The organism is Magnetospirillum sp. 15-1 (assembly GCF_900184795.1).
Lineage (GTDB): Bacteria > Pseudomonadota > Alphaproteobacteria > Rhodospirillales > Magnetospirillaceae > Phaeospirillum.
In genome coordinates, this window is record NZ_FXXN01000027.1 from 1 (window position 1) to 56,963 (window position 56,963).

The window sequence follows — 56,963 nt, forward strand, 5'->3', positions numbered from 1 at the left end:
GATAGCGGTCGCCGCCCTTGGCCCCATCACCAAGGCCGGCGACCGCTATCTCCGCTCCTTGCTCGTCGTCTGTGCCACCGGCATGTTGCGCCACCGAACCGAAAGCCCGTGGATCAAGGCGCTGCTGGAACGCATGCCGGCACGCAAGGCTACCGTCGCCATCGCCAACAAGCTGGCCCGGATCGCCTGGGCTATTCTCGCCCATGGCGGCACATATCACAGGCAAGCCGGATTGGCCGCCTGAACCAAAGTCCAACCACGGCACTTCGATTGCGAGGGCGATGAAAGCGTGATGGCGACCGGTCAGACCCACGAGCCGAAAAACCCTGTTCGTGTCCCGGCCGGTCGAGGCCGTACGGATGATTTGGGAGCGGTTCGCGGATCACATCATGGCCAGCGGCAAGGTGTGCCGCGCAAACAGGCCGGACACATGACTGCCCCAGACCGGCGGACACTGCGCCTAATTTTCCTTGCAACGCAGGGGCCGTCCACACAGGACACGGACACAAATCCAGGCAGAGAGATGGTTTTCCATATTTCGATTCAAAATATTGGGATGAAACTGATTCTTGGACCCTAATTGAAGTAGGGTGGTATCGGTACTATCCCCGTTATCCACCTTATCCACAGGCGGATAAGCCTGCCGCCCCATCTTGATTCGGGTATAATCGCTAGGTCCTTCAACGACTGAAGGCGGGGTTTCCCCCGCCCTCAGCTCCGCGACGGCCCCGGCGAAGCAGGACCGTCCTCGGACTCGCAATCAAAGGAATCCAGGCTTCGCCGGTCATCGTCAACTCTAATTTGGAGCTAACAGGAATGACCAAGCCTACTCATACTCCCGGCACGGACACAGGTACCAACGGCGGAATCTATCAGGAGATCGGCCCTCGTGGCGGCCTGAAGGATAATTTTGCCACGGTGCCAGATCACACTAAGCTGCCTCCGACGACTGCTCCCGGTCACGGATGGACGCCGGTGATGATTACTCCCGACAGCAATCGGAGGTAATTGAGTGCCCCCGCCTCCAGCACCAAGGCGGCGGGGGAATTTCTGATTATCCGTGTAATCCGTGACCCGGCATACGCCGGGCTCCGCGTTCATCCGTGTCCCTGATCCGATTCACCGCCTATTCACCAGCCAGATTCCCGCCGCCACCAGGGCCATGGCGGCGCTTAGGGACCAGGTGATGCGCTCGTTCAGCAGCAACGCGCCAAGCAGCATGCCGAACAGCGGCGTCAGGAACGAAAAGGCCGACAGCCTGGTGGCGGGATAGCGCGAAATCAGCCAGAACCACGTCAGGTACGAGGCGAAGGCGACGATGACCGTCTGGCCGGCCAGCGAGGCCCAGACCAGGGCGGAGGGCTCGCCGATGATCCCCTTCTCGCCCAGCAGCGGCGAAGCGATCGGCAACGTGATGGCCGAGACGCCCAATTGGTAGAACAGCGTCTTGCTGGGCCGGATGGCGGACAGGCGCGAGGTGCGGACCAGCACCGTGGTGCCGCCCCACATGATCGCCGCCGCCAGCAGCATGGAATCGCCGATCACCTGCCTTTTGTCCGGCAGCGACAGGTTGTCGCCGAACGCCAGCAGGATACCGCCGAAGGCGCACACCAGACCCAGCCCCTGCACCCGGCTCAGCCGCTCGGCCGGCACCAGCCAGTGCAACCCCAGGGCGACCACGAAGGGGGCGGTGTACAGGAACACCACCGCCCTGGATGCCGGAGTGTAGTCCAGCCCCCAATAGATCAGGGCGAACTCGGCGCTGAACAGCAGTCCGGCGGCCAGTCCCGCCCGGCCCGAACCGTCCGGCTCCCACAGCCGGACACCGCGCCAGCGGCACCAGCCCATCAGCAGCAGCACCGAACCGGCCGAGCGCAGCCCGGCCTGCAGTACCGGCGAGATGCCGGCATTGGCCACCTTGGCCGCCACCTGATTGAGACCCCACAGGGCGCACAGCCCCACCATCAGGGTCATGGCCAGAGCATCAAGATGGGCGTGGCGCTGGGGCGTCATGCCACTTCCAGATTGAAGGCCGCCGCCATCAGGGCGCGGGTGTAGTCGGTCTTGGGCGCCTTGAACAGCTCGTCGGCCCGGCCCGCCTCCACCACGCGGCCATCCTTCATGACCATCAGGTCGTCGGCCAGGGCGCGCACCACCCTGAGGTCATGGCTGATGAACAGGTAGGCGAGGCTGTGACGGGCCTGAAGATCGCGCAGCAGGTCGACGATCTGCGCCTGGACCGAGACATCCAGCGCGCTGGTCGGTTCGTCGAGCACGATGAATTTGGGCTTCAGGACCAAAGCGCGGGCGATGGCGATACGCTGACGCTGGCCGCCGGAGAATTCGTGGGGATAGCGGTCGCGCGTCGCCGGGTCGAGGCCCACTTCCTCGAGGGCGGCGGCGATCAGGCGGTCGCGCTCGGCGCCGTGCATGGCGGGCTCGTGCACCTCGAGGCCCTCGCCGACGATCTGACCCACCGACATGCGGGGACTGAGCGAGCCGTAGGGGTCCTGGAACACCATCTGCATCTGGCGGCGCAGGGGCCGCAAGGTGCCGGCGCTCATAGACTGGATGGCCGTGCCGCCAAAGGCGATCTCGCCTTCGGACTCCAGCAGACGCAGCAAAGCGAGGCCCAGCGTGGTCTTGCCCGAACCGCTTTCCCCCACCACGCCGATGGTGTGACCGCGCTTCAGTTCCAGGCTGACCCCGTCCACCGCCTTGATATGGCCGACGGTCTTGCGCCAGATACCGGCCTTCAGCGGAAACCACACCTTGAGGTCGCGGGCCCGCATCACCACCGGCTCGCCTTCGCCCGCGCGGTGCGGCTTGCCCTTGGGCTCGGCCTCCAGCAGGCGCCTTGTGTAGGGATGGGCCGGCGCATCGAACACGGCGGCCAGCGGGCCGCTCTCGACGATCTCGCCGTCCTTCATGACCGAGACCCGGTCGGCCATCTTGCGCACGATGCCCAGGTCGTGGGTGATGAACAGCAACGCCATGCCGAGCCGGGCCTGCAAATCCTTCAGCAGGGCCAGAATCTGCGCCTGGATGGTGACGTCGAGCGCCGTGGTCGGCTCGTCGGCGATCAGGATGTCGGGCTCACCGGCCAGGGCCATGGCGATCATCACCCGCTGGCGCTGACCGCCAGACAGTTCATGGGGCAGGGCGGACAGCCGCTTCTCGGGCTGGGGGATGCCCACCAGGCTCAGCAGTTCGATGACACGGGCCCGCAACGGAGCGCCGCGCATGCCCAGATGCAGTTCCAGCACCTCGCCCACTTGGGCGGCGATGGAATGCAGCGGGTTGAGCGAGGTCATGGGCTCCTGGAACACCATGGCGACCCGCCGGCCGCGCACCGACCGCAAGGCACGCTCCGGCGCGCCCACCAGTTCCACGCCGTCCAGGCGGATGCTGCCCTTGGGATGGCGGGCGCGGGGATAGGGCAGCAATTGCAGGATGGACAGCGCCGTCACCGACTTGCCCGAGCCGGACTCGCCCACCAGCGCCAGGGTCTCGCCCTTGTTCAGGACGAAGGACACGCCCTTGACCGCCAGGACGGGGCCGAAGCTCACGGCGAGGTCGTCGACGACCAGAAGGGGCGGCGTTTCACTCATCAGGTCGTCTTCCTTGGATCAAAGGCGTCGCGCACCGCTTCGCCCACGAAGACCAGCAGCGACAGCAGGGTGGCGACCACCACGAAGCCGGTCAGGCCCAGCCAGGGAGCCTGCAGGTTCTCCTTGCCCTGGCGCAGCAAATCGCCCAGCGAGGCCGAGCCGGGCGGCAGGCCCAGGCCGAGGAAATCCAGCGCGGTCAGCGACACGATGGAGGAATTCAAGATGAACGGCATGAAGGTCACCGTCGCCACCATGGCATTGGGCAGCACGTGACGGACCATGATGCGGCGATCGCTCATGCCCAGCGTGCGGGCGGCGCGCACATAGTCGAAGTTGCGGGCGCGCAGGAACTCGGCCCGGACCACGCCGACCAGATTGGTCCACGAGAACAGCACCAGGACCAGCAGCAGGGTCCAGAAGCCCGGCTTGATGATGGAGGCGATGATGATCAGGATCAGCAACTCCGGCAGACCGCCCCAGATTTCCAGGAAGCGCTGAAAGGCCAGATCGACCTTGCCGCCGAAATAGCCCTGCACCGCGCCGGCCGCCACGCCGATCACCGTGCTGACCAGGGTCAGGGCCAGCCCGAAGCAGATGGACAGCCTGAGGCCGTAGATCAGCCGGGCCAGCACGTCGCGCCCCTGGTCGTCGGTGCCCAGCCAGTTGCGGGGCGACGGCGGCGAGGGATGCAAGGCCCGCGGGTCGTAATTGATGGCGCGGTAGTCGAAGGGAACGGGCGGCCACAGCGCCCAGCCCTTCTCGGCGATCTTCGCCACGATATAGGGATCGCGGTAATCGGCATAGGTCAGGAAATCGCCGCCGAAGGTCACCTCGGGGTAATCCTTGACCATGGGAAAGTAGGTCGCCCCGTCATAGCGCACCATGATCGGCCGGTCGTTGGCCACCAGTTCGGCGCCCAGGGTGACCAGGAACAGGGCCAGGAAGATCCACAGGCTCCAGAACCCCCGCCGGTTGCGGCAAAAGGCATCGAGACGGCGGCGGTCCAGCGGCGTCAGGCGCATGGGCGATGTCCTGGCAGATGAACCACGAAGGCACGAAGGCATGAAGAAAACTCGAAGACTATTTTTCTTCCTCCTTCTTCGTGTCTCCGCGCCTTCGTGGTGAAATTCACGGTCCGAACCGGCACCCGCGCGGGCAAGGGGCTTTGCTGCGGCATCCTCATCCCCCCCTCCCCTCGAAGTCGATGCGGGGGTCGACCCAGTGATAGGCGAGATCGCTGACCAGATTGAGCACCAGGCCCAGCAGCGAGAAGGCGTAGAGCGTGCCGAACATCACCGGATAATCGCGGTTGCTCACCGCCTCGAAGCCCAGCAGGCCGATGCCGTCGAGGGAAAAGATGATCTCCACCAGCACCGAGCCGGTAAAGAGAATCCCCACCAGGGCGCGGGGAAAGCCGGCGACGATCAGCAGCATGGCGTTGCGGAAGATGTGGCCGTAGAGGATGCGCCGCTCGGAGAGGCCCTTGGCCCGGGCGGTGACCACGTACTGCTTGTTGATCTCTTCCAGGAACGAGTTCTTGGTCAGCATGGTGAGGCCGGCGAAACCGCCGACCACCAGCGCGGTAACCGGCAGGGCCAGATGCCAGAAGTAATCCACGGCGCGCGCCGCCAGGGAGGCGCCCTCCATGCCGGGCGACGACAGGCCGCGCAGCGGGAACCACGAGAAATACCTGCCGCCGGCGAACACCACGATCAGGGCGATGGCGAACAGGAAGCCGGGTACCGCATAGCCGATGATCACCGCCCAGGACGACGCCACGTCGAGGCGCGAGCCGTCCCGCGTCGCCTTGACGATCCCCAGCGGAATGGAGACCAGATAGATGATCAGCGTGCTCCACAGGCCCAGCGAGATGGAGGTGGGCATCTTCTCGATCACCAGCCCGACCACCGAGGTGTCGCGGTAGAAGCTCTTGCCGAAATCGAAGCGGGCATACTGGCCCATCATCAGCCAGAAGCGCTCGTGCGCGGGCTTGTCGAAGCCGAATTGCCGCTCGATCTCCTTGATGAAGTCGGGGGGCAGCCCCTGGGCGCCGCGATAGGCCCCCCGGCCGCCCTGGGCCGGCGCCGCCTTGACCTGGGCGGTCTCGCCCGAACCGGCCCCCGACACGCGGGCGGCGGCGTCGACCGCGGTGCCCTGCAGCCGGGAGATCATCAGCTCCACCGGCCCGCCGGGGGCAAATTGCACCACCGCGAAATTGATCAGCATGATGCCGAACAGGGTCAGCGGAATCAGCAGCAGCCGGCGCAGCGTGTAGGCGATCATTTCCTCACCCACCAGGTCATCAACTGCACCCCGCTCGACGGCGTCACGGCGGGCATGTCGAACTTGTCCCACCATACCAGCCGGTCGAGGCCCACATGCCATTGGGGGATGACGTAGTAGTTCCACAGCAGCACCCGGTCCAAGGCACGGGTGCGGGCCACCAGGGTTTCGCGGTCGGGAGCGGAAATCACCTGCTCGATCAGGGCATCCACCGCCGGATTCTTGATGCCGGCCACGTTCTGGCCGCCGGCCTCGTCGGCGGATTCGGCGCCCCAATAGCCCAGTTGCTCGTTACCCGGCGACTGGGACTGGCCCCAGACATGCACCACCATGTCGAAATCGAAGTGGTCGAGGCGGTTCTTGTACTGGGCGGTATCCACGGTGCGCACGCCGGCCTCGATGCCGAGGCGCGCCAGATTGCGGGCGAACGGCAGGGTGATGCGCTCCCAGGCTGGCTGGACCAGCAGAATCTCGAAGACGAAGGGTTTGCCCGACACGTCGACCAGCTTGCCGTCCACCACCCGCCAGCCCGCCTCTTCCAGCAGTTTCATGGCGGCGCGGAGATTGGGGCGGATGTTGCCGTCACCCTCGGTGGCCGGCGGCTTGAACTCGGTGGTGAACACCTCGGGCGGCACCTTGTCGCGCAGGGGCTCCAGTGCCTTGAGTTCCAGGGCTGACGGCAGGCCCGTCGCGGCCAGTTCCGAGTTGGCGAAGAACGAAGCGGTCCGTTTGTACTGGCCGTAGAACAGGGTCTTGTTGGTCCACTCGAAATCAAAGGCCAGGCCAAGGGCACGGCGTACCCTGGGGTCGGCGAACAGCGGGCGGCGCAGGTTGAAGACATACCCTTGCATGCCGGCCGGGCGCTGGTTGGCGAAGGCGCCCTTCCTGCCCCGTCCGTCCTTCAAGCCGCCCCAGTCCTCGTAGGCGGTGGCCCATTTCTTGGCCTCGTTCTCGGCGCGCCAGTCGTATTCGCCGCCCTTGAACGCCTCCAGCGCCACGGTGGTATCGCGGTAGGAATCGTAGCGGATACGGTCGAAATTATGCTCGCCCCTGCGCACCGCCAGATCGGCGCCCCAGTAATCCTTGACCCGCTCATAGGTGATGGTGCGCTGGGTGTCGAACGACGCCACCTTGTAGGGACCGCTGCCCAGGGGCGGCTCCAGGGTGGTGACGGCGAAGTCACGGCCCTGCCAGTAATGCTTGGGCAAAATGGGCAATTGCCCGACGATCAGCGGCAATTCGCGGTTGTCGCCGGGCTTGAAGCTAAAGCGTACCCGGCGCTCGCCCAGCTTCTCCACCTTGTCCACGGCGGCGTAGTAGAAGCGGTAGCGGGGATGGCCCTTGCTCTTCAGAATCTCGAACGAGAACACCACGTCGTCGGCGGTGATGGGCTTACCGTCATGCCAGCGGGCCTTGGGCCGCAGGTTGAAGATCACCCACGAACGGTCGGCGGGCACCTCCACCGTCTCGGCGATCAGGCCGTATTCCGAGAACGCCTCGTCGGCCGAATTGATCATCAGGGTCTCGAACGGCAGATCGGCCCCGGCCGGCGGGTCACCCTTGACGACAAAGGGGTTGAGGGTGTCCCAGCCGCCGATCTCGGCCAGCCTGATCTCGCCACCCTTGGGGGCATCGGGATTGACGTAGTCGAAATGCCTGAAGCCCGGCCCGTATTTGGGGGCGCCATGCATGGCCAGCCCATGCACCGGCGCCACCGTCTCGGCGAAGGCGGCGGGGGCGGCAAGGAACAGACAAAGGGCGAGGACCAGGGCGCGCATGGGGCCAGAGTTTGGGGCCAAGCGCGCCACAGGGCAAGGGGGCAGCACAGCGAACTCGGCAATGCCGGCGACACTGCAGCCAGAAGCGAACGACCCTGTTGGCACATCCGGTGGATGGGCGTAAATCAATGGGTAATCATTCGAGGTGAAAATGGCGCGTGCGGCGCCACGCACATGCCGTGCGCCACCGTTCTCCGGTCTTGATGGCAGCACCTATCCGCACTCGCCTCCTGGGGGGCACATGATCAGGACGATTCAGATTGAGGGCTTCAAGTCCGTCCCAAAAGAAACCATAGAACTTGGGCGGGTGAACTGCTTCATCGGCGCCAACGGGGTGGGCAAGAGTAACGTGTTGGAGGCACTGGGAGTGCTCGGTGCCGCCGCCAACGGGCGCGTTGACGACGAGGCCTTACTGAGACGCGGCGTTCGCCCCGGACTGCCAAGTCTGTACAAGACCTCTTTTGAATCCCTGCGTATGCCCGCCCATATTTGGGTGTCGGCCTCCGATGGAAATGGAACCGATTACGGCGTTTCGCTGCTCAATCCACTGCGTGCACCCGAACCGGCATGGTCTTTCAAGACCGAGCGACTTTCCACCCCGGAACACGACATTGTAAGCGACGGTGTTCGAAACAAGCGCAATCTCACACCCACCCAGGGACTTGCGGCTCTACGCGCTGTCGATATTGCTCCGGACGACCCCGCAGCCCATCTGATGCGGCGGCTGCAAAACTACGCCATCTACTCGCCTAATACCCCGACTCTCCGTGGCATGGTCGGCGACCAGCAATCACGCAGCCCTCTAGGACTGGCCGGAGGCTCGCTGGCTGAAGCCTTCGCCGAATTCCACCGGTCGGTGCTGAGCAGGAATGATGAGCTGCTGGACAGTGTGTATGGGCTAATCGACTGGATCCAGGACATCGACACGACCGTATCGGCCGGGGCGCTGCTGTCGCCCTCAGTAGCGCGCGGCAAGCTGCTGCTGCGATTCACCGACCGTTTCATGCGCTCCAGTCGCAACACTTTGACCGCCTACGACGCCAGCGAGGGGGCACTGTACATCCTTTTCTGCGCGATCTTGTGCCTGTCACCCCAAGCACCCATGGTTTTCGCCATCGACAATATTGACCAAGCCCTCAATCCAAGGCTGGTAACCCGTCTGACGGAGAGACTGGCCGGATGGCTTCGAAGCGCCAATCCGGAGCGCCAACTGCTGTTTACCACACACAATCCGGCGGTTCTCGACGGCCTTGATCTGCTGGGAAACCCCGAGAGCCGTCTGTTCGCCGTCGAGCGCAATAGCGAAGGCCACACCCGCGTCCGTCGGGTGACGATCACTGAGGATATACGGGCTCTAAACGAGACGTATCCTTTGTCTCGCCTCTGGCTCATGGGAAAGCTGGGGGCGGTTCCCAATGTCTGATCCGGACCTGCGTATCGCGATAGTGGCGGAAGGGCCAACCGATCAGGTGGTGATTGAAGCGGCCCTGAAAGCGATCCTGAACCGCCCCTTTATTCCCACTCCGCTGCAACCGGAGTCGACCCGGCCGGATATGGGTGGTGGCTGGGGTGGTGTATTGAAGTGGTGCCTGGAGTTTCGTCGGAGCTTTGGCAGCGTCGCCCGCGACCCCCTTCTTGATCAATTCGATATGGTGATCATTCATGTGGATGCCGATGTGGCCGGCAAGTCATATGCGGATTACGGGCCGAATCTTGAGCTTCTGGCCGTGAAAGAGGCGCTGCCACCTCTGCCTTGCCAGCAGCCTTGCCCGCCGCCCGCCGCTTCGGTCATGGCGCTGCGTACCGTCCTGATGGGCTGGCTTGGCATGGCCAATCTTGATGGCAAGATGGTGTTCTGCATCCCATCAAAAGCCACCGAGGCCTGGTTGGCCTCAGCCGTCCGCCCGGCCGTTACGCCGGAGATGGAATGCGATCTGAGCCTGGAGACCAAGCTTAAGATGCTGCCCAAGGCCCTACGAATTCGGAAGAGCGTGCCAGAGTACCAGAAGCACGCCGCCGCCATTCGATCCGGGTGGAACCACGTGGTGGCCCGCTGTACCCAGGCCGAACAATTTCAGCAAGATGTGCGGTCGGTGGTCTGAGCCACCTTTACCCTACCTCCGCATAAACGGCGGCACCCGGCCCAGCAGGGCTTCCAGCATGACCAGTTCCTCGTCGGTGTGGTCGATCACCGTATAGGGCTCCATCACCGGATCGCGACCCGGCGGGAAGATGCGCCGCGGCGCGTCGTGGTGGTGGGTCTGGACCTCCTCGGCCTTGGCGGGGTCACCCACCGGAACCATCACCGCCCGGCCGTAGCAGACGCAGATATTGGTCACCGCCGGGCGGCTTTCCAGATAGACGGCGGTGCCGCGGATACCCACGCTGGCGAGCGGGGTCTTCAGGGTGATCCGCTTGGGGCCGAACACCGAGAGAATACGGCCGCTGTCCAGATTGATCTCGCGCCCATCCCGGCCGTCGGCCACGGTCGCCGCACCTTCGGGGCGCAGCAGAAAGGCGTCGTCGCCCAGGGTAAACACCGCCTGACCGTCGGGGCCGGTGGCAACGGTATCACCCGAGACGACGGCGCTGCCCGATTGGGCAGACTTGCCGTTGATCAGCACGTCGCCGCTGCTCTGGTGCAAGGTCCCACTGCCCGCCGTCATGGCCGAGGCCGGACGCAGCCGTCCGAATGCGGTGACGGCGGCTATCCCGGTCAGCAGGCGGCGACGGATAGGATCGGGCTTGCCACAGGTACACATGGACGGCGTCTCTTTCATGAAAAAACCCCCTTCCGTCGCCGGAAGGGGGTTCCATCCGCTCGAGAGAGCAGTCTAGTACCGATAGGTCTCGGGCTTGAAGGGGCCTTCGACCGCCACACCGATATAATCGGACTGCTTCTTGTTCAGCTTGGTGAGCGTGGCGCCCAGCTTGGCGAGATGCAGCTTGGCGACCTTCTCGTCCAGGGTCTTGGGCAGAACATAGACCTTCTTCTCGTACTTGCCGGGATTGGTGAAGATCTCGATCTGGGCCATCACCTGGTTGGTGAACGAGGCGCTCATCACGAACGAGGGGTGGCCGGTGGCGCAGCCCAGGTTGACCAGACGGCCCTCGGCCAGCAGCAGGATGCGGTTGCCACCGGGGAACTGGATCTCGTCCACCTGCGGCTTGATGTTGTTCCACTTGAAGTTCTTCAGGCCGGCGACCTGGATCTCCGAGTCGAAGTGACCGATGTTGCAGACGATGGCGCGGTCCTTCATGGCCCGCATGTGATCGACGGTGATCACGTCCACGTTGCCGGTGGTGGTGACGAAGATGTCGCCGCGCGGTGCGGCCTCTTCCATGGTGGCGACCTCGTAGCCTTCCATGCAGGCCTGCAGCGCGCAGATGGGGTCGATCTCGGTGACGATGACGCGGCAGCCCTGGCTGGCCAGCGACTCGGCCGAGCCCTTGCCCACGTCGCCGAAGCCGGCGACCACGGCGACCTTGCCGGCCAGCATGACGTCGGTGGCGCGGCGGATGCCGTCGACCAGGGACTCACGGCAGCCGTACTTGTTGTCGAACTTGGACTTGGTCACCGAGTCATTGACGTTGATGGCCGGCCACAGCAGGGTGCCCTTCTTCTCCATCTCGTAGAGACGGTGCACGCCGGTGGTGGTCTCCTCGGTCACGCCCTTGATGGCGGCGCCGTTGCGCGAATAGAAGGTCTTGTCGGTCGCCAGCTTCTTCTTGATGGAGGCGAACAGGACTTCCTCTTCCTCGCAGGTCGGGTTGTTCAGCACCGACAGGTCCTTCTCGGCGCGCATGCCCAGGTGGATCAGGAGGGTGGCGTCGCCGCCGTCGTCCAGGATCATGTTGGGGCAGCCGCCGTCGGCCCACTCGAAGATGCGGTGGGTGTAGTCCCAATACTCTTCCAGGTTCTCGCCCTTGATGGCGAACACCGGGATGCCGGCGCTCGCGATGGCGGCGGCGGCGTGGTCCTGGGTCGAGAAGATGTTGCACGACGCCCAGCGGATGTCGGCGCCCAGCGCCTTCAGGGTCTCGATCAGCACGCCGGTCTGGATGGTCATGTGCAGGCTGCCGGCGATGCGGGCGCCCTTCAGCGGCTGCGACGGGCCGAATTCCTCGCGGGTGGCCATCAGGCCGGGCATCTCGCTCTCGGCGATGTCCAGTTCCTTGCGGCCCCAAGCGGCCAGGGCGATATCGGCAACCTTGTAATCGGTGAAGGCGGTCATGGCGGTCCCTTAAGACGTGGTTTTCCAGCTGCGGCCTGTGTAGCAGGCCTCCGGACAAAACGCAATACGATATAAAGATATCTTTATGTGGACATGGCCCGCCGGCTATTTCACCAGACTGACATTGGCCGTACCTTCGGCGCCCATGAAGACGCAGAGGATGCGCACCGGCCGGTCGGTGGCGTTGATGCCGCGGTGGGGAGCATTCATGGCCTCCATCAAGGCCTGGCCCTGGGCATAGGTCCGCCGGCCGTGGGGGCCGTAATCGACGGTCACCTCGCCCTCCAGGATGTAGGCGTACATGGGAGCCGGGTGGAGGTGGAGCGCCGCCTCGGAATGGGGAGCCAGGGTGACGATGGTCGAGGTCACCCGGGCGGCGCCGGAGGCCGGATACCGGATGGTCTCGCCGATGACGGTGGTGGTGGTGGACAGCAACTGGACGGAGGGATAGGCCTCCTCGGCCATGGCGGGACGGCCCGCCCCCAGCAACAGCGCCATGGCGGCGGCGAACAGGATACGCATGGTTTTCCCCCTGGTGGCTATCGTCCCTCGAACTCGTCCAGCAATTGCCCGATTTGCCCGGAATCGGTCTGCTTCATGATGGTGCGGGCCAGCCCCTCGGCGGCGGCGAGGCTGAGCGAGCGGATACGGTTCTTGACCACCGGCAGGTTGGAGGTGGTCATGGACAGCTCGCGCAGGCCGAGGCCCAGCAGCAGCGGGGCGTAACGGGGGTCGCCGGCCATCTCGCCGCAGACGCTGACCGGGATATTGGCCCGGTGGGCGGCTTCGGCGGTGAACTGGATCAGGCGCAGCACCGCCGGGTGCAGCGGGTTGTAGAGGTGAGCCACCGCCTCGTCGGCCCGGTCGATGGCCAGGGTGTACTGCACCAGATCGTTGGTGCCGATGGCGAAGAAATCGGCGTGCCAGGCGATGGCGTCGGCCGACAGGGCCGCGCCGGGAATCTCGATCATGGCGCCGAGCGGCGGCAGCGGGTCGGGCAGGGCCACGCCCGCCTTGCGCAGGCGGCGGATCACCCGGTTCATCACCTCGCGGGTGGCACGCAATTCGCCCACCGTGGCGATCATGGGTATCAGGATGCGCACCGGGCCGTGCACGGCGGCGCGCAGGATGGCGGACAGCTGGGCCTCCAGCAGGTCCGGACGCGCGAGGCCGAGGCGGATGGCCCGCAGGCCCAGCGAGGGATTGGGCCCGATGGTGCAGCCCAGCGCCGGAGCCAGCTTGTCGCCGCCGGCGTCGAAGGTGCGCACCGTGACGGTACGCCCGCCCATGCGTTCGATGACGTCCTTGAGGATGCGGTACTGCTCGTCCTCGCTGGGCACGTCGTCGCGGTTCATGAACAGGAACTCGCTGCGCAGCAGGCCGATGCCCTCGGCCCCCGAATCCAGCACCGCCCCCACCTCGTTGGGCAGCTCCATATTGGCCTGCAGGCCGATGCGCCCGCCGTCCCGCGTCACGGCCGGCACGTCCTTGAGGCGGGCCAGCACGCGCCGGGCCCTGAGGAAGGCGGCGCGCTCCTTGCGATAGAAGACCAGGGTTTCCGGCTGGGGATTGATCACCACCAGGCCGTTGGTGCCGTCGATGATGACCGTCTCGCCGCCCTTCACTCCCGCCAGCAGGTCGGCGATGCCCAGGACCGAGGGCAGGCCCAGCGAACGGGCCATGATGGCCGTATGGCTTTCGCTGCCGCCCACCATGGCCGCCAGACCGGCCACCTGGGCGGGGTCGAGCAGGGCGGTGTCGGCCGGGGTCATCTCCTCGGCGACGATGACCGCGTTCTTGGGCAAGGCGGTGAAGGGGCGGTAGGCGGTATTGGTCAGGGCGCGCAGCAGGCGCCGCCCGATATCCTTGATATCGGCGACGCGGGCGGCGAGATAGGGGTCGTCCATGGCCTCGAAGCCACGGACGATCTCGTTGATCTCCTGCTGGACGGCGGCCTCGGCGTTGATGCGTTCGGCGCGGATGCGGGTCTCGACGCCGCGCAGCAGGCGCGAGCCGTGCAGCATCTGGCGATAGGCGTCCAGCAGATAGCCCAGTTCCTCGCCGGCCGCTCCCCCCAGGCGCCCGGCCTTGTCCTGCAACTGCTCCACCTGATGGCCGGCATTGGCGGCGGCCTCGGTGAAGCGGACGCATTCGGCATCGAGCCGGTTGGCGGGAATGCGCAGCTCGGGGACGGTGATGGTGCCGGAATCGTGCAGATAGAGGGTGCCGATGGCGATGCCGCGCGACACGCCCAGCCCGTCGCGGACCAGCTCGCCGCCGACGCCGGGCGCGACCGCCGGATGGGCTGTTGCCCTGACCCGTCCCCCTGCCGTGCCGCTGCCCCCGCGCATCACCATGGCAGCGGCTTCAGTCTTCGTCGAACTTGCGGTCGACGAGATCGTACAGGGCCGCCATGGCTTCGTCGGCCTGGGCGCCGGTCACCTTCAACTCGATGGAACAGCCCGGCGCGGCGGCCAGCATCATCAGTCCCATGATGGACAGCCCCGACACCTCGGTGCCGCGATGGCCGACGGTGATCTGGGCGTCGAAGGTGGCGGCCAGCTTGACGAACTTGGCGGCGGCGCGGGCGTGCAGGCCGCGCTGATTGGTGATGGCGGCGGTGCGGACCAGTTCGCCGCCGGTTTCGATAGCGTCCGACATCACTTGCGATCCTGGGTCAGCAGCTTGGAAGCAACGTTGATGTACTTGCGGCCCGCCTCCTGGGCGCTGGCGACGGCGTCGGCCAGGGGCTCGGAATGCCGCACGCTGGCCAGCTTGATCAGCATGGGCAGGTTGACGCCGGCGATCACCTCGACCTTGGCCTTGTCCATGATGGAAATGGCCAGGTTGGAGGGCGTGCCGCCGAACATGTCGGTCAGCACCACCACGCCGGAACCGTCGTCGCAGCGCGCCACGCTGGACAGGATGTCGTTGCGGCGCTGTTCCATGTCGTCGTCGGGTCCGATGCATACCGCCCCGACATTGGGCTGCGGTCCCACCACGTGCTCGAGCGCGGCGACGAGTTCGTCGGCGAGCCGGCCGTGGGTGACGAGTACCAGTCCGATCATCTCAATCCCCCTTGGGCGGGCGAAAAGCCGGCCCCACCGGCTTCGATCCCGCGCGTGTTGCACAGTGACATCATGAACCCCCTTCGTCGAGTTCGCGATGGCGAAGCTCGACCCGTCCGCCGCGACGCTTCATCCACTCGGCGAGGCGCTCGGCGAGAGCGACGGAACGGTGACGGCCGCCGGTACAGCCGACGGCGATGGTGAGGTAGCTCTTGCCCTCGGCGGCGAAGCGCGGCAGCAGCGGCTCCAGCAGGCGGGTCAGCGATTCGAGGAACGGACCGAAGGCCGGGTCGGCCGCCACGTACTCGGCCACCGCCGGGTCGCGGCCGGTGAGCGGCTTCAACTCGGGCACGTAATGGGGATTGGCCAGGAAGCGGGCGTCGAACACCAGATCGGCTTCGCGCGGCAGGCCGTTGCGATAGGCGAAGGAGGTGATGAACACCACCAGCCCGCCGGCGCTTTCCAGCCTGAAATGTCCGGCCAGCACCCGCTTGAACTCGGCGGGCGGCTGGTTGGTGGTGTCGATCATCACGTCGGCGCGCGACCGCAGCGGCGAGACCAGGGCGCGCTCGTGGCGGATACCGTCCAGCAGCGGCCGGTCCACCGCCATGGGATGGCGCCGCCGCGTCTCGGTGAAACGGCGACACAGCACGTCGTCCTCGCAGTCGAGGAACAGCAGCCGCACGTCCAGGCCGCTCTCGCCCATCAGGCGGTCGAGGGCCGCCAGCACCGGCTCGACGCCGAAATCGCGGGTGCGGATGTCGACGCCCAACGCCAGGGGACGCGCCAGACCTTCGCCGGGATGGACCAGGCTGGCCACCAGGGACAAAGGCAGGTTGTCCACCGCTTCCCAGCCCATATCCTCCAGGGCTTTCAGCGCCATGGTCTTGCCCGCCCCGGACATGCCGGTGATGATCACCACCCGGCTGCCGCCTGGGGCGCCCTGGGGCTGGGTCGTATGGGTCGGGCTGGAGTGCGGATCGCTCATCACAGCGGCATTATATCTCGCGTTGAAGCGCGCATCGCAAGGCGAACCTTTGCCGCCGCCGACGCCTCGAAGGGGGCGAGACACAGGCGGCGGACGGCCAATCCGAGCAATTCCAAAGCGTTCGGTTCCGGCAGCCGTTCCACCTCCGATGGACTCGTCAGGTCGATCACCAGTTCCAGCCTCACCCGTTCCAGATGGGGCAGACGCACCAGCCCCAGGCCGCGCACCTCCAGCAGGCCGGCGATGGCCTCCGGCGGGCTGGCGATCAGGCTCTCGCCGTCGCGCTCCAGCCGGGTTTGGTCGTCGGCCACCAGCAGCGCGCCCTCGTCGACCAGCCGCAGCGCCAGATCCGACTTGCCGCCGCCCGAGGGAGCACGCAGGAGAACGCCGCGGCCATCAATGGCCACGCAGGTGGCGTGGACGAGAATCATGGGCAAAGGGTGGCGACGCCACCCGCCGGAGTCAAGACGGGCCGGAAAAGGATCAGCGCGAGGCCTGACGCGGCTTGGCCTGAATCGGGTCCTGGCCGGAATAGAGCGGCCATTCGCCCGAGGCCACCGCCTCGAGGGTATCCGATTGCTGGCCGAAGCGGCTCTGGTAGATCCAGTAGCTGGTCATCACCCGCTGCACGAAGGCGCGGGTCTCGCGCGGCGGCAGGCTTTCCACCAGCAGCAGCGGATCGTCGTTATGGCGGATGTTGGCCAGCCAGCGGCCCAGATTGCCCGGACCGGCGTTGTAAGCGGCGGCCATCAGCAGCAGGTTGCCGTTGACCGGCTCCTCGGTCAGCAGCTTGGAGACATAGCGCTGGCCCAGGCCGAGATTATGCTCGGGGTCGTGAAGCCGGTCGCGGGCGCCCCGTCCGCCGACGGCGGCGGCGGTGGCCGGCATCAGCTGCATCAGCCCGGTGGCGCCGGCCCCGGAACGGGCGTTGGGGTTGAACGAGGATTCCTGGCGCACCAGGGCGAAGACCAGGGCCTTGTCCACCTGCCAGCCGCCCTTGGGCGTCCAGTCGGGCACCGGGAAGGCGGCGGCATCATGCAGGCGGCCGTTCTCACGCGGCAACGAGCCGCCGAGGCGCACCGCCAGGGCCGGCATCTGGCCGGCATAGGCCAGGACCAGCATGGACTGGCGCACGCCCCGGCCGGCGGTGGGATAAAGCTTGCGCAGCTCCTCCTCGGCGGCGGCGCGGTCGCCCAGTTGCAGCAGGCCCAGGGCACGGCGCGCTCCCGGAATGCGCATCAGCAGATCGGCGTCACCCTCGGTGAAGGGCGGAACCTCCCACGAGAACTGGGACTGATGCCCCAGTTCGGCACGGGCCAGCAGGCCGTAATAGGTGCGCGACGAGGTGGCGGCCAGTTCCAGCCAGTGATTGTGGGCCTCGGGCCGGCGGGTGACCAGATTGGCCCGCGCCGCCCAGAAGGCTCCGGCCGAGGACAGCCAGTCCTGGCCGTCGGCATGCTTGGCCACTTCCTCGAAATGGCGGCGCGCCAGTTCGGGCTTGCCCAGGCGCCACTGGGCCAGTCCGGCGATCCAGTTGGCGGCGGGCAGCTGCTCGCCCGAGCGCTCGGCCGAAAGACCGGCCAGCGTGGCGGCGGGTTCGTCGCGGCCACCGGCGAAATGGTCGGCGGCGACCATCAGGCGCAGGCGGTCGAAATCCAGGGCGGCCATGGACTGGGCTTCGGCGGAAGCCATCATGGCCTCGACGCGGGCCGGCTCCTCGTCGCGCAGCGCCTGGCGCAGTCTGGCCTTGAAAGCCTTTACCTTGGTGGGCGAGGTTTCGACGTCATAGGCCACCTCTTCCCAGGTGGCGCCATCGGCCTCGAATTCGATGCTGGTGCCCTTGAGGCCGCCCTTGGCCGGAGCGCGGAGCGCGCCCACGCCCTTGCCGCCCTTGACCAGCCTGTGGATGGCCTCGGCCTGGGGCAGGTCGGCGTATTCGGACAGCCAGGCGCGGACTTCCTGGAACTTGGGCTTGGCGCCCGGCGCCAGCAGATGGCTCGCCAGCACGTGACCCTTCAGCAATTCGTCGCGAACCTTGCCCAGCTCGCGGTCGGCGGCGGCGAACTGGCCCGAGGCCTGCAGCGCCATCACCCGCTTGTAGAGTTCCACATCGGCGGCGGACAGCGGCTTGGGCAGGGGGGCCACACGGGCCTCGCGGTTGGAACCGGGCAGAATGGCCGCCGTCTGGGCGCCATCGGCGGCGGCGACCCGCACCTTTTCCGTCTTGCCGGATTCGCCGGCCAGGGCCGGGGAGGTCACTGCCATGATCGCCAGCATCACTGCCGGGAGGAGCCTGTCGCGCAAGGCTGTTCTCCTGCTTCGCTCGTGCTCCGATTCGCCCGTCGCTCGCGGATCGCGCGCCGGGATCGGACCACAGGGTTATCGAAAAAACCAATCGCGGTCCCCGGTTTTATAAATGACCCCTCCCGCCAGGGCAACGAAAAATGACTCCCGATTCATGAACAGATTGTAAATTCACCTTATAGAACAATGAGTTAAAGTTTTCTCCAGAGTCGTTGTGGCAGGACTCGCCCACAAGCTCCATAATGGCCGGATGATCGTCTCGGCCAGCTACCGCACCGATATTCCAGCCTTTTACGGCCGTTGGTTCCTCAACCGTTTCCGGGCGGGATGGGCCAAGGCGGTCAATCCCTATGGACGGCAGGTCTCCACCATTCCGCTGCGCCAAGGCGTGGACGGCTTCGTGTTCTGGACGCGCAATCCCGGACCGTTCCTCGGCGTCCTGGCCGAAATCCGCCGGGCCGGGATGCCATTCGTCCTCCACTACACGCTGACCGGCTATCCCCGCGCCCTGGAAACCTCGGTGATCGAGGTGGAACGCTCGCTGTCGCTGATGAAGGAGTTGGTCGACACCCACGGGCCGCGGGCGGTGGTGTGGCGCTACGACCCCATCCTCGCCACCTCGCTCACCCCCCTGGAATGGCACGCGGAAAATTTCACCCGGCTGGCGGCACGGCTGGAAGGAATCACCGACGAGGTGTCGGTATCCTTCGCCACCCTCTACCGCAAGACCGAACGCAATCTGGCCGCCGCCGCCCGCGCCCACCGTTTTGGCTGGAGCGATCCACCGCCCGAGGACAAGCGCACCCTGCTGCGCCGGCTGGCCGCGTCGGGCGCCGCCCATGGCATTCGCCTGACGCTGTGCTCGCAACCCGATCTGCTGACGGCGGGCGTGGAGCCGTCGGCCTGCATCGACGCAAGGCGGCTGGAGGACGTGGCGAAAGGTTGGGGACTGGACCGCCGGATCGCCGCCAAGGTCAAGGGCAACCGCCCCGGCTGCCTGTGCCATGAAAGCCGCGACATCGGCGAGTACGACACCTGCCCGCACGGCTGCACCTATTGTTATGCGGTCAACACCCGCACCCTGGCCAAGCGCCGCCATGCCGAGCATGACCCCGATTCGGAATTCCTGCTGCCGCCGCCCTGGCTGGAGCAGGGAGACGCACCGCCAACCCTGCTGTGACGCAAAGGCCGTGATCCATCACACTTAGGCCCAAGGGGCCGCGCCGCTTATGCGGCGGGAGCAAAGGGTCGCGGAGGCGGCCCGCCCGGCGATTGAGGGACTGGAAAATAACCCCTAGGCCCAAGGGGCCGCGCGCCTTATGGCGCGGGAGCCAAGGGTCGCGGAGGCGGCCCGCCCGGCGATTGAGGGACTGGAAAATAAGTACGGCGGCCGATGCCAGGGGGGGAAGCATCGACCGCCGTGTCTGGCCGGCTCGCCGCCTGAGAGGGGACGGGGGGCGGGAGCCTTGCGGAGGGCCATGACGCGGATCATCGGGGCCAATTGTGGCGATTTCATGGGCGGCATGCGACGTCCTCCCAAGAATTTGTCTTTTCCCAAGGCCGGCGTTGGGGGTAGTTTTCTTCCGCTTGAACCCCCACTTAAGGGTGGTATCCTGCGCGCCGGACACCGGGGGCCTCGACAACAGCCGAGGTCGCGGCGTTTGCGTGCGTCCAACGGATCGGCCGAACCACCCGGAAGTGGGGCCGCAACCTTGATCGAGAGGATTACGCCGTGCTTGAAGCCTATCGCCAGCATGTCGCCGAACGCGCCGCGCTCGGAATTCCCCCCCTGCCGCTGTCGGCGGAGCAGACCGAGGCCCTGGTCGGCCTGCTGCTCAATCCGCCCAAGGGCGAGGAGCAAGCCCTCGTCGATCTGATCACCTATCGCGTCCCCGCCGGCGTGGACGACGCCGCCAAGATCAAGGCCGAGTTCCTGGACAAGGTCGCCAAGGGCACCGTGGCCTGCGCGCTGATCAGCCGCGAGAAGGCCGCCGAACTGCTGGGCACCATGCTGGGCGGCTTCAACGTCAAGCCGCTGATCGAGCTGCTGGGCGACGCCAAGATCGGCGCCGTGGCCGCCGAAGGCCTGAAGAAGACCCTGCTGGTGTTCGACTTCTTCCATGACGTCAAGGAACTGGCCGACAAGGGCAACGCCAACGCCAAGGCGGTGCTGCAGTCCTGGGCCGACGCCGAGTGGTTCACCTCGCGTCCGGAAGTGCCGAAGTCGCTGACCGTCACCATCTTCAAGGTGACCGGCGAGACCAACACCGACGACCTGTCGCCGGCCCCCGACGCCTGGAGCCGTCCCGACATCCCGCTGCATGCGCTGGCCATGCTGAAGAACCCCCGCCCCGGCATCGAAGCGGACGAGCCCGGTTCGCGCGGTCCGCTGAAGCAGCTCGACGCCCTGGCCAAGAAGGGCAACCTGGTGGCCTATGTGGGCGACGTGGTGGGCACCGGCTCGTCGCGCAAGTCCGCCACCAACTCGGTGCTGTGGTTCACCGGCGAGGACATCCCCTTCGTGCCGAACAAGCGCTTCGGCGGCGTCTGCCTGGGCACCAAGATCGCCCCCATCTTCTACAACACCATGGAAGATGCCGGCGCGCTGCCCATCGAGCTGGACGTCAACCAGATGAACATGGGCGACGTGGTCGAGCTGCGTCCCTATGAGGGCAAGGCGCTGAAGGACGGCAAGGTCATCGCCGAGTTCACCGTCAAGTCCGAGGTGATCTTCGACGAGGTGCGCGCCGGCGGCCGCATTCCGCTGATCATCGGCCGCGGCCTGACCGCCAAGGCCCGCGAGTCCCTGGGTCTGCCGGTCTCCACCCTGTTCCGCCTGCCGGCCGTTCCCAAGGACACCGGCAAGGGCTTCAGCCTCGCCCAGAAGATGGTCGGCCGCGCCTGTGGCCTGCCCGAGGGCAAGGGCATGCGCCCCGGCACCTATTGCGAACCCCGCATGACCACGGTGGGCAGCCAGGACACCACCGGCCCCATGACCCGCGACGAGTTGAAGGACCTGGCCTGTCTCGGCTTCTCCGCCGACATGGTGATGCAGTCCTTCTGCCACACCGCCGCCTACCCCAAGCTGGTGGACGTCAAGACCCACCGCGAACTGCCGGGCTTCATCTCGACTCGTGGCGGCGTGGCCCTGCGTCCCGGTGACGGCGTCATCCATTCGTGGCTGAACCGCCTGCTGCTGCCCGACACCGTGGGCACCGGCGGCGATTCCCACACCCGCTTCCCCATCGGCATCTCCTTCCCGGCCGGTTCCGGTCTGGTGGCCTTCGCCGCCGCCACCGGCGTCATGCCGTTGGACATGCCGGAATCGGTGCTGGTCCGCTTCAAGGGCAAGATGCAGCAGGGCGTCACGCTGCGTGATCTGGTCAACGCCATCCCGCTCTATGCCATCCGCGCCGGTCTGCTGACCGTCGAGAAGAAGGGCAAGAAGAACGTCTTCTCCGGCCGCATCCTCGAGATCGAGGGCCTGCCCGACTTGAAGGTCGAGCAGGCGTTCGAGTTGTCCGATGCCGCCGCCGAGCGTTCGGCCGCCGCCTGCTCGGTGCGTTTGGACAAGGCTCCGATCATCGAGTACATGACGTCCAATATCACGCTCATGAAGTGGATGATCGCCAACGGCTATCAGGACCCGCGCACGCTGGGCCGCCGCATCAAGGCCATGGAGGAGTGGATCGCCAAGCCCAACCTGCTGGCCCCCGATGCCGACGCCGAATACGCCGCCGTGATCGAGATCGATCTGGCCGACATCAAGGAGCCCATCGTCGCCTGCCCGAACGATCCCGACGACGTCAAGCTGCTGTCCGAAGTGGCCGGCGCCAAGATCGACGAGGTGTTCATCGGCTCGTGCATGACCAATATCGGTCACTTCCGCGCCGCCGGTAAGGTGCTGGAAGGCAAGTCCGACATCCCGACGCGGCTGTGGATCGCGCCCCCCACCAAGATGGACGCCATGATCCTTAACGAGGAAGGCTATTACTCGGTGCTGGGCAAGTCCGGGGCGCGGATGGAGATGCCCGGCTGCTCGCTGTGCATGGGCAATCAGGCGCAGATCCGCAAGGGCTCGACCGCCATGTCCACCTCGACGCGGAACTTCCCCAACCGCCTGGGCATCGACACCAACGTCTATCTCGGCTCCGCCGAGCTGGCCGCCGTCTGCGCCCTGATGGGCAAGATCCCCAGCGTCGCCGAGTACATGGAGCAGGTGAACGTGGTCAACGCCAAGGCCGCCGACATCTATCGCTACATGAACTTCGACCAGATCGCCGAGTTCAGGGACGTGGCCGCCAAGGTCGCCGTCTGACCCGACGCGAAGTGATGGAATGGAAGCCCCCGCCGGGAAACCGGCGGGGGCTTTTCCTTGATACCCGCCGGCATCACTCCGGCCGGTGATGCCCAGGCGACGGCCAAGTGATCGGGCGATCCTTCGCCGGGAAACTTGCCGCGCCTTTTTCTCTTTCTAATGTTTGTTGCCGTTCCGGCCACGCCATGGCATCCTGATCTCCACTCCTTGTGATTGCGCGGAAAAGGGCCATGTTCCCGGCGCACAAAATTCCCACCAGCGGCAACCCCCTGATCGACCAGCAGCACGGCCGGCTGACCGAATTGATCCGTCACGCCGTCATGGCGGCACGCGACACGGACAGGGCCGCGCCGTTCGAGGAATCGCTGGCCGAGTTCCGCCGCGCCCTCGCCCACCATTTCGCGGTGGAGAAGGTGATCTTCAGCGGGGCGGGATTCGACGCCGCCAGCGGCCATGAACAGGCGCACGCCATCATCCTCGAGCATCTGGAGGCCGATCTGGCGTCGGTAAAGGATCTGTCGACGGTCCAGGCCCGCCACCGCCTCCTGGAAAAGCTCGAGCGGATTCTGCTGGAGCACGAAATGCTGGAGGATGCCGCCTATTGGGATGCGGTCCGCGCCCATTCCAGCAGCCCGATCCTGAAATGGACCGACCTGATGGTCATCGGGATCGACTGGGTGGACAGCCAGCACCGGCACATGGTCGACTTGCTCAACCAACTGTCACAGGCCGCCCGGACCGGGGATCACCCCACCTGCGCCCGGCTGCTGCAGCAATTCCTCCATCTGACCCACAGCCACTTCGCGGCCGAGGAACGGCACCTGGAGGCCCGGGGCAAACCCCTGTCCCGCCACCGGGCCGACCATGCCCGCATGCTGTCGGGACTGGACGAACTGGCGACGACGGACGGCCATGGCCCCCTCGTCCTGGTGGACCATTATCTACGGTTCTGGGTGATGGAACACATCCTGGGCATCGATCGCCAGGATTTGGCGGTATGAGGCGGGCTTGACGCCCGCCTCACCGGAAACTTCGCCCCTCAGCCCCGCCGGGCCTGAACCCGGCCGAGGTGAGCCTGATCGTAGCGCACCAACTCGTTATGGCGGATCAGGGAGCGGATGGTCTGCACATAGGCATCACCGCGCTCGGAATAGGTGGAGAGCGCCGCCGCCAGGGCATGGCCGTCGGGCCGCACCCCATCGGAACGGGTCTGGGCCCGCACCCGCCGCAATCCCTCATAGGCGCGGTGAGTGTTGAGGTTGTGCACATAGGCGCGCACCGCCTCGTACAGCGTGGTGAAGTTGCGCATGCCGGTGCCGTCGGCGGAAACCTCGACGGTATGGCCGAACAGGTTGCGCGAACGCCGTACCAGTTTCGAGGTGCCCCAGCCGGATTCCTCGGCTGACTGGGCCAGGGCCAGGGACGGCGGCACCACGTCGACGCGGGACAGCAGCTTGCGCAGGTTGCCGTCCTCCACCTCGTAGCGCTCGGCGAGGTCGGCCAGCCAGGCCTGATCCGAAGCGGCGATGTGCAGGCGGTTGGCCTTGCGGTTCATGATGTCGAGCAGACGCGAGCGCTCGGCGGCGATCTCCTCGTCCGCCGCCAGCACCAGGGGCAGCATGACGCGCAGGAACACCGCCTTCTTGCCCTCGATGTCGGGCAGATCGTCGATGTCGCCGGGAATATGGGGAAGGAACAGCGGCGGCACCTCGGCCTGACCGGCCGCCACCGCTTCGAGGCGGTAGCCCATGCGGTCCAGGGCCAGATTGAGGCGAGCAGCACTGCTGACGTCGTCACCGGTAAGAAGGGCGGCCTGCGGCTGCGGCGGGGCCTCCTGAACCTGGGGACGGGCCACCGCGACGGGCGCGGCGGTATTGTGAAGAACCAACCAGTAAAGTCCGCCAACCGCGCCCAGAAGGGCTGCAAAACTGACGACTGTGAAGATTCGGGATCCGATCGACCCGCATCGCATATCGGCCTGCCTCCATTTTGTTGCAGTGCAATATCGACAAAGACCATACCCGAGGCGATTGAGCTAAATCAACCCAAAACCGCCCGATATACGAACATAAACAGAACACGCCCCGGGCCAGGGGCGCGGAGCGTGTCTATTAATCAGTGCAAAAAGAGACGTTTAGTCGACGGCTTGGACGGCCATCACCTCGGGAACATAATACTTCAGCATGTTCTCGATACCGTGCTTCAAGGTGGCGCTGGAGCTGGGGCAGCCCGAGCATGCGCCCTGCAGGTGCAGGTAGACGATGCCGTCCTCGAAGGCGCGGAAGATGATGTCGCCGCCGTCCTGGGCCACGGCCGGACGCACGCGGGTGTCCAGCAGCTCCTTGATCTGCATGACGATTCCGTCGTCGTCGCCCGACGCGGCGGCCGCCTCGGAACCGGGATTGATCACCGGATCGCCGGAATTGAAGTGGTCCATGATGGCCGCCAGCACCTGGGGCTTGACCACCTGCCAGTCGGCGGCATCGGCCTTGCCGACGGTGATGAAGTCGGTGCCGAGGAACACGCTGCCCACGCCGTCGATGGCGAACAGGCGGGTGGCGAGCGGCGAGCCGGCGGCGCGCGAGGAATCGGCGAAGTCGGCGGTACCCTGGCCCATCACCACGGTGCCGGGCAGGAACTTCAGGGTGGCGGGATTGGGGGTGGGTTCGGTCTGGATGAACATGGGGGTCCTTACGCTTCGGAGCACGAAAACTGCCCCTAGTAGATGGCGTCGGCTATCTCCGAGTCAAGGCGTAGGATGAAGCCGGGTTCTCGAGACTCTTTCGACGAACCCATTCATGGGTTCGGAGTTGCGGGCAGGGCCCGGCGCGCCTTATGGCGCGGGAGCCAAGGGCCACGGAGCCGGCCCGCCCGGCGCTTGAGGGGCACACTTAACTAATCGCATCGATCTGCTCGGGCGTCAGACTGCCGGGCACCAGGGTCAGCGGCACCCGCAGCTTGCCGATATACTTGCCGGTCAGCGCCGTCACCAGCGGCCCCGGTCCGCCCGGTCCGGTATCGGCGGCCAGGACCAGCACCGAGATGGAGGGCTCCTCGGCGATCAGGGCGATCAGCTCGTCGCGGGGATTGCCCTCGCGCACATAGAGCACCGGCGTATGGCCGGACATCTGGTTGACGTCGCCGGCCAGGCGGTTGAGCAGTTCCTCGGCCGCCTCGCGCGCTTCGGCGCGCATCAGATTGCCGATGGAGGCGAAATGCTCGTACTCGGTGGGCTCGATCACGCGCAGCAGCGCCACCACCCCGTTGGAGGAATAGGCCCGGCGGCAGGCGAAGCGGAGCGCCGCCTGCATTTCGGGCGAATCGTCCACAACCACCAGGAACACGCGATTGGTCGGCATGATGTCCTCCCCGGAACTGCTCAGGCTTTCTTGAAGACCACCGCCGCCAGCCAGCCGGCCAAGGCGGCCAGCAGAATGGCGATGATGCCGTAGATGGCCGCCTGGTGATGGGCGAAGTCGAAAACATCGGCGCCGACGCCGATCTTGCTGACCACCAGCGGCGTGGTCTGGGCGCTGACCACCTGGCCGCCGGCCATCAGATAGACTTCGACCATGTAGACGCCCACCGGCACGTTGGCGGGAAAGTGCACGTCGGTGCGGAACAGGCGCTGGCTCAGCATGCCGATGTCCAGCACCTTGTCGCCGTACAGCCCCTTCTTCTGGTTGAGGCGGAGCAGCGCCTGACGGTACTGGCCCTGGTCGGCCCCGGTATCCTTGACCCGGATGTCCAGGTCCAGGTGGTCCAGGCCGATCTGGTGGCGGCCCAGGATGGCGGGCGACGCCAGTTGGTCCAGCGGGCGGGTCGAGGCCACCTGATAGAAGGACGGAGCGTTGTCCACCTTGGCGATGCCGGAATTGATCCAGATGCCGGCGGTGCGGTCCTTGCGGCGCAGGGTCTCGGTCTTGTTGGGGCCGCGCACCACCACCACCACGTCGCCCGACTTGCCGCCGTCGACCTCCTCGATGGCGCCGAACAGCAGCACGTCGGTACCGGCGAAACCGGTGGTGATGGCCACCAGATGCTTGGACAGGTCGGCGACCAGCGGCTCGGCGGCCCGGACCGGGGCGGCGGCGGCCAGCAGAACGAGAACGAGCCACAACCTCTTCATCAGTGCTTGCCCCCCGTCCCGGCGGCGAACAGTTCGCCCGGCACCGTGACCATGTCGAAGAGCAGCTTGACGCAGACGCCCAGCACCATCAAGGCCAGCAGCGAGCGCAACTGCTCGCCCTTCAGCTTGACACCGAAACGGGCACCGATCTGGGCGCCGATCACGCCCCCCAGCAGCAGCAGCAGGGCCAGCACCACGTCGACCGTGTGGTTCATGGTCGATTGCAGGAAAGTGGCGTTGGCGGTGACGAAGATGATCTGGAACAGCGAGGTGCCGACCACCACCGCGGTGGGCATGCCCAGCAGGTAGATCATGGCCGGCACCATGATGAAGCCGCCGCCCACCCCCATCAGCGCCGCCAGGATGCCGACGAACAGGCCGATGACGGCGGGGACCACGGCGCTGATATAGAGCTGCGAGCGGCGAAAGCGCATCTTGAACGGCAGGCCGTGCATCCAACTGTGCTGGTGCTTCTTGCGCACCGGAACCGCACCGCCGTTGCGCTTGCTGGCCATCAGCGCCTGGATGCTTTCCACCAGCATCAGCGAGCCGACGATGCCGAGGAAGATGATGTAGCAGAGCGAAATGACCAGATCGATCTGGCCCAGGCCGCGCAGCCATCTGAAGAGATAGACGCCGAGCGTCGAGCCGATGAAGCCGCCCAGCGTCAGGATCAGCCCCATCTTGATGTCCACGTTGCCGCGCCGCCAATGGGCCAGCACGCCCGACACCGACGAGGCGACGATCTGGTTGGCCTCGGTTCCCACCGCCACGGTGGGCGGCACCCCCAGGAAGATCAGCAGCGGAGTCATGAGAAACCCGCCGCCGACCCCGAACAGGCCCGACATGAATCCCACTCCGCCACCCAATCCAAGGATGACGAAGACGTTCACCGACATCTCGGCGATGGGAAGGTAGATCTGCATTCCTTCCGCCCCCTGCCCCATGCGCTCTCACCCGGCGCTTTTGGGGTCCTTTGGTTGTCGCTCCAACCGGGGGCCGATGGCAACAGGAATTTTATGGTTTGCTAATGTTCGGTCTGTTTCAGCGCCGCCAGCAGCTCGGCGGCCTGCATGCGCACCCTGAGCGTGGCATAGCCCTGGGCGGCCAGATGGTTGGGCAGCAGACTGGAATCGGGAGCGGCGCTCCACACCAGCCAGGGCCGCAGGCGGGCGGCGCCGGCCAACTGGTCGACCATGCGGGTCCAGGCCTCCAGTTGGCGACGGTCGGCCAGCACCTTCTCGAAATCGCGGCCCAGTTCGCGCAGCACGACGGAATAGGCGTAAAGCCGGCCCTTGTTGCCGTAGAACACCCCGTCGACGCTGAAATCCAGCAGTACCGGGCGCCCGGCGGCCAGATGGTGGTCGATGGCCTCGGTGACCTCGTCCAGATCGCGGATCAGCGCCTCGACCAGGGCGGCCAGCGCCTCGGGCTTGCGCTCGAACGAGGCCGAGCCGGCGGCCACCAGATCATTGTAGAGATCGAGCGAACGCTGGGCATTGCGGTACTGCTTCTCCGCCGAGGCGGTGGGCAGCCAGGACTTACGAGTATCGAACTTCCACACCGTGCCGGGATACTTCAAGAGCCCGGCGGCGTGGTTGAGGTTGACGTCGGCGCCGTTAGGCCCGAAGGCCACGCCCTTCTCGGCATTCAGGGCGCCGACCATGCGGGCCAGACCGCCGACCAGACCCAGCTGGAAGGCCGGCATGTCGCGCAGCCAGGCGCCGGGCATGAAGAACGGATCGTTGGCGTGCCACTTGTTGACGTCCAGCTCGCGGGTGATCAGGGCAGCCACCACCGCCACGCCGCGCGAGCGGGGCGCCGTCACGGTTCCCGACGCGAAGTCGGGATTGTCGTCCACCTTGCTGATCACCACCATGGCGACGGGGAACACCAGCACCACCACGATGGCGAAGGCCCACAGCACGAAACGGCGCGACGGATGGCGCAGCACCGCCGCCACCCCGGCCAGGGCGGCGGCGATGCCGTTCAGCAGGGTTTCGGCAAGGCGCTGGGTCACGGCCGCAGGAACCCGACGATGTCGTAGACGTCCCGGATGATCGGCGCGGCGATGGCGTCGGCCCGCTCGGCGCCCTTCCGCAGGATGGCGTCGATATGGGCGGGATCGGTCATCAGGCGCTTCATCTCGGTGTTGATGGGACCCAGCACGGCGACGGCCAGATCCACCAGTTCCTTCTTGAACTCCGAGAACTGCCGGCCCTCGAACTGGCGGACCACCTGGACCTTCTCCTTGTCGGACAGGGCGGCGTAGATGCCCAGCAGATTGGAGGCCTCGGGGCGGCCTTCAAGCCCCTCCATGGTGCCGGGCAGCGGCTCGAGATCGGTCTTGGCCTTGCGGATCTTGAGAGCGATGGCGTCGGCATCGTCGGTCATGTTGATGCGCGAGTAATCGGACTCGTCCGACTTGCTCATCTTCTTGGCGCCGTCGCGCAGGCTCATGATGCGCGCCGCCTCGGGCGGAATGATGGGCTCGGGCAGCGGGAAGAAGTCGACGCCGAAATCGTTGTTGAACTTCTGGCCGGTGTCGCGGGCCAGTTCCAGATGCTGCTTCTGGTCCTCGCCCACCGGCACGTGGGTGGCCTTGTAGGTCAGGATGTCGGCGCTCATCAGGTTGGGATAGGCGAACAGCCCGACCGAGGCGTTCTCCTTGTGCTTGCCCGCCTTGTCCTTGAACTGGGTCATGCGGTTCAGCCAGCCCATGCGCGCCACGCAATTGAAAATCCAGGCCAGCTGGGCGTGGGCGGGAACCATGGACTGGTTGAAGACGATGTGCTTGGAGGCGTCGACGCCGGCGGCGATCATGCCGGCGGTGACCTCGCGGATGTTGCGGGTCAGCTCCTTGGGGTCCTGCCACAGGGTGATGGCATGCATGTCGACGATGCAGAAGATGCACTCGTACTCGTCCTGAAGCCGCACCCAGTTACGGATGGCGCCCAGGTAATTGCCGAGATGGAGGTTACCGGTGGGCTGGACGCCGGAAAAGATGCGCTTCATGACGAGGAATGACTCCGGGAAAAGAATTTCAGGGGCTCAGGTATACTCCCTGGCCCGCCCAAATCAACCCCGCTTCCTTCGCACCATACCCTTGATTTCACCCAGGCTCAGCGCACCGAGCAGTTGGGCCGCCGCCAGGAAGGCCACGGCGCCCAGCGCCACCAGCCCGGCCAGGATGCCCACCGCCATCAACTGTCCCTGGGCCAGCGGCCACAGGGCCAGCTTGCCCCCCCACAGCGCCCCGGCCATCACGGCGCAGGCGGCGACGATGCGCGGCGCCTTGGATTTCAGCCGCTCGTCCACGGTGAAGTAGCCGCGCCGGGCCAGCAGCACGCCTAAGATGACCACGTTGGCCCAGGCGGCGACGGCGGTGGCCAGCGCCATGCCCACATGGCCCAGCGGCTTGGCCAGCGAGAGGTTGAGAACGACGTTGAGCACCATGGCGACGCCCGCCACCCGCACCGGCGTGCCGGTATCCTCGCGGGCGAAGAAGCCGGGCACCAGCACCTTGACCAGCACGTAGGCCGGCAGGCCGATGGCGAAGGCCACCAGGGCGGATGCGGTCGCCGCCGTCTCGTTGGGACCGAACGAGCCGCGCTCGAACAGTACCCGGATCACCGGAGCGGCGATGACCATCAGGGCCACGGCGGCCGGCAGGGTCAGCGCCAGCCCCAGTTCCATGGCGCGGTTCTGGCTGGTGCGGGCGGCTTGCGCCTCACCGGCCTTCAACTGGCGCGACAAGGTGGGCAGCAGGGCGGTGCCGATGGCGATGCCCACCACGCCGAGTGGCAACTGGTTGACCCGGTCGGCGTAGTTGAGGTAGCTGACCGCGCCGTCGGCCACGGTGGAGGCGATCATGGTGTTGATCACCAGATTGACCTGATAGACCCCGGCGCCCACCGCGCCGGGCACGATGCGCTTGAACAGCAGCTTGACCTCGGGGGTGAGGCGCGGACGCACCGGGCCGAGGCCCATGCCGGCGCGGCGCGCCGAGCGGGCCAGCCAGACGAACTGCACCACGCCGGCGGCGAAGGTGCCCCAGGCCATGGCATGGCCGGCGGTCTCGGTATAGGGCACCAGGAACCACAACCCGGCCATGGAGGTGAGGTTGAGCAGTACCGGCGTGGCGGCGGCCGCCGCGAAACGGCCCACCGAGTTCAACACTCCGGCCTGCAGCGACACCAGCGAGATGAACAGCAGATAGGGAAAGCAGATGCGCGAGAAGTCCACCGCCAGCGCCATCTTGCCCGGCACCGAATCGAAGCCCGGCGCCAGGCCGTAGATGGCCCAGGGCATACCCAGTTCCATCACCGCCACGAACAGGGCGAGCACCAGGGTCATCACCGCAAAGGACTGTTCGGCGAAGCGGCGCGCCGCCTCGGTTCCCTCGGCGGTCATCTTGCCGGTGAACAGCGGCACGAAGGCGGCGTTGAAGGCGCCCTCGGCGAACAGCGAGCGGAACAGGTTGGGAAAGCGGAAAGCCACGAAGAACGCGTCGGCCACCGCGCCGGCACCCAGGAAATGGGCGATCATCATCTCGCGCATCAGGCCGGTGACCCGCGACAGCATGGTGAAGCCGCCGACCGTGGCGATGGAACGGAACAGACTCATGGCCGCACTATTGGCGCAAGCCCTCGCCGACGCAAGGGGTCATGCCCTCAGGGTCAACTGAAAGCACTGCTCGGTGACCGGCTTGCCCCAGGTCTCGCCGGTCAGCTCCTGGGTCAGGGTGAAACCGCGCGCCTCGTAAAGCCGCCGCGCCGCGTGCAGCCCGGCGAAGGTCCACAGATGCACCGAGGCGAAACCCTTGTCGCGGCAGAATTCCAGGGCGGTATCGAGCAGGCGCGAACCCGCCCCCATGCCCTGGCGGTTGGGATCGACCATGAACCAGCGCAGATGCGCCCCGGCCTCCAGCCCCTTGGCCCCGTCGATGGCCACCGAGCCGACCATGCGCTCGCGGGAATCCACGGCGCACCATAGCTGGCTGGCGAAGCGATGGCGGTCGCGCACGAAAGCGGCCAGCTCGCCGGCCACCTTGGCCTCGAAATAGGGGCCGAAATTCCAGTGAAGGGCGTAATAGCGGGAATGCATGGCCACGATGTCGCCGATGGCTCCCGGCTGCCATCCGGCCACGATCTCGACTTCGTCCCTCATGTCATCCCTCCCGGCCGTGTCGGCAAATCCTGACACGGCCGGACGAGGATGACTACAGGAGCCAAAGGCCGAGCAGCCAATAGGCGCCGCCGGGCAAGGCGGCGATCAGCAGGTTGGCGGAAAGATCATTCATGGCCCAATCCTCCCCGAGGCTGACAATAACCACATTTCTTGTACGGCTATTAAGCACCTGCGGGCGACGCAATGCGACGGCTCATCCGTATTAAGGTCAAGACCCCAAAGACCCGCCTATTTCAAGGCCCGCCTATTTGGCGACGATGATCCCCTTGGCGGTGGCCGCGTGATACTCGCCGAAGAACGGATATTCGCCGGGATCGACCTTGCCCAGCACCACCCGGATCTCGCCGCCGGGAAAGACGATCTTTTCGCGCCGAAGCGGCACGCATTCGAATTCCTCGGGCTCTGCATCCTCGTTCCGGATCAGCAGGACGACCTTGGTCCTGGCCGGAATTTCCAGGCGCTCCGGGCTGAAGCGATGATCCTTGATGGTCAGCTTGACCAGAACCTCGTCGGCGGCGCGCGCGCCGGGAATCCACAAGGCGAGCAACAGGACCGGAAGGACGAGACGGAGAATGGCGGGCATGGCTGACCTCTGACCAATTTGAGAGCGCTTCGCATTCTCATACTCAAGTTCTAACGCTTTGTCCAGGCCGGGATTATGGAAATTCGTTCACGACAAGCTAATCCATTGTTTTTCCTGTGGTTACTCCGGCACGCCCATCTGGACCGGGCGCCGGGGCCTAATCCGGAAGAAAATTGCGGCTGTTGACAGGCCCCTGCGAAAGGGCTAGGACAGCAAATGCGAGTCACTTGCATTTGCAGCTTTATCCTTGCAGAGGCCCCCATGATCAAACGCCAGACCATTCTTCCCGCCCTCGCCGTCATGGCGGGACTGTTCGCCGCTTCCACCCCGGCCCTGGCGGTGGAATATCCCCTCGGCCCGCCCGAGAACCGCTACGGCATGGAGATCGGCGCCGTCTATCTCCAGGCGGTGCGTATGGAGCCCGACGGGATGATGGCCCAGCCCGAGCAGTCGGACATCCACATCGAGGCCGACATCCACGCCCTGCAGGGCAACCCCAACGGCTACCCCGAGGGGTTCTGGATTCCCTATCTGCTGGTGACCTATGAACTGGTCAAGGAAGACACCGGCGAGGTGATCAAGGGCGAGATGATGCCCATGGTGGCCAGCGACGGCCCCCATTACGGCGACAACGTCAAGATGAAGGGGGCCGGCAAGTACAAGGCGACCTACACCATCTACCCCCCCAACGCCCCCGAGAACCATGCCGGCAAGCATTACGGCCGCCACACCGACCGCGCCACCGGCGTGCGTCCGTGGTTCCAGCCGTTCAAGCTGAGCTGGGACTTCGTCTATGCCGGCGTCGGCAAGAAGGGCGGCTACTGATGAAGGCCCGTTCCATCGTCACGGCGGCCGCGATCGGCATGATCGCCGCCGCCCCAGCCTGGGCCGCGCCACCCAAGGAACCCGGCAACGCCGAGTTGCTGGCCGAGATCAAGCGCCTCGCCGCCCGCGTCGAGGAACTGGAGCGCAAGAAGCCGGTCGCCGCCGATACCGAGCAGCGCATCGAAAAGCTGGAGCAGCACAACGCCGCCATGGAAAAGGCCATGGATGAACCGACCATCAGCGAGACCGAGCCGCAGATCGCCGCCCGCCTCAAGGCGGCCGAATCCGAGGTGTTGTCCTACAAGAAGGGCTCCAAGATCATCGACGTGCTGGGCGGCATCAAGGTGGGCGCCGGCATGACCATGGTCGGCCAGAATCTGGCCGGCCAGCAGTTGGACAAGGAAAGCCAGCTCAACTGGCGCGGCGACGTCACCCTGACCATTCCCGGCGGCACCATCGGCGACAACAAGGGCACCATCTACACCCATATGCGCATGGGCCAGGGCCGCGGCGTGGGCACGGTGAACAATTCCTACGCCTCGCTCAACGCCACCGCCTTCCAGCGTCCCGGCGCCGACAATTCCGACGCCGCCATCGATCTGGTCCAGGCCTGGTACCAGTTCGACATGCCGCTGGGCGGCGACGCCAAGACCGCCAAGAGCCATCTGGAGATCACGGCGGGCAAGATGGACCCGTTCGGCTTCTTCGACCAGAACGCGGTGGCCAACGACGAGACCCGGTTCTTCATGAACTCGGCCCTGGTCCACAACCCGCTGCTGGACGCCGGCGGCGATATCGGCGTCGACGGCCTGGGCTTCTCTCCCGGTCTGCGGATGGCCTATGTCAACGAGGCCGACAAGTCGCAGGTCTGGCGTCTGCAGGCCGGCATTTTCGAGACCGGCGACGGCGCCGCGTTCCAGAATTCCACCGACTTCCCCTTCCGCATCGTCCAGGCGGAGACCACCCAGCGCTTCTTCGGCGGCCTGGACGGCAATTACCGCGTCTACGGCTGGATGAACGACCGCGCCGCCAACTTCGACAACCGGCGGGCCAAGCATGCCGGCGTCGGCCTCAGCTTCGACCAGAAGGTGGACGATTACATCACCGTGTTCGGCCGCTACGGCTATGAGGTGAAGGGCGACCCCCGCTTCGACCAGAGCGCCAGCCTGGGCGGCGAGATCAACGGCTCGTACTGGGGCCGCGGGGCCGATGGTCTCGGCCTCGGCCTAGTGGCGTCGCACCTCTCCAAGGCCTTCCGCGACCAGTCGGCGACGCTCGACAACGACAGTGATGGCAGCCCCGATTTCGGCTACAAGGCCGTGGCCTTCGAGCAGTTGGCGGAAGTCTACTACCGCTACCGGGTGATGCCGCGCTTCGAGCTGACGCCGGACTTCCAGGTCATCCGCCATGCGGGCGGCGACCCGTCCAGCGCCGTGGCCTATGCCGTGGGATTGCGAGGCCAGCTGACCTACTAGCCATGCAACGCCCGGCGCGTCGTTCCGAAAATTTCATCTCGGCCATGCCCCGCTCCGCGCGGGGCATGGTCATGTCTCGTTGAGGACCAGCCATGAACGCCATTCCGCCCCGCCCCGCTCCGCTGGCCGCCATCGGCCACTTCCTGGCCCGCCATTCCCGGGCCATCCAGGTGGCGCAATGGCTGATGGTGGTCATCTATCTCGCCCTGGTGACCGTCCCGGCCTTCCTGCCGGTGCCCGACGATTCCAAGCATATCTGGGACGATCTGGTGCTGTTCGCCCAGTTCGCCTTCTGGGGGGTGTGGTGGCCCTTCGTCATGGTCAGCATGCTGGTGATGGGCCGTGCCTGGTGCGGCCTGTTCTGCCCCGAGGGCACCATGACCGAATGGGTCAGCCGCCACGGCCTGGGCCGCGCCATTCCCGCCTGGCTGCGCTGGAAGGGCTGGCCGTTCGTCGCCTTTGTCTGCACCACGGTCTACGGCCAGATGATCACCGTCTACGAGTATCCCAAGGCGGCGCTGCTGATCCTCGGCGCCTCGACGGTGATGGCGCTGGGTATCGGCCTGGTCTACGGGCGGGGCAAGCGGGTGTGGTGCCGTTATCTCTGCCCGGCCAGCGGGGTGTTCTCGCTGCTGTCGCGCCTCGCCCCCGTCCATTTCGGCGTCGACGCCGAGGCCTGGAAGGCGGCGCCGCGCACCCACGCGGTGAACTGCGCCACCCTGGTGGACGTGCGCGCCATGACCGGCGGCGGCTCGTGCCATATGTGCGGCCGCTGTTCCGGCCATCGCGGCGCGGTGGAGCTGCAGCCCCGCCTGCCCGGCGCCGAGATCGCCTCCCTTCCCGCCCGCGAGGTCTCGGCCTGGGACATCATCTTGCTGCTGTTCGGGGTCATGGGGGTGGCGACCGGAGCGTTCCAATGGTCGGGCTCGCCGCTGTTCATCGAGCTGAAGCAGGGGCTGGCCGCCATCCTGGTCGATCATCATCTCACCTTTCCCATGACCGAGACCCTGCCCTGGTGGCTGCTGACCAATTCCGAGGAGACCGGCGAGGCCTTCACCCTGCTGGACGGCTTCTGCATCCTCGCCTACATGGGCGGCGCCTCGCTGCTGTTCGGCGGAATCGGGCTGGCCGGGCTGGCCGCCGCCGCCCGGGTGCTGGGCCGCCCCGGCCTGCTGTGGCGGCTGGGCTATGGGCTGGTGCCGGCCGGAGCGGTCGGCCTGATCGTCGGCCTGTCGGCCATGACGCTGACCCAGCTCACCACCGAGGGCGTGTTCCTCCCCTGGGTGCCCGACGCCCGCGCCGGGCTGCTGATCGGCGGCCTGGCGTGGAGCGCGGTGCTGCTGTGGCGCTCGCTGCCCGCCGCCGCCCCGATCCGCCGCGTGGCGGCCTGGGGCCTGGGGCTGGCCGGAGCCTTCGCCCAGATCGGTATGTGGGGGGTGTTCTTCTTCGTCTGGTAGGGTATAGGATTCCTCCCCTGGGAAAGCTATGGCAGGGGGAATGGAAATGGTGCATCCGGTTGGGCTTCCCGCCTGGAAGGACCTCGAGGCGCTGGCCGCCACCACCGGCCGGCGCCCCATGCGCGAGATGTTCGCCGAGGATTCCGGCCGCTTCGAGCGCTTCTCGGCGCGGCTGGGCGACCTGCTGCTCGATTATTCCAAGAACCGCATCGACGCCGAGGTGATGGCCGCGCTGGTGCGCCTGGCCGGGCAGGCGGGGCTGGCCGAGGCCCGCGAGGCCATGTTCGCCGGCGCCAGGATCAATGCCACCGAGCACCGCGCCGTGCTGCACACCGCCCTCAGGAACCGTTCGGGCCGCCCGGTGGTGCTGGACGGCCGCGACGTGATGCCCGACGTGCGCGCCGCGCTCGACCGCATGAGGACGTTCGCCGGGCGGGTGCGCTCCGGCGAGTGGCGGGGGGCCACCGGCCGGCCCATCCGCAGCGTGGTCAATATCGGCATCGGCGGCTCGGACCTGGGGCCGGTGATGGTCACCGAGGCGCTGAAGCCCTATCAGAAGGACGATCTTCAGGTCCGTTTCATCTCCAACGTGGACGGCAGCCACGCCGCCGAGGTGCTGAAGCTCTGCGATCCCGAGACCACCCTGTTCATCGTGGCGTCCAAGACCTTCACCACCCAGGAGACCATCGCCAACGCCCGCACCTGCCGGGCCTGGCTGGTGGAGAAGCTGGGCGACGACGCCATCGCCGCCCATTTCGTGGCGCTGTCCACCAATACCAGGGCGGTGGCCGAGTTCGGCATCGACACCGCCAACATGTTCGAGTTCTGGGACTGGGTGGGCGGCCGCTATTCCCTGTGGTCGGCCATCGGCCTGTCCATCGCCGTGGCGGTGGGCTTCGAGCATTTCGAGCGCCTGCTGGACGGCGGCCATGCCATGGACGAGCATTTCCGCACCGCGCCTCCGGAGGCCAACCTGCCGGTCATCCTGGCGCTGATCGGCATCTGGAACGCCAACTTCCTCGGCGCGGAATCCTATGCCGTGCTGCCCTACGACCAGTACCTGCACCGCCTGCCCGCCTATCTCCAGCAACTGGACATGGAAAGCAACGGCAAGGGCACCGCCACCGACGGCGCCACGGTGGCCTGGGGCACCGGCCCCATCGTGTTCGGCGAGCCGGGCACCAACGGCCAGCACGCCTTCTACCAGTTGATCCACCAGGGAACCCGCCTGATCCCCTGCGACTTCCTGGCCGCCGCCCATACCCATAATCCCCTGGGCGAGCACCATCTGATGCTGCTGTCCAACGTGCTGGCCCAGGCCGAGGCGCTGATGAGGGGCAAGACCGAGGCCGAGGCCCGCGCCGAACTGGCCAAGGCCGGCATGGACGAGGCGGAGATCGCCCGTCAGGTGCCGCACCGGGTATTCCCCGGCAACCGCCCCAGCAACACCTTGCTTTATCCCCGACTGGACCCGTTCACCCTGGGCATGCTGATCGCCCTTTACGAACACAAGGTGTTCGTCCAGGGGGTGATCTGGGACGTCCACAGCTTCGACCAGTGGGGGGTGGAGCTGGGCAAGATGCTGGCCAAGGCCATCCTGCCGGAGCTTTCCCCCGGCAATACAATCGGCGGCCACGATTGCTCGACCGCCGGGTTGATCAAAGCTGTACGGAGTATGCGGCAATAACCGCCAACTAATGGCCGGCCACTGGTCTTACCAGGGATCTTCCGGTATTTCGGCTGGCATCGGCCCATGTGAACCTGTATATGCTGGTCGAACTTTCAGGTTGATGGCCCGGGGAAGGGGCAAACCGGGATGGGCAGCATGGTAAGGCCGGAAACGCCCGCCGAAAGGCGGCGCAAGGGCCCCCGCTTCGGCGGCAATTTCATGACGGTGCTGGAAGTGTCGCGCGATCTCGTCTGCCTGTGCGCCGACGGGGTGGTGCTGGACGTCAACAGCGCCGGGGCCGCCATGCTGGGCGCCGAGCAGGCCGACCAACTGGTGGGCCGCGCCTTCCGCGATCTGGTGGGCGGCGATTACGCCGGAGTGATCGACGACCTGCTGCACCTCAAGGAGATCGAGGGCTCGGCCTTCCCCATCAAGCTTCTCCACCTGGACGGCGGCACCTTCGAGGCCGAGCTGCAGATTCACCCCGCCCGCGAACTGGGTCCCGCCCACGCGGTGGTCACGGCGCGCGACATTTCCCATCAGGGCCGCCTGGCCCGCACGGCGCGCTACAGCGAGGACCGCTTCCAGACCCTGGTCGAGCGCTCCATGCATCTGGTGCTGCTCTGCCATGGCGGACGCATCGGCTACATCAACGGAACCGGCGTCCGGGTGCTGGGCGGCAGCGATGCCAGCCAGTTCGTCGGCATGCCGGTCTCGGAGATCTTCGCCGGCGAATACCGCGAGATCGTCGCCGCCGATCTGGCCGCCCTGCTGGACGAGGGCGGCATCATGCCGGTGCGCCTCGCCCGCCTGGACGGCGCGGCCTTCGACGCCCAGATCAAGGCCACCCCGCTGCCGTCGCGCGGCGCCACGCCGGAATACATGGTCGAGGCCCGCGACATCACCGCCCATATCCGGGCGGTGGCGGCGCTCCGCCACATGAACGACACCCTGGAGCAGAAGGTGGTGGCCCGCACCCACGAACTGGCCGAGGAGCGCTCGCGCGCCGTCGAGGCCCACGCCTTCGTGGAAAGCCTGCTGGAGGCGGTGCCCAATCCCCTGTGGTGGAAGGACACCGACGGCCGCTATCTCGGCTATAACGGCGCCTTCCGCGAACTGCACGGCATCGGGGCCGGCGACTGGATCGGCCGGACCATGGACGCCACGGTCAATTCCACCTTCGCCACCGTCTCGGGCCAGGCCGACATCGAGGCCCTGGCCGGCAGGGGACGCGTCCAGTTCGAGGCCCGCCTGGAGGTGGCCGCCGACCAGGCCCTGGACGTGGTGGTCAACAAGACCGTGTGGCGTGGCCGCGACGAGCGGCCGGCCGGGGTGATCGGCGTGATGCTCGACATCACCGAACGCAAGCGCATGGAAGCCGAGCTGCGCCGGCTGGCCACCACCGACGTGCTGACCGGCACCTTCAACCGCCGCCATTTCATGGAGATGGCCGGGGCCGAGGTGGACCGGGCCCGGCGCCACGCCCGCCCGCTGGTGGCGCTGATGCTCGACATCGACCACTTCAAGCGTATCAACGACACCTACGGCCATCCGGTGGGCGACGTGGCCATCAAGGCGCTGGCCGATGTCTGCGCCCAGGTCATCCGTCACGAGGACGTGCTGGGCCGTCTGGGCGGCGAGGAATTCGCCATCGCCCTGACCGAGACCGACCTGGACGGCGCCCTGCTGGTGGCCGAGCGCCTGCGCCAGGCGGTGGCCGCCCTGCGCATTGCCGTCGAGCAAGGCCCCGACGGCCCCGACGTGGTCACCTTCACCGTCAGCATCGGCGTCGCCGAGCGGCTGGAGGCCGACATGGCCATCGACCCCATGCTGTCGCGCGCCGACATGGCGCTCTACGCCGCCAAGCGCTCGGGCCGCAACAGGGTGGCGGTGGGGTAACAGGGCCGTTAAACTCCCGCCCATGTCCATCCGCCTCCTTCCCCCCACCCTGGTCAACCAGATCGCCGCCGGCGAGGTGGTCGAGCGTCCCGCCTCCGCCGTCAAGGAACTGGTGGAGAATTCCATCGACGCCGGCGCCAGCCGCATCGACGTGGTGCTGGCCGAGGGCGGCCAGTCGCTGATCGCGGTCAGTGACGACGGAAGCGGCATGGGGCCGGACGAGATGATGCTGGCCGTCGAGCGCCACGCCACCTCCAAGCTGCCCGACGACGATCTGGTGCGCATCCGCTTCCTGGGCTTTCGCGGCGAGGCGCTGCCCTCCATCGGCTCGGTGGCGCGCCTGACGCTGACCAGCCGGCCCAAGGGTGCCGAATCCGCCTGGAGCCTGTCCGTCGAAGGCGGCGCCAAGGGCCGCCCCGTCCCCGCCGCCCATCCGCCGGGCACCCGCATCGAGGTGCGCGACCTGTTCTATGCCACCCCGGCGCGGCTCAAATTCCTCAAGGCGGCGCGCACCGAACTGACCCACGCCGCCGACGTGATCGAGCGTCTCGGCATGGCCCACCCCGACATCGCCTTCTCCCTGTCCGACGGCGGGCGCAAGGTGCTGGACCTGGCGGCCAAGCGGGGAGAGCCCGGTGCCGCGCTGCTGTCGCGCATCGCCCAGGTGGTGGGGCGCGAGTTCGAGCCCAACGCCCTGGCCCTCGACGCCGAGCGCGACGGGGTGCGACTCACCGGCTGGGCCGGGCTGCCCACCTACAACCGCGCCACCTCGGCGGCCCAGTACCTGTTCGTCAACGGCCGGCCGGTCAAGGACCGGCTGGTGATCGGCGCGGTGCGGGGCGCCTATCAGGACGTGCTGGCCCGCGACCGCCATCCGGTGGTGGCGCTGTTCCTCGACCTCGACCCCGATCAGGTGGACGTCAACGTCCATCCCGCCAAGGCCGAGGTGCGCTTCCGCGATTCCGGGCTGGTGCGCGGCCTGATCGTCGGCGCCATCCGCCACGCCCTGGCCGGAGCCGGCCACCGGGCCAGCTCCACCCTCACCGGGGTGGCGCTGGGGGCCTTGGGGAATGCGTCCACGCCGTCCTTCGGCCATTACGCGCCGGCCCGCCCGTCCCTGCCGCTGGTCCGCGTCGGTATTCAGGCCCAGGCCCCCTTCGGGCTGGCCGAGGCGCAGGACCGTCCGGACCTGGGCCTCGATCTGCCGCCCGCCGCCCCCGCCCCCCAGGCGGACGAGGCCTCGGTCCCGGCCGCCGACTACCCCCTGGGCGCCGCCAAGGCCCAGTTGCACGACACCTATATCGTCGCCGAGACCGCCGACGGGCTGGTGATCGTCGACCAGCATGCCGCCCACGAGCGTCTGGTGTTCGAGCGCCTGAAGCTGGGTCTGGCCGACGGCCGGGTGGCCCGCCAGGGCCTGCTGCTGCCCGAGGTGGTCGACCTGGGCGAAGCCGGCGCCGCCCGCGTCGCCGAACGGSYCGRSGACCTGTCCCGCCTGGGTCTGGTGGTCGAGCCGTTCGGCCCCGGCGCCGTGGTGGTGCGCGAAGTCCCCGCCTTGCTGGGTGACGGCGACGTCCAGGGACTGGTGCGCGATCTGGCCGATGAATTGGCCGAATGGGGCGCCGCCACGGCGCTCGAGGAGCGGCTGCTGCACATCTGCGCCACCATGGCCTGCCACGGCTCGGTGCGGGCGGGGCGCCGCCTGACCGTCCCGGAGATGAACGCCCTGCTGCGCCGCATGGAGGCCACGCCCCTGTCCGGCCAGTGCAACCACGGGCGGCCCACCCACGTTTCCCTCAGCCTCGCCGACATCGAAAAGCTGTTCGGACGGCGATAATTCGCCGCTCCAACCCTGCTTGACCGCCGTCAATTACCATAGCTGGTTAGTCAGGTACTCTGGCCTCAGTTGCTTGAAGCGAAGGAATACCGCCATGAGAAAGACCGACAGTTTCCGTAAACATCACGATGATCTCCGGGGAATCGTCGGCCGGCTCGAACCCATGCTCGACCCCAAGCGGATCGCCGAAGATCCGGCGACGGTGTCCAAGGTGGTGCTCGACCTGTTCGGCAAGTTCTCCATCCATCTGGCCATCGAGGACAACACGCTGTACCCCAAATGCGCCGCCCATGCCGACGCGGCGCTGCGGCGCACCGCCGCCGAGTTCCAGGCGGAGATGGGCAACCTGTCGCAGCGCTTCGATGCCTACAAGAAGGCGTGGGCCGGCCCGCTGGCCATCGGCCGCGACCCCGCCGGCTTCGTGACGGCGACGCGGGAGATCCTGAGCCTGTTCAAGGCGCGGGTGGGACGCGAGGAAAACCGCCTGTACGACCTGTTCGACAAGGCGGCGTGATGAAGGGCGGCCATCCGCCGCGGGATATCCGGCCTGCGCTGAGTGAAACTCATCGCAGGCCGGATAGGCCCAAGGGGCCGCGCGGCTTATGCCGCGGAAGGCAAGGGCGTACAGCGCCCGCGCGGCCGCATGAGGGCGCTGCGGCGATCGGTTTCGATCACCGCAGATTGATGTAGGGAGTCATCACTCCCCGTAGCGGATTTCCACCACCTCGATCATTTCGATGCCGGAAGGGGTCCGCACCGGCACGGAATCGCCCTCGAACGCCTTCAGCAGCGCCCGAGCCACCGGCGAGATCCAACTGATCAAGCCCCTCTCCATATCGGCCTCGTCGATGCCGACGATGGTGATGGTGATTTCCTCGTCGCGGGGACTGGCATAGGTGACGGTGGCGCCGAAGAACACCTGATCGCGCTTCTTCTGCTGGTCGGGATCGACCACATGGGCGGATTCGATCCGCTTGGTGAGGAAACGGATGCGGCGGTCGATCTCGCGCAGGCGCTTCTTGCCATAGAGATAGTCGCCATTCTCCGAGCGGTCGCCGTTGCCCGCCGCCCACGACACCACCTCGACCACCTTGGGCCGCTCCACCTTGAGCAGGTGGGACAGCTCGGCCTTCAGCGCCGCGAAGCCCTGGGGCCGCATGTAGTTCTTGGAGCCCGGCGGCAGACCCTTGGGGGTATCCTCCAGCTCGTCGTCACCATCGCTTTCCTTGGTGAAGGCCTTGCTCATGCCTTGGCTCCCTTCCTGGCATTGGGGTCCAGCGGCCAGCGCGGACGCGGCGCGAAGGCGAGGTCGTCGCTCTGGCCCAGGCGCAGCCGCTCGATCCCCGCCCAGGCGATCATGGCGGCGTTGTCGGTGCACAGCCTCAGCGACGGAGCCAGGAATTCCAGGCCCGTTTCGGCTCCGATCCGAACCAGGGTCTGGCGCAGCGCCGTGTTGGCGGCGACGCCGCCGGCCACCACCAGATGCCGGACCTGGGGCCAGCGGGCCTTCATCTCGCGCACGCCGCGCCGCACCCGATCACCCATGGCATCGGCCACCGCGTCCTGGAAGGCGCGGGCCACGTCGGCCTGATCGCGCCCGGACAGCGGCTGGGGCAGGCTTTCGATCAGCAGGCGGGCGGCGTTTTTCAGGCCCGAGAAGCTGAAATCGCAGCCGGGCTTGCCCTTCATGGGCCGGGGCAGGGTAAAGCGGGCGGAATCGCCCATTTCCGCCGCCTTTTCCACCGCCGGACCGCCGGGATAGCCCAGGCCGGCCATCTTGGCCACCTTGTCGAAGGCCTCGCCCGCCGCGTCGTCGATGGTGGTGCCCAGACGGGTATACTTGCCCACCCCCTCGACGGCCAGCAGTTGGCAATGCCCGCCCGAGGCCAGCAGCAGCAGATAGGGAAATCCGATATGGTGGGTCAGGCGCGGGGTGAGCGCGTGGCCTTCCAGGTGGTTGATCGCCAGGAACGGCTTGCCCGACGCCAGGGCGATGGCCTTGCCGGTCATCACGCCGACGATCACCCCGCCGATCAGGCCGGGACCGCCGGTGGCCGCCACCGCGTCGAGATCCTTGAAGTCCACCCCGGCCCGGCGCATGGCCTCGGCCACCAGCCGGTCCATGTGGGCGAGATGGGCCCGCGCGGCGATTTCCGGCACCACGCCGCCGAACGGGCGGTGCTCGTCCAGTTGCGACGAGCACCACCTCGCCGAGGATTTCCCGCTCGCCGTTGACCACGGCGGCGGCGGTTTCATCGCACGAGCTTTCGATACCCAGAACAAGCAAGATGGAAATCCCTTTGCACAGCGGCGCCCGACTTACTACAACAACCGGACCATGACCGCAAAACTTCCCATCCTCCGCATCGGTACGCGCGGCTCGCCGCTGGCCCTGGCCCAGACCCACGAGACCCGCGACCGCCTCGCCGCCGCCTGGGCACCCCTGGCCGCCGACGGCGCCATCGACATCGAGGTCATCAAGACCACCGGTGACCTGGTTCAGGACCGCCCGCTGGCCGAAATCGGCGGCAAGGGCCTGTTCACCAAGGAGCTGGACGAGGCCATGCTGTCGGGGCGCATCCATCTGGCCGTCCATTCCATGAAGGACGTGCCGACCCAATTGCCCGACGGCATCGTGCTGCCCTGCATCCTGCCGCGCGAGGACGTGCGCGACGCCTTCCTCAGCCTCAAGGTCGCATCCCTGGCCGAACTGCCCCAGGGCGCCGTGGTGGGCACCTCGTCCCTGCGGCGCGGCGCCCAGATCCTGCATCGGCGTCCTGATCTGAAGGTGGTGAACTTCCGCGGCAACGTCCAGACCCGCCTGCGCAAGCTGGAAGAGGGCGTGGTCGACGCCACCATGCTGGCCATGGCCGGATTGCGGCGCCTGGGCCTGGCCCAGCACGCCACCTCGGCGCTGTCCGAGGACGACATGTTGCCCGCCGTGGCGCAGGGAGCCATCGGCATCACCTGCCGCGCCGACGATCGCGCCGCGCTGGATTATCTGGCGGCGCTGAACTGCCCGGATTCCTTTGTCCGCGTCGCGGCCGAGCGGGCCTTCCTGACCCGCCTGGACGGCTCGTGCCGGACCCCCATCGCCGCCTTGGCCGAGCTGGACGGCGACAGGCTGTCGTTCCGCGGCCTGATCGTCAGCCCCGACGGCACCAAGGTCCACGCCACCGCGCGCACCGGCACCCGCGCCGACGCCGAGGCCATGGGCAAGGATGCCGCCGAGGAACTGATCAAGACGGCGGGGCCGGGCTTCTTCGACCTGATCAAGAGTCACTGAGCCGTGGCGGTCCCCACCCCACCACGCGCGCCCGGCGCCGGGGTTGGCGGGGCGGCCGGTGCCGGAGCGCGAAAATTGAGAGCCCTGGTGACCCGCCCCAAGGAGGATTCCGAAGGCGTGGCCCGCGTGCTGGCCGAACGCGGCCTCGACGTGATGGTCGAGCCGCTGCTCGACATCGAACCGGTGGCCGGCGCCATCATCGACACCGATGGCGCCCAGGGCATATTGGTGACCAGCGCCAACGGCATCCGCGCCCTGGCCCGCCTGCATCCGGGCCGTGACCTGCCCATCTGGGCGGTGGGCGACGCCTCGGGCCGCGCCGCGCGCGAAATGGGCTTTTCACGGGTGGAATGCGCCGGCGGCGACGTGGACAGTCTGGCCGCGCTGGTCGAATCCCGTGTCGACCCCAAGGCCGGGGCGCTGCTGCACGCCGCCGGCTCGGTGACGGCCGGCGATCTGTCGGGATGGTTGTCGGCGAAGGGATTCGAGGTGCGCCGCCGGGTCCTGTACCGGGCGGTGACGGCGACCCGGCTTTCAGCCTCGCTGTGCGATACCCTGCGGACCGGGGGCCTGCATCTCGCCCTGTTTTTCTCTCCCCGCACCGCCCGGACCTTTGCTACCCTGGCGATCGAAGCGGGGGTGCGGGATACGCTCGGCACCATCGCCGCCTACGGTCTGTCGGCCAATGTTTCGGCCGAGCTGTCCCCCCTGCCCTGGCGGGTGCTGCGACAGGCGGCCGAACCTAGCCAGGCCGCCTTGCTGGCCGCCATCGACGACGATCTCAACCGGGGATTCAGCCCATGACGTCAGAGCCCGCTTCCGAGCCCACCGCCCCCGTGGAGGTGCCGCCCCAGGGAGCCCCGAACAAGTCGTCGGCCCCCCTGATCGCCGTGCTGGCGGTCCTCGCCCTGGGCGGCGCGGCCGCCGTCAGCTTTCCCATGTGGCGCGGCCATATGGGCATGCCCGGACCGGCGGGCATGGACTCCTTCGAGGTGGAGAACCTGCGGGCCGAGCTGTCGGCCGCCACCAATCGTATCGCCCAATTGGAAGCGCGCCCCGCCGCCGCTCCGGGGGCGATGGACAACGCCCGCCTCGACCGGCTGGAGGAGGCGCTCAAGACGGCCCAGGGTCACGCCGCCGGCCCGGCCGGTGAAATCGATTCACTTGCGAAACAGGTTGCCGACCTCAAGCGCAACTCCGCCGAGGCCAGACGCCGTCCTGCGTCTGGCCGAGCGTCTGGAGCTGATGGATCTCGCCATTCGGGAGCTTCAGGCCCGGCGCTCGTCGGCCGCCGCCCTGCTGCTGGCCGCCGGCCAGTTGCGCGAGGCGGTGGCGGCCGAGCGCCGGCCCTTCGACGCCGAATGGCGCGCCGCCCGCGTGCTGGCGGGCGAGGATGCCGAAAGCCTCGCCCTGCTCGACGGACTGAAGGAACAGGCCGCCGCCGGTATCGCCACCCGCGCCGCCCTGGTGCAGCGCTTCGACGCCCTGGCCCCGGCGCTGATCCGCGCCGAAATCCTGCCCGAGGGTGACGGCTGGTGGCGGCATGCCGCCGACCGCCTGCTGTCGCTGATCACCATCCGCCGCGAGGACGGCGCCACCATCGGCCAGAACGCCGCCGCGATCATCGGCCGCGCCCAGGCGGCGCTGACGCGGGGTGATTTCGCCGCCGCCCTGACCGAGCTGGAATTCCTGAGTCCCGGCCCGGCCGAGGCCGCCCGGCCCTGGATCGCCGAAGCCAAGGCGCGCCAAGGCGCCGACAAGGCCCTGTCGCAACTGACCGCCCAGGCGGTGGCCCTGGCCGGAGCGAAGCCATGAGGCGGCTGCTCGCCTTCCTGATCCTTACCGGAGTGGTGGTGGCTGGCGCCGTCTGGCTGGCCGACCGTCCGGGCGAGGTCACCATCCACTGGCTGGGCTGGCGGGTAGACACCACCGTACCGGTGCTGCTGGCCGCCCTGGTGCTGCTGTTGGTGGCGCTGTCGGTGCTGAACCGACTGGTGCGCACCGTGTTCGGCGCCCCCGGCCGCTGGTTCGAATCGCGCCGCCTCGGCCGTCAGCGCAAGGGCTATACCGCCCTGGCCGACGGGCTGGCGGCGGCGGCTTCGGGCGACACCCTGCGCGCCGGCAAGCTGGCCCGCAAGGCCGACAGGCTGCTGCGGAACCCGGCGGTCACCGGGCTGCTGACCGCCCAGGCCGCCCAGCTCAGCGGTGACGATGACCAGTTGCGCGACCGCTACCAGACCATGACCGAGCGCAAGGAAACCGCCTTCCTCGGCCACAAGGGACTGGCCGATCTGGCGCTGAAGGCGGGCGATTGCGATACCGCACGGGTCGAGGCGGGCAAGGCCTTCCTGCTGCAGCCCGGCGCCGAGGGTCTGGCCGGCATGCTGCTCGACCTGCAGGTGGGGGCCGGTGCCTGGGCGGAAGCCGAACAGGTGCTGCGCACCGCGCGGCGCCGCGACGCCTTGCCCGCCGCCGAACTGGCCCGCCGCCGCGCCCTGGTCCTGCTGGGCCGCGCCGAGGAGGCGCTGGGGGCCGGCAACGAGGCGCAGGCCCTGGACTGGGCCTTGGATGCCCGCGACGCCGATCCGCTGTTCGTTCCCGCCGTTTCCCTGGCCGCCGGGCTGTATCGCCGGCGCGGCAAGGAACGCAAGGCGGCGTCCCTGCTGAAGGCCTGCGCTTCAAGGCCGCCCCCCATCCGCTGCTGATCGCCGGCTGGCTGGCCCTGGGCGAGGGCGAGAGCGCGCTGGAGCGGGTGAAAAGGGTGCAGGAGCTGGTCCAGGCCAATCCCGCCTCGCCCGACGGCCACGTGGCCCTGGCCGAGGCGTCCCTGGCCGCCCAATTGTGGGGGCAGGCCCGCACCCATTTGCAGAAGGCCCTGGAACAGCGGCCGACCCGCGCCGTCTTCCAGTTGCTGGCCCGCGTCGAGCGCGAGGAGCGCAAGGACGAGGCCGCCGCCAATGTCTGGCTGATGAGGGCCGGAACCGATTCGATTCCGGAACCGTCCTGGACCTGCGGGGGCTGCGGCCATCATACCCCCGACTTCGCCGTATGCTGCCCGGCCTGCGGCGCCCCCGGCCGCCTGGAGTGGACATGACCCGATACGCCGTAACCCTGGCCGCCCTGGCGGCCCTTTGCGCCTCTCCCGCCCTGGCCGCCGACGGCAAGGCGCTGTTCGCCGCCAAGGGCTGCGTCGCCTGCCACGGCGAAGCGGGCGCCAAGCCCATCGCCGGCTCTCCCAACATCGCCGGACAGAACGCCGTCTACCTGCTGCGCCAGATGACCGAGATCGCCGACGGCACCCGTTCCTCGGCTCCGGTCAAGGTGATGAAGCCGGTGATCGACAAGACCACCCCCGACGAGCGCAAGGTGCTGGCCGAGTGGCTGGCGACGCAAAGGCCCGCCGAGGCCCAGCCGGGCGACAAGGCCAAGGCCGAGCAGGGCGCCGAGCTGTTCGACGAGAACGGCTGCATCGGCTGCCACGGCGCCGACGGCCTGAAGCCGCTGGCCGACTATCCGTTCCTCGCCGGGCAGCGCAAGGACTACCTGATGGTCCAGATCAAGGCCATCCGCGACGAGATCCGCTCGACGCGGCGCACCCGCATGATGACCGCCAACGTGCGCAAGTTCTCCGAGGCCCAGGTCGAGCAGGTGGCCGAGTTTCTTTCGCAGACGAAACGGAAATAGGCGGCCGGGATGAACTCACTTCCTCCGTCCCCCCTTCCCTTGGCCACCCTGGTTCTGGGCGGCGCCCGCTCCGGCAAGTCGGCCTATGCCGAATCCCTGTTCGGCGGCCAATCCGCCCTCTACCTCGCCACCGGCCAGGCCCTGGACGGCGAGATGGCCGAGCGTATCGACCATCACCGCCGCCGCCGGGGATCGGGCTGGAGCACGCTGGAAGAGCCCCTCGATCTCGCCGACACCCTGGACAACGTCATGCGACCCGACCGGCCGGTGCTGGTGGACTGCCTGACCATGTGGCTGTCCAATCTGATGCAGGCCGGACGCGACATCGACCATTCGGTGGAGCGCCTGTGCGAGGTTCTGACCAATCCGGCCGGGCCGGTGGTGCTGGTCTCCAACGAGGTGGGCATGGGACTGGTACCCGAGACCCGCCTGGGGCGCCAGTTCCGCGACCATCAGGGCCGGGTCAACCAGCGGGTCGCCGCCATCAGCCGCCGGGTGGTGTTCGTCGCCGCCGGCCTTCCCCTGGTTCTCAAGGATATTTCCTGATGCGCAAGGTTCCTACCACCGTCATCACCGGTTTCCTGGGGGCCGGCAAGACCACCCTGGTCCGCCACCTGCTGGCCAACAACCAGGGGCGGCGCATCGCGCTGATCGTCAACGAGTTCGGCGATATCGGAGTGGATGGCGAACTGCTGGCCGCCTGCGGCGTGGCGGGCTGTGCCGAGGAGGACATCGTCGAACTGGCCAACGGCTGCCTGTGCTGCACCGTGGCCGACGAGTTCCTGCCCACCATGCAGGCCCTGCTGGACCGCCCCAACCCGCCCGACCACATCGTCATCGAGACCTCGGGCCTGGCGCTGCCCAAGCCGCTGGTCAAGGCCTTCCACTGGCCGGAAATCCGCTCGAGGGTCACCGTGGACGGCGTGGTGGCGGTGGTCGACGCCCCGGCGGCGGCCGCCGGCCGCTTCGCCTCGACGCCGGAGGAGATGGCGCGGCCCGACCACGACAATCCGCTGGAGGAGGTGTTCGAGGACCAGCTGGCCTGCGCCGACCTGATCCTCCTCAACAAATCCGATCTGATGGAGGCCGCCGCCCTGGCGGTCCTGCAAGGCGACATCGAGGCGCGGCTGCGCCCCGGCGTCAAGACCCAGCCCACCCGCATGTCGGCCATCGATCCGGTGGTGGTGCTGGGCCTGTCGGCCGCCGCCGAGGAGGACCTGGCCGCCCGCCCGTCCCACCATGACGCCGAGGACGGCCACGATCACGACGACTTCGAAAGCTTCGCCGTCCGCCTGCCGGTGGTCGACGATCCGGCCATCATCGAGGCCCGCGCCGTGGCCGCCATCGCCGCCCACGACATCCTGCGCCTCAAGGGCTTCCTGGCGATCACCGGCAAGCCGGCCCGCCACGTCATCCAGGCGGTCGGTACGAGAGTGGAACGATATTTCGACCGCCCGTGGAAGGCCGACGAGGAGCGCGTCGGCACCCTGGTGGTGATCGGCCGCACCGGCCTCGACCGCACGGCCATCGAGGCGATACTCCGTGGCTGACAATCCGGCGGGTTTGACATGTCTCTCCGGCACAAGGCCTTCCTCAGGCACGGATTGACACGGATGCCGGCATTGCCGGCCACGGATGATGGTGTGGACGGCCCCTGCTCACCGGCATCGAAGTGCCCTAACGTGGTCGTTTCTGAGACGCCACAAAGAGGGGGCCGCCCATGAGCGAGATTATCAGGATTGCGATCGACCTGTCGAAGGGCGCGTTTGCGCTGCACGGGGTGAATGCGGATGAAGAAGCGATTTTGTGCCGTCAGTTGAAGCGCGGCCAGGTTCTCGGCTTTTTCACCAAGCTGTCGCCGTGCCTGGTGGGGATGGAGGCGTGCGCCTCGGCCCATTACTGGGCGCGGGAGATCGGGGCGCTGGGCCACGAGGTGGTGCTGGTCCCGCCGGCCTATGTGAAGCCGTACGTCAAGCGCGGCCGCAAGAACGACGCCAATGACGCCGCTGCCATTTGCGAAGCGATGGCGCGGCGCTCTGTCCCCCGGGTGCCGGTCAAGACGCCCGAGCAGCAGGCGGTGCTGATGCTTCATCGTGCCCGCAAGATGCTGGTGGGCCAGCGTACCATGCTCGCCAATGCGGTGCGGGCGCATCTGGCCGAGTTCGGCATCGTCGCGCCGTGCGGCGACAAAGCGCTCGACGGCCTGATCGCTCTTGCCGTGGATGCCGGCGATCTGGCTTTGCCGCAATTGGCGCGCGAGGCGCTGGGCATGCTGGCGGCACAGTTGCGCGATGCCGAGGCCAAGATCGATGCGCTCGAGCACGAAGTCCTGGCGGCTCAGCGCGCCGACGAGGCCTGTCGACGTCTGACGAGCATCCCGTCCATCGGTCCGGTCACCGCCAGCGCCATCGCCGCCACCATGGGCGACCCTCATCGCTTCAAGACCGGCCGCGACTTCGCCGCCTGGCTCGGCCTGGTGCCGTCGCAGCACTCGACCGGAGGCAAGACCGCCCTTGGCCCCATCACCAAGGCCGGCGACCGCTATCTCCGCTCCTTGCTCGTCGTCTGTGCCACCGGCATGTTGCGCCACCGAACCGAAAGCCCGTGGATCAAGGCGCTGCTGGAACGCATGCCGGCACGCAAGGCTACCGTCGCCATCGCCAACAAGCTGGCCCGGATCGCCTGGGCTATTCTCGCCCATGGCGGCACATATCACAGGCAAGCCGGATTGGCCGCCTGAACCAAAGTCCAACCACGGCACTTCGATTGCGAGGGCGATGAAAGCGTGATGGCGACCGGTCAGACCCACGAGCCGAAAAACCCTGTTCGTGTCCCGGCCGGTCGAGGCCGTACGGATGATTTGGGAGCGGTTCGCGGATCACATCATGGCCAGCGGCAAGGTGTGCCGCGCAAACAGGCCGGACACATGACTGCCCCAGACCGGCGGACACTGCGCCTAATTTTCCTTGCAACGCAGGGGCCGTCCACACATGATCACGGAGAATAAAAGTTCTCTCTCCGTGTCCATCCGCGAGCGGTGCCAGGCGCCGCATCCGTGTCCTCCGCGCCTTGCGACTCCGTTCCGACCGTGTCGGATCAAATCGGATGCCAGTGCCTCGGGGTGACGGGTCTGTCTACCCCTGGCGCATATTGGTGAGGAAGCCTCCCACCTCCGAACGCAGGTGCCCCGCTTCCTCCACCAGTTCGTCGGCGGCCTTGAACATGCCCGACGCCATCTCGCCGGTGGCGCTGGCCGCCTTGGACACGTCGGCGATGTTGCGGGTGATCTCGGCGTTGCCCGAGGCGGCTTCCTGCACCGAGCGCACGATCTCGTCGGTGGCGGCGCTCTGTTCCTCCACCGCCGCCGCGATGGACGATACCACCTCGTTGACCCGGTCGATGGTCTGGCCGACATTGCGGATGGTATCCACCGCCTCCTTGGAAATGGACTGGATGCCGGCGATCTGCTGGGCGATCTCGTCGGTGGCCCGTGCCGTCTGGTTGGCCAGGGTCTTGACCTCGCTGGCCACCACGGCGAAGCCCTTGCCCGCCTCGCCGGCGCGCGCCGCCTCGATGGTGGCGTTCAAGGCCAGCAGATTGGTCTGGCCGGCGATGTCGTTGATCAACTGCACCACCTCGCCGATGCGCCGCGCCGCCTCGGCCAACCCGTCCATGGTGCCGTTGGCGACGTGGATGCCGCTGACCGCCTCCGAGGTGATGGAGGCGGTCTCGGTGACCTGACGGCTGATTTCCTGCACCGAGGAGCCCAGTTGCTCGGCGGCGCTGGCTACGGTGGCGACGTTGGCGGCCGAGTGCTCGGCGGCGCTGGCGACGGCCGCGCCCTGGGAACTGGTCTGTTCGGCGGTGGCCTGCAGCGAGTTGGACAAGCTGTGCACCCGGTCGATGGAGGAACTGACCGTCGCCATGATCTTCTCCATGGCGCCGTTGAAATCCCCGATCATGCCTTCGCGCCGGGCCAGCAACTCGGCCTGCTGCTCGCGCTGGCGGCGCTGCTGGGCCTCCAGTTCCGCCGTCCGCTTCATGCCATCGCGGAACACCGCCACGGCGCGGGCCATCTCGCCCACCTCGTCCTTGCCGTCCTGGGAGGGAATCTCCACGTCGGTGCTGCCCTCGGCCAGGCGGCCCATCACTCCGGTCAGCTGGGTCACCGGCCGGGCGGTGAGCCGCGCCATGACCAGGGTGACCACGACGCCGACCCCCAGGAATATGGCCAGCACCATGAAATACTGGGTCTCGGTGCGGTCGGAGGTGGCCTTGGCGTCGCGGTAATCGTCGGCGGCGGTGGTTGCCGCCTTCTCGGTCAGCTCCCGCAGCTTGGCCCGGATGCCGTCATATTCCAGTTCGGTGGCACCCATCATGGACAGCGCCGTGACGTGGTCGCTCTGATACATGTCCAGCACGTCGGCGGCGGCCAGGGTGTAGTCCTTGACCTGCTTGGCGACGGCCGGGTCGGCCTTCAGGGATTCCAGCAGGGCCTTGGATTTCTCGCTTAAGGACTTGAGGTCGGCGCGCACCTGGGTATCGAGACCCTTGATACGGTCCTTGTCCTCCCTGGCCGCCTGCCAGCCCAGCAGGCGGTAGATATTGGATTCGATGGTGGCGGCCATGCCGTCCAGTTCGGCGGCGGTGCGGCTGTTGGCGAAGGACACGGTGACCATGCCTTCCATGGAGCGCTCCTGCCGATCCATGGCCACATGGAAAACGGCGCCCAGCACGACGATGCAGGCAACCAAAAGGAGTGGGGCGATGAAGAATTTTACGGTGATACGGGCGTCGGTAATGCGGGCGAGCACTGGAATCTCCCAGACAAGTAATGGCGATTACCGGTCCCAGGATGGTTCCGGCCCTACCGATTACTGCTCGCTTCCCTATACGAACGCATAATTATTTTATTTAGCCGCGTTCTGGCGCAACAAGATTGCCAAGGTGGTGGGGATCAGGTCAAGACCTTGTTGCCTCCAGCCGGAAAATCGCGGCCCGGGGGCATCATCTTCGCTGGTGATTTTTCCGGGCATGGCTATCCTGGCCCCAGGGAGAACGCCGTGGACAAGCTCGAAGAGCAGACCGTCAACCTGTCCGATGCCCGTGTTCTGGTTGTCGAGGACAACGAGATGAACCGGGTGTTCGCCTGCGCCGTGCTGGAGAGCATGGGGCTCAAGCGGGTGGAGTGCGCCCGCAATGGCCGCGAGGGCCTGGACAAGGTCGAGTCCTTCGCGCCCGACATCGTGCTGCTCGACCTGATGATGCCGGTGATGAACGGCGAGGAATTCCTGCGGGTGCTGCGGGCCGATCAGCGCTATCGCGCCCTGCCGGTCCTGGTGCTGTCGGCGGTGGAGGATCAGGCCACCCGCAACGCCCTGTTCGCCGCTGGGGCCAACGACTATATCGGCAAGCCCATCGATCGCCTGGAACTGGTGGCCCGCGTCGAGGTCCACCTGCGCAGCCATCTGGCCCTGGCCGATCTGCGCCGCTACCGCGACCGTCTGGCGGTGGATTTGAGGATGGCGCGCGGCATGCAGAACGCCCTGCTGCCCGGCACCAACCAGATGCGCGAGGCGTGGGAGCGCTATGGCCTGAACATCAACGCCGTGTTCAATCCCTCGTCCGAACTGGGGGGGGATCTGTGGGGGCTGGCGCCGGTGGACGCTCACCGCCTTGCCCTGTTCACCGTGGATTTCTCGGGCCACGGGGTGGCCGCCTCCATCAACACCTTCCGGCTGCACCTGCTGCTGCAGGATTTGGGGGGGCAGATGGGCGATCCCGGCGCCGTGCTGGAAAAGGTCAACGTCACCCTGAAGCAATTGCTGCCGCGCGGCCAGTTCGCCACCATGACCCTGGTGGTGATCGATTGCGCGGCGCGGACCCTGTCGCTCGCCAATGCCGGCGGGCCGGCGCCCATCCTGGTGGAAAAGGGCGGTGAGCCGCGCCTGGTGGGGGGCGCCGGGCTGCCGCTAGGCATCAGCCCGGTGGCCCGCTATGAAGTCGTGGTGATGCCGTTTCCGCCCGGAAGCCAGTTGTCGCTCTACAGCGACGCCCTGATCGATGCGCCCGACACCTCCGGCGAGCCCTTGGGCGAGGAATGGGTGGTCGGCCTGGTCCGCGACGTGCTGGCCGACGATCCGGCCGAGACGGTGGTCAAGGTCATGGCCGGCTTCGCCGCCCGCTCGCCGGGCGAATTCGCCGACGACGTGACCTGGGTTCAGGTGGTGGGCTGAGCCGCATCGTCGGCGGGCAGGCAAAAGCGCATGGTGATGCGCCGGCCGCCATTGGTGAACGACACCCGCTGGCACAGGGCGCGGATCTGGCCGATGCCGCGCCCGGAACAGGCTTTCGGCTCCACGGGAAGCGAAATGGCCGGGGGCTTGAAGCCCCGCCCGCGATCCTCGACCCGAATGATCATGTGGGTGTGGTTCCAGTCGACGGCGACGGTCACCGGCCGGCGGCCGAAGCGCGGATCGGCGAGGCGGCGCTGCATGGCCTGGGTGAAGGCGGCCAAGCCGTCGCGGCTGCTGCGCAGGCGGCCGTCCAGGCAAAGGTTGCCGTGCATGACGGCGTTGCTCACCGCCTCCTGCAGGGCCAGGCGGATGTCGATGCCGATGGAATCCAGGCGCGGCAGGCGCTGGATCAGGGCCTCGACCACCATGCCGACGATGTCGTGGTGGACGGTGGCGACGGTGGAGGCCCGGACCAGGAGCCGGGCCGGCAGCCGGTCCAGACCGTGGTCGGGAGAGGCGCAATCCAGATCGATGGCCCAGGCGGCCGGCGGGCAGAGAATATCGCCGACGTCGGCCGTGCCGGCCCCTTCGAACAGGACCAGGGTGCGTCCATGCTCGTCGGTGCGCAGCGGCAGCAGGCCGGCGGCGGCAAGCCGTCCGAACCGTCCCAGGCCGCGTTTATCGGCGGCCCGGTTGATGATGGCGGGGGGTGGAGTCGATCGTTTCACTTGAACTCGAAAAGCGTCTTGAAGGCGGCACGGTCCAGAGCCGCCGCCACCGGCCCCATGGCGCCCTGAACCGAAACCTTGAGGTTACGGGTCTGCGACACGTCGTAGATGTGCACGAACAGGCTCATGCCGGTGGAATCGATAAAGCTCAGGTCTCCCAGGCGGATATCCAGGCTGCTCAGTGTTCCCGCGGCTTCCAGTTCGGCCAGGATTTTCGGAAAGAGGGGGGCCTCGGCAAACGTCAGGGACCCGCCCAGGCTCAGCTGGGCGGTATTTCCATTGGTCTTGAGCGCGTATTTCATGTGGCTTCTCTCGATTTCCCGTGCCCTGACCCAAACCGAAGGTACAATCCGCGTACCTTCTGTTTGGTGTATCAGCGCACTGTTTTCAATGCCTTATTGATTCATTCACCTTTCGGACGGGGACTCTTCCGAAAGGATGGAACCATTAGGATGCCCGGATACTGGTCAGGAACGTATCCACCCGATTACGAAGGGTGTTGGCACGTTCCGCGACATTCTTGGCCGTGTCGAACACCTCGTCGGCGACGCGGCCGGTCTGCTCGGCGGCCTGATTGACGCCTACGATATTCGAACTGACCTCGGCTGTCGCCTGGGCAACCTGCTGGACGTTCTCGGCGATCTCGCCGGTGGCCTGATCCTGCTGGTGGACCGCGCCGGCGATGCCCGACGAGGCCTCGCGGATGCGTTCGATCACCCCCGAAATGGAACCGATGGCCGCCACGGCGTCGCCGGTGACCTTCTGGACGGTGGCGATCTGGGTGGCGATCTCGTCGGTGGCCCGTGCCGTCTGGTTGGCCAGGGTCTTGACCTCGTTGGCCACCACGGCGAAGCCCTTGCCGGCGTCGCCGGCCCTGGCCGCCTCGATGGTGGCGTTCAGCGCGAGAAGATTGGTCTGCGCCGCGATGTCGTTGATCAGGGCGACCACCGCGCCGATCTTGCCCACGGCGTCCGCCAGGGTGTTGATCAGGGCCGTGGTACGGCCGGCCTCGGCCGAGGCGTCGCCGGCGACGTTCACCGAAAGGCTGACGCGCTGACTGATATCCTCGCCCGAAATGGCCAGTTGTTCCGCCGAGCCGGCGGCCGTCCGCATGTTGACGGCGGTTTCCTCGATGGCCGAGGCTACCGCCGTGGCCTGGGTCGACGCGCCCTGGGCGGTTTCCGACAGCACGCGCGAGGTGGATTCCAACTGCTCGGCGGTGGCGGCCATGCCCTGCAGGGCCTCGGTCACCTCCTCGTTGAATTCCTTCAGCAGGTTGTCCACCACGCGGGCCCGCCTGTCCTTGGTCCACTCCGCCTCGCGCTGTTCCGCCGCCAACTGCTCGGCGCGGATCAGGCCTTCCTTGAAGATTTCCACGGC

At 67.1% G+C, this 56,963-nt stretch carries 52 protein-coding genes and 2 pseudogenes (1 of these 54 running past the window's edge); 23 read left to right on the forward strand and 31 right to left on the reverse strand.

The annotated features are described in order from the left end of the window. Positions 1 to 244, forward strand: a pseudogene (locus CP958_RS26485) (IS110 family transposase); the annotation flags it as partial. A gap of 875 nt (positions 245 to 1,119) precedes the next feature. On the opposite strand, the gene CP958_RS18210 reads toward CP958_RS26485, so the two are convergent. From CP958_RS18210 to CP958_RS18230, 5 genes are all read right to left on the reverse strand, one after another. Continuing rightward, complete coding sequence (locus tag CP958_RS18210; protein WP_096703643.1) at positions 1,120 to 2,013, reverse strand: DMT family transporter; 894 nt, start codon at positions 2,011 to 2,013, stop codon at positions 1,120 to 1,122. Beyond that, positions 2,010 to 3,611 (reverse strand): ABC transporter ATP-binding protein, encoded by a 1,602-nt coding sequence (locus tag CP958_RS18215; RefSeq protein WP_096703644.1) that lies wholly within the window; start codon positions 3,609 to 3,611, stop codon positions 2,010 to 2,012. The genes CP958_RS18210 and CP958_RS18215 overlap by 4 nt, the downstream gene beginning before the upstream one ends. Beyond that, the gene (locus tag CP958_RS18220) at positions 3,611 to 4,633 is read right to left on the reverse strand and encodes an ABC transporter permease (protein ID WP_096703645.1); all 1,023 of its coding nucleotides are present in this window, start codon (positions 4,631 to 4,633) and stop codon (positions 3,611 to 3,613) included. Before CP958_RS18220 ends, CP958_RS18215 begins: the two co-directional genes overlap by 1 nt. 157 nt (positions 4,634 to 4,790) lie before the next feature. Next, positions 4,791 to 5,894 (reverse strand): microcin C ABC transporter permease YejB, encoded by a 1,104-nt coding sequence (locus CP958_RS18225; protein ID WP_096703646.1) that lies wholly within the window; start codon positions 5,892 to 5,894, stop codon positions 4,791 to 4,793. Beyond that, a complete protein-coding gene (locus CP958_RS18230; RefSeq protein ID WP_096703647.1) occupies positions 5,891 to 7,672 on the reverse strand; it encodes an extracellular solute-binding protein in 1,782 nt (593 codons plus the stop codon). The genes CP958_RS18225 and CP958_RS18230 overlap by 4 nt, the downstream gene beginning before the upstream one ends. A 241-nt stretch (positions 7,673 to 7,913) precedes the next feature. Here CP958_RS18230 and CP958_RS18235 point away from each other — a divergent pair, with 241 nt between their 5' ends. Further along, entirely contained in the window at positions 7,914 to 9,095 is a 1,182-nt protein-coding gene (locus tag CP958_RS18235) for an ATP-binding protein (RefSeq protein WP_096703648.1), read from the forward strand. Continuing rightward, entirely contained in the window at positions 9,088 to 9,774 is a 687-nt protein-coding gene (locus CP958_RS18240) for a hypothetical protein (protein WP_096703649.1), read from the forward strand. The genes CP958_RS18235 and CP958_RS18240 overlap by 8 nt, the downstream gene beginning before the upstream one ends. 12 nt (positions 9,775 to 9,786) lie before the next feature. On the opposite strand, the gene CP958_RS18245 is transcribed toward CP958_RS18240, so the two are convergent. From CP958_RS18245 to CP958_RS18285, 9 genes are all read right to left on the reverse strand, one after another. After that, positions 9,787 to 10,452 carry a FecR domain-containing protein gene (locus CP958_RS18245; RefSeq protein WP_242442983.1) on the reverse strand — a complete coding sequence of 222 codons (666 nt, stop codon included), beginning with the start codon at positions 10,450 to 10,452 and terminating at the stop codon, positions 9,787 to 9,789. 54 nt (positions 10,453 to 10,506) lie between these two features. After that, a complete protein-coding gene (gene ahcY, locus CP958_RS18250) occupies positions 10,507 to 11,907 on the reverse strand; it encodes an adenosylhomocysteinase (RefSeq protein ID WP_096703651.1) in 1,401 nt (466 codons plus the stop codon). Positions 11,908 to 12,012: 105 nt separating this feature from the next. Continuing rightward, a complete protein-coding gene (locus CP958_RS18255) occupies positions 12,013 to 12,429 on the reverse strand; it encodes a cupin domain-containing protein (protein ID WP_096703652.1) in 417 nt (138 codons plus the stop codon). A 17-nt stretch (positions 12,430 to 12,446) separates the two neighbouring features. After that, complete coding sequence (ptsP, locus tag CP958_RS18260; RefSeq protein WP_096703653.1) at positions 12,447 to 14,264, reverse strand: phosphoenolpyruvate--protein phosphotransferase; 1,818 nt, start codon at positions 14,262 to 14,264, stop codon at positions 12,447 to 12,449. A gap of 10 nt (positions 14,265 to 14,274) precedes the next feature. Then, positions 14,275 to 14,568 carry an HPr family phosphocarrier protein gene (locus CP958_RS18265; protein ID WP_096703654.1) on the reverse strand — a complete coding sequence of 98 codons (294 nt, stop codon included), beginning with the start codon at positions 14,566 to 14,568 and terminating at the stop codon, positions 14,275 to 14,277. Further along, positions 14,568 to 14,975, reverse strand: a complete 408-nt coding sequence (locus tag CP958_RS18270) for a PTS sugar transporter subunit IIA (RefSeq protein WP_096703655.1) — start codon at positions 14,973 to 14,975, stop codon at positions 14,568 to 14,570. Before CP958_RS18270 ends, CP958_RS18265 begins: the two co-directional genes overlap by 1 nt. Before the next feature lie 70 nt (positions 14,976 to 15,045). Continuing rightward, complete coding sequence (rapZ, locus tag CP958_RS18275) at positions 15,046 to 15,963, reverse strand: RNase adapter RapZ (protein WP_096703656.1); 918 nt, start codon at positions 15,961 to 15,963, stop codon at positions 15,046 to 15,048. Further along, positions 15,963 to 16,394 carry an HPr kinase/phosphatase C-terminal domain-containing protein gene (locus CP958_RS18280; protein ID WP_096703657.1) on the reverse strand — a complete coding sequence of 144 codons (432 nt, stop codon included), beginning with the start codon at positions 16,392 to 16,394 and terminating at the stop codon, positions 15,963 to 15,965. The genes rapZ and CP958_RS18280 overlap by 1 nt, the downstream gene beginning before the upstream one ends. A gap of 52 nt (positions 16,395 to 16,446) precedes the next feature. Next, positions 16,447 to 18,267 (reverse strand): lytic transglycosylase domain-containing protein, encoded by a 1,821-nt coding sequence (locus CP958_RS18285; RefSeq protein WP_242442984.1) that lies wholly within the window; start codon positions 18,265 to 18,267, stop codon positions 16,447 to 16,449. A gap of 250 nt (positions 18,268 to 18,517) precedes the next feature. Here CP958_RS18285 and CP958_RS18290 point away from each other — a divergent pair, with 250 nt between their 5' ends. The 3 genes from CP958_RS18290 (at position 18,518) to CP958_RS18300 (ending at position 23,586) form a co-directional block, all read left to right on the forward strand. Continuing rightward, positions 18,518 to 19,447 (forward strand): DUF1848 domain-containing protein, encoded by a 930-nt coding sequence (locus tag CP958_RS18290; RefSeq protein ID WP_096703659.1) that lies wholly within the window; start codon positions 18,518 to 18,520, stop codon positions 19,445 to 19,447. 552 nt (positions 19,448 to 19,999) lie between these two features. Next, positions 20,000 to 22,585: a bifunctional aconitate hydratase 2/2-methylisocitrate dehydratase gene (gene acnB / locus CP958_RS18295; protein ID WP_096703660.1), complete on the forward strand. Its 2,586-nt coding sequence runs from the start codon at positions 20,000 to 20,002 to the stop codon at positions 22,583 to 22,585. 230 nt (positions 22,586 to 22,815) lie between these two features. Further along, a complete protein-coding gene (locus CP958_RS18300) occupies positions 22,816 to 23,586 on the forward strand; it encodes a hemerythrin domain-containing protein (RefSeq protein ID WP_096703661.1) in 771 nt (256 codons plus the stop codon). Between the two features lie 38 nt (positions 23,587 to 23,624). Here CP958_RS18300 and CP958_RS18305 read toward each other — a convergent pair whose 3' ends face one another. The 10 genes from CP958_RS18305 to CP958_RS18350 all read right to left on the reverse strand — a co-directional run bounded on the left by CP958_RS18305 (position 23,625) and on the right by CP958_RS18350 (position 32,487). Continuing rightward, positions 23,625 to 24,473 (reverse strand): glucosaminidase domain-containing protein, encoded by an 849-nt coding sequence (locus CP958_RS18305; protein WP_096703662.1) that lies wholly within the window; start codon positions 24,471 to 24,473, stop codon positions 23,625 to 23,627. A 246-nt stretch (positions 24,474 to 24,719) separates the two neighbouring features. Beyond that, positions 24,720 to 25,268: a NifU family protein gene (locus CP958_RS18310; protein ID WP_096703663.1), complete on the reverse strand. Its 549-nt coding sequence runs from the start codon at positions 25,266 to 25,268 to the stop codon at positions 24,720 to 24,722. Between the two features lie 208 nt (positions 25,269 to 25,476). Further along, positions 25,477 to 25,944, reverse strand: a complete 468-nt coding sequence (locus CP958_RS18315) for a universal stress protein (RefSeq protein WP_096703664.1) — start codon at positions 25,942 to 25,944, stop codon at positions 25,477 to 25,479. Between the two features lie 20 nt (positions 25,945 to 25,964). After that, positions 25,965 to 26,714 (reverse strand): TIGR02186 family protein, encoded by a 750-nt coding sequence (locus CP958_RS18320; RefSeq protein WP_096703665.1) that lies wholly within the window; start codon positions 26,712 to 26,714, stop codon positions 25,965 to 25,967. Then, positions 26,714 to 27,640: a sulfite exporter TauE/SafE family protein gene (locus tag CP958_RS18325; RefSeq protein ID WP_096703666.1), complete on the reverse strand. Its 927-nt coding sequence runs from the start codon at positions 27,638 to 27,640 to the stop codon at positions 26,714 to 26,716. Before CP958_RS18325 ends, CP958_RS18320 begins: the two co-directional genes overlap by 1 nt. Before the next feature lie 101 nt (positions 27,641 to 27,741). Further along, a complete protein-coding gene (locus CP958_RS18330; protein WP_096703667.1) occupies positions 27,742 to 28,734 on the reverse strand; it encodes a DUF2333 family protein in 993 nt (330 codons plus the stop codon). Next, a complete protein-coding gene (gene trpS, locus CP958_RS18335) occupies positions 28,731 to 29,729 on the reverse strand; it encodes a tryptophan--tRNA ligase (protein WP_096703668.1) in 999 nt (332 codons plus the stop codon). Before trpS ends, CP958_RS18330 begins: the two co-directional genes overlap by 4 nt. A gap of 63 nt (positions 29,730 to 29,792) precedes the next feature. After that, positions 29,793 to 31,340, reverse strand: a complete 1,548-nt coding sequence (gene murJ / locus CP958_RS18340; RefSeq protein WP_096703669.1) for a murein biosynthesis integral membrane protein MurJ — start codon at positions 31,338 to 31,340, stop codon at positions 29,793 to 29,795. Positions 31,341 to 31,379: 39 nt separating this feature from the next. Continuing rightward, the gene (locus CP958_RS18345) at positions 31,380 to 31,883 is read right to left on the reverse strand and encodes a GNAT family N-acetyltransferase (protein WP_096703670.1); all 504 of its coding nucleotides are present in this window, start codon (positions 31,881 to 31,883) and stop codon (positions 31,380 to 31,382) included. A 265-nt stretch (positions 31,884 to 32,148) separates the two neighbouring features. After that, a complete protein-coding gene (locus CP958_RS18350; RefSeq protein WP_096703671.1) occupies positions 32,149 to 32,487 on the reverse strand; it encodes a cupredoxin domain-containing protein in 339 nt (112 codons plus the stop codon). Between the two features lie 300 nt (positions 32,488 to 32,787). Here CP958_RS18350 and CP958_RS18355 point away from each other — a divergent pair, with 300 nt between their 5' ends. The 7 genes from CP958_RS18355 to CP958_RS18385 all read left to right on the forward strand — a co-directional run bounded on the left by CP958_RS18355 (position 32,788) and on the right by CP958_RS18385 (position 42,163). Further along, a complete protein-coding gene (locus CP958_RS18355) occupies positions 32,788 to 33,312 on the forward strand; it encodes an iron transporter (protein WP_347337850.1) in 525 nt (174 codons plus the stop codon). Then, the gene (locus CP958_RS18360; protein ID WP_096703673.1) at positions 33,312 to 34,787 is read left to right on the forward strand and encodes a carbohydrate porin; all 1,476 of its coding nucleotides are present in this window, start codon (positions 33,312 to 33,314) and stop codon (positions 34,785 to 34,787) included. Before CP958_RS18355 ends, CP958_RS18360 begins: the two co-directional genes overlap by 1 nt. A gap of 92 nt (positions 34,788 to 34,879) precedes the next feature. Continuing rightward, positions 34,880 to 36,244: a 4Fe-4S binding protein gene (locus CP958_RS18365; protein ID WP_096703674.1), complete on the forward strand. Its 1,365-nt coding sequence runs from the start codon at positions 34,880 to 34,882 to the stop codon at positions 36,242 to 36,244. Positions 36,245 to 36,290: 46 nt separating this feature from the next. Beyond that, entirely contained in the window at positions 36,291 to 37,931 is a 1,641-nt protein-coding gene (gene pgi / locus CP958_RS18370) for a glucose-6-phosphate isomerase (RefSeq protein WP_096704172.1), read from the forward strand. A 138-nt stretch (positions 37,932 to 38,069) separates the two neighbouring features. After that, positions 38,070 to 39,812 carry a diguanylate cyclase gene (locus CP958_RS18375; protein WP_170959028.1) on the forward strand — a complete coding sequence of 581 codons (1,743 nt, stop codon included), beginning with the start codon at positions 38,070 to 38,072 and terminating at the stop codon, positions 39,810 to 39,812. Between the two features lie 22 nt (positions 39,813 to 39,834). Beyond that, entirely contained in the window at positions 39,835 to 41,649 is a 1,815-nt protein-coding gene (gene mutL, locus CP958_RS18380; RefSeq protein ID WP_096703676.1) for a DNA mismatch repair endonuclease MutL, read from the forward strand. 94 nt (positions 41,650 to 41,743) lie between these two features. Next, on the forward strand, positions 41,744 to 42,163 hold the full coding sequence (locus CP958_RS18385; protein ID WP_096700036.1) for a hemerythrin domain-containing protein: 420 nt from the start codon (positions 41,744 to 41,746) through the stop codon (positions 42,161 to 42,163). A gap of 183 nt (positions 42,164 to 42,346) precedes the next feature. On the opposite strand, the gene greB is transcribed toward CP958_RS18385, so the two are convergent. Together greB and tsaD are read right to left on the reverse strand one after the other, a co-directional pair. Beyond that, positions 42,347 to 42,895, reverse strand: a complete 549-nt coding sequence (greB, locus tag CP958_RS18390) for a transcription elongation factor GreB (protein WP_096703677.1) — start codon at positions 42,893 to 42,895, stop codon at positions 42,347 to 42,349. After that, positions 42,892 to 43,936: pseudogene (tsaD, locus tag CP958_RS18395) on the reverse strand (tRNA (adenosine(37)-N6)-threonylcarbamoyltransferase complex transferase subunit TsaD). Before tsaD ends, greB begins: the two are co-directional and overlap by 4 nt. A 51-nt stretch (positions 43,937 to 43,987) precedes the next feature. On the opposite strand from tsaD, the gene hemC reads away from it, so the two are divergent. Then, positions 43,988 to 44,935 (forward strand): hydroxymethylbilane synthase, encoded by a 948-nt coding sequence (gene hemC, locus CP958_RS18400; protein WP_096700038.1) that lies wholly within the window; start codon positions 43,988 to 43,990, stop codon positions 44,933 to 44,935. Between the two features lie 87 nt (positions 44,936 to 45,022). Continuing rightward, entirely contained in the window at positions 45,023 to 45,739 is a 717-nt protein-coding gene (locus CP958_RS18405) for a uroporphyrinogen-III synthase (protein WP_242442650.1), read from the forward strand. Here the strand turns inward: CP958_RS18405 and CP958_RS27105 are convergent. Then, on the reverse strand, positions 45,729 to 46,019 hold the full coding sequence (locus CP958_RS27105) for a hypothetical protein (RefSeq protein ID WP_242442985.1): 291 nt from the start codon (positions 46,017 to 46,019) through the stop codon (positions 45,729 to 45,731). The two genes, CP958_RS18405 and CP958_RS27105, sit on opposite strands and share 11 nt — an antisense overlap. Positions 46,020 to 46,180: 161 nt before the next feature. Between CP958_RS27105 and CP958_RS27110 the strand changes: the two genes are divergently transcribed. The 7 genes from CP958_RS27110 (at position 46,181) to CP958_RS18435 (ending at position 51,359) form a co-directional block, all read left to right on the forward strand. Next, positions 46,181 to 46,750: a mitofilin family membrane protein gene (locus tag CP958_RS27110; protein ID WP_242442986.1), complete on the forward strand. Its 570-nt coding sequence runs from the start codon at positions 46,181 to 46,183 to the stop codon at positions 46,748 to 46,750. Then, positions 46,747 to 47,640, forward strand: coding sequence for a heme biosynthesis HemY N-terminal domain-containing protein (locus tag CP958_RS18415; protein ID WP_242442987.1), 894 nt, complete (start codon positions 46,747 to 46,749; stop codon positions 47,638 to 47,640). Before CP958_RS27110 ends, CP958_RS18415 begins: the two co-directional genes overlap by 4 nt. A gap of 47 nt (positions 47,641 to 47,687) precedes the next feature. Next, entirely contained in the window at positions 47,688 to 48,029 is a 342-nt protein-coding gene (locus CP958_RS27115) for a tetratricopeptide repeat protein (RefSeq protein ID WP_242442988.1), read from the forward strand. Beyond that, complete coding sequence (locus CP958_RS18420; protein ID WP_096700045.1) at positions 48,026 to 48,619, forward strand: c-type cytochrome; 594 nt, start codon at positions 48,026 to 48,028, stop codon at positions 48,617 to 48,619. The genes CP958_RS27115 and CP958_RS18420 overlap by 4 nt, the downstream gene beginning before the upstream one ends. Positions 48,620 to 48,628: 9 nt before the next feature. Continuing rightward, positions 48,629 to 49,165 carry a bifunctional adenosylcobinamide kinase/adenosylcobinamide-phosphate guanylyltransferase gene (gene cobU / locus CP958_RS18425; protein WP_096700041.1) on the forward strand — a complete coding sequence of 179 codons (537 nt, stop codon included), beginning with the start codon at positions 48,629 to 48,631 and terminating at the stop codon, positions 49,163 to 49,165. Next, positions 49,165 to 50,169 carry a cobalamin biosynthesis protein CobW gene (gene cobW, locus CP958_RS18430; RefSeq protein WP_096700042.1) on the forward strand — a complete coding sequence of 335 codons (1,005 nt, stop codon included), beginning with the start codon at positions 49,165 to 49,167 and terminating at the stop codon, positions 50,167 to 50,169. Before cobU ends, cobW begins: the two co-directional genes overlap by 1 nt. Positions 50,170 to 50,339: 170 nt before the next feature. After that, complete coding sequence (locus CP958_RS18435; protein ID WP_096702752.1) at positions 50,340 to 51,359, forward strand: IS110 family transposase; 1,020 nt, start codon at positions 50,340 to 50,342, stop codon at positions 51,357 to 51,359. Positions 51,360 to 51,753: 394 nt separating this feature from the next. On the opposite strand, the gene CP958_RS18440 is transcribed toward CP958_RS18435, so the two are convergent. Then, positions 51,754 to 53,433: a HAMP domain-containing methyl-accepting chemotaxis protein gene (locus CP958_RS18440; RefSeq protein ID WP_096703678.1), complete on the reverse strand. Its 1,680-nt coding sequence runs from the start codon at positions 53,431 to 53,433 to the stop codon at positions 51,754 to 51,756. Between the two features lie 249 nt (positions 53,434 to 53,682). Between CP958_RS18440 and CP958_RS18445 the strand changes: the two genes are divergently transcribed. Next, positions 53,683 to 54,855, forward strand: coding sequence for a fused response regulator/phosphatase (locus tag CP958_RS18445; protein WP_096703679.1), 1,173 nt, complete (start codon positions 53,683 to 53,685; stop codon positions 54,853 to 54,855). On the opposite strand, the gene CP958_RS18450 is transcribed toward CP958_RS18445, so the two are convergent. From CP958_RS18450 to CP958_RS18460, 3 genes are all read right to left on the reverse strand, one after another. Beyond that, positions 54,840 to 55,583, reverse strand: coding sequence for an ATP-binding protein (locus CP958_RS18450; protein ID WP_096703680.1), 744 nt, complete (start codon positions 55,581 to 55,583; stop codon positions 54,840 to 54,842). The genes CP958_RS18445 and CP958_RS18450 overlap by 16 nt on opposite strands. Continuing rightward, a complete protein-coding gene (locus tag CP958_RS18455; RefSeq protein WP_096703681.1) occupies positions 55,580 to 55,885 on the reverse strand; it encodes an STAS domain-containing protein in 306 nt (101 codons plus the stop codon). The genes CP958_RS18450 and CP958_RS18455 overlap by 4 nt, the downstream gene beginning before the upstream one ends. A gap of 145 nt (positions 55,886 to 56,030) precedes the next feature. After that, a protein-coding gene (locus CP958_RS18460) for a cache domain-containing protein (protein WP_096703682.1) crosses the window boundary here: on the reverse strand, positions 56,031 to 56,963 show its 3' portion. 756 nt of this gene lie beyond the right edge of the window; the window shows 933 of its 1,689 coding nt (coding positions 757-1,689); its start codon lies off the right edge, out of view; the stop codon is at positions 56,031 to 56,033.

Excerpts from the sequence above, each read along its gene's own strand:
- CP958_RS18230 (WP_096703647.1), bottom strand. The coding sequence starts at position 7,672 with ATGCGCGCCCTGGTCCTCGCCCTTTGTCTGTTCCTTGCCGCCCCCGCC.
- ahcY (WP_096703651.1), bottom strand. The coding sequence starts at position 11,907 with ATGACCGCCTTCACCGATTACAAGGTTGCCGATATCGCCCTGGCCGCT.
- ptsP (WP_096703653.1), bottom strand. The coding sequence starts at position 14,264 with ATGGTGATGCGCGGGGGCAGCGGCACGGCAGGGGGACGGGTCAGGGCA.
- murJ (WP_096703669.1), bottom strand. The coding sequence starts at position 31,340 with ATGAGTCTGTTCCGTTCCATCGCCACGGTCGGCGGCTTCACCATGCTG.
- pgi (WP_096704172.1), top strand. The coding sequence starts at position 36,291 with ATGGTGCATCCGGTTGGGCTTCCCGCCTGGAAGGACCTCGAGGCGCTG.
- CP958_RS18415 (WP_242442987.1), top strand. The coding sequence starts at position 46,747 with ATGAGGCGGCTGCTCGCCTTCCTGATCCTTACCGGAGTGGTGGTGGCT.
- CP958_RS18210 (WP_096703643.1), bottom strand. The coding sequence starts at position 2,013 with ATGACGCCCCAGCGCCACGCCCATCTTGATGCTCTGGCCATGACCCTG.
- CP958_RS18255 (WP_096703652.1), bottom strand. The coding sequence starts at position 12,429 with ATGCGTATCCTGTTCGCCGCCGCCATGGCGCTGTTGCTGGGGGCGGGC.
- CP958_RS18320 (WP_096703665.1), bottom strand. The coding sequence starts at position 26,714 with ATGAAGAGGTTGTGGCTCGTTCTCGTTCTGCTGGCCGCCGCCGCCCCG.
- rapZ (WP_096703656.1), bottom strand. The coding sequence starts at position 15,963 with ATGAGCGATCCGCACTCCAGCCCGACCCATACGACCCAGCCCCAGGGC.
- hemC (WP_096700038.1), top strand. The coding sequence starts at position 43,988 with ATGACCGCAAAACTTCCCATCCTCCGCATCGGTACGCGCGGCTCGCCG.
- CP958_RS18215 (WP_096703644.1), bottom strand. The coding sequence starts at position 3,611 with ATGAGTGAAACGCCGCCCCTTCTGGTCGTCGACGACCTCGCCGTGAGC.
- CP958_RS18300 (WP_096703661.1), top strand. The coding sequence starts at position 22,816 with ATGTTCCCGGCGCACAAAATTCCCACCAGCGGCAACCCCCTGATCGAC.
- CP958_RS18220 (WP_096703645.1), bottom strand. The coding sequence starts at position 4,633 with ATGCGCCTGACGCCGCTGGACCGCCGCCGTCTCGATGCCTTTTGCCGC.
- CP958_RS18355 (WP_347337850.1), top strand. The coding sequence starts at position 32,788 with ATGGCGGGACTGTTCGCCGCTTCCACCCCGGCCCTGGCGGTGGAATAT.
- CP958_RS27110 (WP_242442986.1), top strand. The coding sequence starts at position 46,181 with ATGGATCTCGCCATTCGGGAGCTTCAGGCCCGGCGCTCGTCGGCCGCC.
- CP958_RS18325 (WP_096703666.1), bottom strand. The coding sequence starts at position 27,640 with ATGCAGATCTACCTTCCCATCGCCGAGATGTCGGTGAACGTCTTCGTC.
- CP958_RS18315 (WP_096703664.1), bottom strand. The coding sequence starts at position 25,944 with ATGCCGACCAATCGCGTGTTCCTGGTGGTTGTGGACGATTCGCCCGAA.
- CP958_RS18265 (WP_096703654.1), bottom strand. The coding sequence starts at position 14,568 with ATGTCGGACGCTATCGAAACCGGCGGCGAACTGGTCCGCACCGCCGCC.
- CP958_RS18280 (WP_096703657.1), bottom strand. The coding sequence starts at position 16,394 with ATGATTCTCGTCCACGCCACCTGCGTGGCCATTGATGGCCGCGGCGTT.
- CP958_RS18310 (WP_096703663.1), bottom strand. The coding sequence starts at position 25,268 with ATGTTCATCCAGACCGAACCCACCCCCAATCCCGCCACCCTGAAGTTC.
- CP958_RS18455 (WP_096703681.1), bottom strand. The coding sequence starts at position 55,885 with ATGAAATACGCGCTCAAGACCAATGGAAATACCGCCCAGCTGAGCCTG.
- CP958_RS18365 (WP_096703674.1), top strand. The coding sequence starts at position 34,880 with ATGAACGCCATTCCGCCCCGCCCCGCTCCGCTGGCCGCCATCGGCCAC.
- trpS (WP_096703668.1), bottom strand. The coding sequence starts at position 29,729 with ATGAAGCGCATCTTTTCCGGCGTCCAGCCCACCGGTAACCTCCATCTC.
- CP958_RS18375 (WP_170959028.1), top strand. The coding sequence starts at position 38,070 with ATGGTAAGGCCGGAAACGCCCGCCGAAAGGCGGCGCAAGGGCCCCCGC.
- CP958_RS18270 (WP_096703655.1), bottom strand. The coding sequence starts at position 14,975 with ATGATCGGACTGGTACTCGTCACCCACGGCCGGCTCGCCGACGAACTC.
- CP958_RS18235 (WP_096703648.1), top strand. The coding sequence starts at position 7,914 with ATGATCAGGACGATTCAGATTGAGGGCTTCAAGTCCGTCCCAAAAGAA.
- greB (WP_096703677.1), bottom strand. The coding sequence starts at position 42,895 with ATGAGCAAGGCCTTCACCAAGGAAAGCGATGGTGACGACGAGCTGGAG.
- cobW (WP_096700042.1), top strand. The coding sequence starts at position 49,165 with ATGCGCAAGGTTCCTACCACCGTCATCACCGGTTTCCTGGGGGCCGGC.
- CP958_RS18385 (WP_096700036.1), top strand. The coding sequence starts at position 41,744 with ATGAGAAAGACCGACAGTTTCCGTAAACATCACGATGATCTCCGGGGA.
- CP958_RS18435 (WP_096702752.1), top strand. The coding sequence starts at position 50,340 with ATGAGCGAGATTATCAGGATTGCGATCGACCTGTCGAAGGGCGCGTTT.
- CP958_RS18240 (WP_096703649.1), top strand. The coding sequence starts at position 9,088 with ATGTCTGATCCGGACCTGCGTATCGCGATAGTGGCGGAAGGGCCAACC.
- CP958_RS18225 (WP_096703646.1), bottom strand. The coding sequence starts at position 5,894 with ATGATCGCCTACACGCTGCGCCGGCTGCTGCTGATTCCGCTGACCCTG.
- cobU (WP_096700041.1), top strand. The coding sequence starts at position 48,629 with ATGAACTCACTTCCTCCGTCCCCCCTTCCCTTGGCCACCCTGGTTCTG.
- CP958_RS18360 (WP_096703673.1), top strand. The coding sequence starts at position 33,312 with ATGAAGGCCCGTTCCATCGTCACGGCGGCCGCGATCGGCATGATCGCC.
- CP958_RS18290 (WP_096703659.1), top strand. The coding sequence starts at position 18,518 with ATGATCGTCTCGGCCAGCTACCGCACCGATATTCCAGCCTTTTACGGC.
- CP958_RS18420 (WP_096700045.1), top strand. The coding sequence starts at position 48,026 with ATGACCCGATACGCCGTAACCCTGGCCGCCCTGGCGGCCCTTTGCGCC.
- CP958_RS18350 (WP_096703671.1), bottom strand. The coding sequence starts at position 32,487 with ATGCCCGCCATTCTCCGTCTCGTCCTTCCGGTCCTGTTGCTCGCCTTG.
- CP958_RS18345 (WP_096703670.1), bottom strand. The coding sequence starts at position 31,883 with ATGAGGGACGAAGTCGAGATCGTGGCCGGATGGCAGCCGGGAGCCATC.
- CP958_RS18245 (WP_242442983.1), bottom strand. The coding sequence starts at position 10,452 with ATGAAAGAGACGCCGTCCATGTGTACCTGTGGCAAGCCCGATCCTATC.